Origin of the sequence: Neorhizobium sp. NPDC001467 (assembly GCF_050275975.1) — a bacterium.
GTDB lineage: Bacteria > Pseudomonadota > Alphaproteobacteria > Rhizobiales > Rhizobiaceae > Neorhizobium.
Map to the genome: position 1 here is coordinate 611868 of NZ_JBNNPS010000001.1, position 56370 is coordinate 668237.

Sequence of the window (56370 nt, forward strand, 5' to 3'; positions counted from 1 at the left end):
CCGCGAACTGGTGCGCATCGCCATCGAGGCGGCGCGCCGCAAGGGATCGCAGGGCGTCATCCTCGTCGGCGATCCGCCCTATTACATGCCGCTCGGTTTCGAGAAGGTCGCCTATGGCGCGCTGGCCTTTCCCGGCCCCGTCGATCCCGGCCGTGTGCTGATCGTGCCGATGGCCGCCGACGTCCATCAGCGTCTCCCGGGCAAAATCGGCTGGCGTCCATAGACCAAACCCTCTAAGTCTTGCCACGCATCGGGTCAGTGAACAGCGGCTGGCCGCGCGTGGGGGGTACGGATGACGGGAATTTCCATCGACGCGGCGCTGGATCGTGCGGGTGCCGGCGCCTATCAGCGACGCTTGCTGGCGATCTTCGGCCTGGTCTGGACAGCGGATGCGATGCAGGTTCTGGCGGTCGGCTTTACCGCTGCCTCGATCGCCACAAGTTTTGGCCTGACGGTTCCGCAGGCTCTGCAGTCCGGTACCTTGTTCTTTCTCGGCATGCTGATCGGCGCGGCCGTTTGCGGTCGGCTGGCGGATCGCTACGGTCGCCGGAGGGTGCTGATCTTCACCGTCGCCAGCGACGCCGTGTTCGGCACGCTGGCGATCTTTTCGCCCGATTTCACCAGCCTCATGGTGCTGCGGTTCCTGACCGGCTTTGCCGTGGGTGGGACGCTGCCGGTCGATTATGCGATGATGGCGGAATTTCTGCCGGCCAAAAATCGCGGCCGCTGGCTGGTCATGCTCGAAGGGTTCTGGGCGGTCGGTACCCTTTTGGTTGCGCTGAGCGCCTGGGCAGTCAGCCTTGCCGGGTTGGACGACGGATGGCGCTATATTCTGGCCGTCAACGCCGTGCCGGCCATTCTCGGCGTCGGCCTGCGCTTCCTGGTGCCTGAATCGCCGCTCTATCTGTTGCGCCGCGGGCGGGGTGAGGAAGCGAAAGCGGTGCTCGATCGGGTCTCGGCAGGCAACGGAAAGCCAGTGCTCGACGCCGATGTCATCATCCTCGTGCCCCCGGCAGTCAGGAATATCGGCCTGTTTTCTTCCAAACTACGCCAGCGCAGCATCATGATTCTGGCGATCTGGTTCCTGGTTTCAATTTCCTATTACGGCGTCTTCACCTGGATGCCACCCAAGCTTGCGGCCGACGGTTTCGGTTTCGTGCGCGGCTACGGTTTTCTTGTCGTCGTGGCGCTGGCGCAATTGCCCGGTTACGCGCTTGCCGCCTATGGCGTCGAAGCCTGGGGTCGGCGGCCCACGCTTGTGACCTTCTGCCTTCTGTCGGCGCTTGGCTGCCTGCTGTTCGTGGTGGCCGATGAAGGTCTGCTGGTGGCGGCCGCACTGCTGCTGATGAGCTTTGCGCTGCTCGGCACCTGGGGGGCGCTTTATGCCTATACGCCGGAGCTTTATCCAACCGCCTCGCGCGCCACTGGCATGGGGGCAGCAGGCGCGATGGCAAGGCTTGCTGGTCTGCTGGCGCCGTCGCTGATGGCCTTCGTGGTCTCCGATGGTATCGGCCTTGCGATCGGCGTATTTTCCGGCCTGCTGGTGATGGCAGCCGCCGCCGCGCTGATGATCGATGCCGAAACGAAGGATGCGGCACTGACGTAAGGGTGAGCCCCACCCGTTGGCAGAACGCGCATCGTTGTGCAATGGCTCGCTCTGCTGCCCGAACCGGCAGGATTTCGGCTTGTGTCAGAAACGTTTGAAGAGCCAAGTGAGGCCGTGGCCAGCGCTGAACGGGCCGACATGGCCGGCAATCTGATAGCCGTGCTGTTGATAGGCGGCGACCGCGTCGGGGTTCAGACTGTCGATGTAGGCGCCAATACATCCGCGCCTGCGGGCCTCGTCTTCGGCAGCTTTCAGCAATCGACCGGCAAAGCCCTGTCGGCGCAGATGCTCGGGGACAAAGAGCAGCTTGGTATAAAGCCAGCCCCGGCCCGTTCGCCCGACCAGTCCACCTTCGACATTGCCATCCGGATCCCGCAGGAAAATGCCCAGGTTTCGAAATTCGGGATTGCCAAAACGCTTGAGATTGTAGGCTACCAGCGGCGCTTCTATCGCCTTTTCCTCCTCCGGTAACCAGTCGTCGGTAATGGTCAGTTCAATGGCCATGCGTGCTTCCCTCGCTATGTTTGAGAAGGGCGATAGCAAGCGGTCCTGTGGCCGTAAAGGATTGCACACGAGCATCTCCAGCGCCCAAGCGGGACATTCCTGCAATCTTAACGACCCTCGCGCCACCACATGGCGGAGACCGCGAGCAGCAGGGCGGCCAGACCCGCGAAACCGGCAAACAGCGGCAGCGTGTTGATGCCGCGCAGCACCGTTTCGTCGGTCATGCGGATGGTCATGCGGTTGGCGTCGGCCACGCGTATGGCACCGCGCACCGGCAGGATATCGGGCAGACGGATGCCGTCCTGGCCGGCGACGCGGGTGACAAGACCGCGGGTGCGTTCGGCATAGGGCGCCAGCGTTTCCTCCGTGGAGACCATGGCCTTGAACTCGGGTGCATCGACCGCGCCGACATGCACGAGAGTGGAAAATTCGCCGTTGGAAACCTCGAATAGGCCGGTTTCATCCATGCGCTTTTCCAGCTTGTACAGGCCGGGGCCGGATTGGGTGAAGGGCAGGCTCTCCATCTTGCCGGACGGATATTTGACCGTCGCCGGGCCCGGATCGTCACCGATCGTCTGGCGCGTGGTTTCCAGTGTGCGGCCGGAAGCGCGGGCGGTGAGCGCCTCTTCTTCCAGTTCCGGTTCCTTCATCAGCCAGTGCGCGATGCGGCGATAGAGATCCACATGCGGGCCACCGCCTTCGAAACCGCGCGCCCACAGCCAGCCCTGATCGGACAGGAGCATGGCGACGCGGCCTTCGCCCTGACGGTTGAGGACGAGGAGGGGACGATCGCCATCGCCTTCCATCACCGTCTGGCCGCGCGGTTGGGACACATCGACGGTGCGGAACCAGCGGCCCCAGGCCGGCGGGTTCTGGGCGGCACCTTCAAGGCCACGCGTGACGGGGTGCTTCTGGCCGGCGGCGGAGAGATGCGGGTAGAAGCCGGCATCGTGCATGTCGCCGGTGGGCGATGCGGGCAGGACCTGTTCCAGCGGCGTGGAGGCGATCGAATCCTCTCCGGCATGTTCTGGACCGGCGGCGATCAGCAGCGCACCGCCCTTTTCGACATATTGCGCGATGTAATCGTAATAAAGAATCGGCAGCACGCCGCGGTGCTTGTACCGGTCGAAGATGATGAGGTCGAAATCCTCGATTTTTTCGACGAACAGCTCGCGGGTGGGGAAGGCGATCAGCGACAGTTCGTTGATCGGCGTGCCATCCTGCTTTTCCGGCGGGCGCAGAATGGTGAAGTGTACGAGATCGACGGAGGCGTCGGATTTCAGGAGGTTGCGCCATGCGCGTTCGCCGGCATGCGGTTCGCCGGAAACGAGCAGCACGCGCAGGTTCTGGCGGATACCGTCGATGACGTGGACCGCGCGGTTGTTGGCGGTGGTCACCTCGCCGGGGATGCCGGCGACGGAAAATTCCATGACATTGTTGCCGCCGCGCGGCACCGTGAAGCTGAACGGCGTTTCGGCGCCGGGCGCGGCCTGTAAGGTCGTGACCTGTTCGCCATTGATGCGGACCGTCACCTCGGCCGAGCCACCCTGCTGACGGCCGTCATCGAAGACGCGTAGCGTCATGTCCTGACGTTCGCCAACAATGCCGAAGCGGGGTGCCTTGACCACTTCGATACGGCGGTCGGATTCGTCCGGCTGGCCGGTGATCAGGCCGTGGATCGGGGCATCGAAACCGACGTCCTGATTGATCCCAGGCATATCGTGGATCTGGCCGTCAGACAGAAAGATGGCGCCGCCGACACGGCCGGGCGGCACGTCCGACAATGCCGCAGAGAGTGCTCCGAACAATTGCGTCGAGGGCGAGTCGGAATCGGGGTTGTCGTTGACCTCGACGATACGCGGTTCGATGCGCGGGAAGCGCGACAGGCGTTCCTTCAGGCCTTCCAGCGCTTCGTTGGTCTGTTCCGTACGGTTGGCGGTTTCCTGGCTCTGCGACCGGTCGACGATGACCGGCACGATGGTCGACAGCTGTTCGCGATCTTCCTGTGTCAGCAGCGGATTGGCGATGGCGAGCAGCAGCGCCACGAGCGCAAGAGCGCGCAACAACGCGCCGCGCAGGCCGCGCCACAGGCTCAAGACCACGAGAATGGCGGCGAAGACGCCGAGAGCGGCAAGGATTGGCCAGGCGAAGAAGGGGGCGAATTCGATGGTCATCGGCAGCTCCCTTTATTGTCCAAGACGTTCAAGCAGGGCGGGCACATGTACCTGGTCGGCTTTGTAATTGCCGGTCAGCATGTACATCATGATGTTGACGCCGGAGCGAAAGGCGTGTTCGCGCTGCATGTCATCCGGCGGCACGGTGGGCAGCACGGAATTGCCCTGCGCATCCACTGCCCAGGCGCCGGCAAAATCGTTGCCGGTGATGAGGATTGGCGTCACGCCGTCGCCCGACGACGAGAGGCCAGCGCCCTGATTGCGCGCATCCTGACGAGCCTCAACCCAGAGCGGGCTGCCGGAGTAACGGCCGGGGAAATTGTTGAGGAGATAGAAGGAGCGGGCGAGAACGTGGTCACTCGGGGTCGGCTCCAGTGGCGGTATGTCGATATTGGCGAGGATCTGCTGCAGGCGTTCACCGTTCGGGCTGGTGCCGCCACCGTCAAGTGCGCTGAACTGGTCGCGGGTGTCGAACAGCACCGTGCCGCCACTGCGCATATAGGCGTCGATGCGGGAAATGGCGGCTGCCGAGGGCATGGGGGCGGTTGCGGAGACCGGCCAGTAGATGATCGGGTAGAAGGACAGTTCGTCCTTGGTGATATCGACACCGACGGGGGCGCCGGGCTCAAGGGTGGTGCGGTAGGTCATGAACTGGCTCAGCCCATCAAGCCCCTGTTCGGAAATGCGGTCGACATCGCCTTCGCCGGTAATGACATAGGCGAGATGGGTGGTGTCGAGCCGTTCGAGGATGGTTTCGTCGCCGGGCTTTGCGTGTTCGATCGGGGCGTTCGGATCGGATGTCTGCTGGCTAGCGGCAGGTGGCGCGGATTGGCCGGGCTGTGGCTGCGCCGGGGGCTGTGCTTGTGCCTGGATCTCTGCGCCGGAAGCGGTTTGTTGCTGCAGGTTCTGGGCGTGCAGATCACGCGGCGGGGTAAGGGCAAACGTGCCAAATATCACGGCGAGCATGGCAGCGGCACGACCGGCGTGCGGCAGACGGGCAAAACCACCGTTCATGAACAGCACGATCAGCGTATCGAGAAGCAGCATGAAGAAGGCTGCCGCAAACAGGGCGGGACGCAGCGACCATGCTTCACCACCGGCAAGACCTTGCCGGACGATCGGGAAAGTCGCGGCCGAGGCATCGAAAGGCGCAAGCGTAGCGTTGGGGGCGAACAGGTTTACCGCGCTAAACCCTTCCTCCGAGCCGTAAAGGCCGGGCGGATTGTCGAGGCTGGCAACAGGATTGATACCGACCTTGACGGCGAGCGGACGGGCGCTGCCGACTTCGGTCGACAGGATGCCATCGGCGTTGAGCAGACGGTAAGGCGGCAGGGCGGCGGCGCCAGCGGCGCCTGCCTGCGGCTCTGCGGCACCGCCAGCGCGTGACAGTTGGACGAGACGGCGCAGCATTTCAACGAAATTGCCGGAGATCGGCAGGTTCGACCATGTGGCATCGGCGCTGACATGGAACAGCACGATACGGCCGGCCTCGATTTCGCGTGTGGTGACAAGAGGCGTGCCATCGGCAAGGCTTGCCCAGGTGCGCTCATTGAGGTCGGGCGTCGGCTCGGCCAGAACCTGACGGCGCACGGTGATATCGGCGGGCGAGGCCATGCCGGCAAAAGGACCAAAATTCGGGAATGGCGCGAGCGGCTGCGGCTCTGCCCATGAAAGAGCGCCGCCGAGCGCCCGTTCGCCTTGGCGCAGACGCACCGGCACAAGCGGATCGTCAGCCGGGGCGGCGGCAAGGCGCGGGCCGGCAAACCGGATCAGCGTGCCGCCACGGTTCAGCCATCGCTGCAGCGGCGCGTAACTTTCCTCCGGCAGGCGTCCGACATCGGCCATGACGATGGCGGACGGGTTGCTGGTGAGGATTTCGCGCAGCGATGCGGCGAGATCGCCGCCACGCGGCTGGATCAGGTCGGCATAGGGTTCGAGCGCGCGGCTGATGTAATAGAGCGGGAGAAGCAGCGGTTGAAAGTCGTTGCCACTGTCGCCGGAGAGAAGTGCGATGCGGCGGCGTTTAAAACCATCGTCGAGCAGATGCGTGGCACCAGCGGTGGCGATGCCATCGACCGCGAGGCGGGCGAAATCGTTGCGCAGTTCGAACGGGGCGTCGATCGTGGCCGTCGCGGTGTTGGCGCCGGCTGCGAAATCGAGCGTGCCGGTGGCGAGCGAACGGCCCTGCTGGTCGAGCGCGTTGACGACAAAATTCTGCGCACCCTCGGTTTTCAGACGCGTTGCCGCGACCGACATGGCGGCGGCATTGTTGGTGGCGCCGGTCAGTGCCAGCGATTTCTGGCCGTCGCCTTCGATCAGTTGCATGTCGCGCGGCGACAGGGCAGCGAGCGCCCTCAGCATCTCGCCATCGGCGGGCGTGGCGATGCCGTCGGAGAGAAAGGCGAGCGTGCCAGGCGCGGTGTCGTTCAGCGCTTCCGTTACGGCGCGGGCGGCGCGCAGGCGATCTGGCACAAGCGGTTTCGGGCGAGCCGCGGCAAGGCGCTCGCGGGCGACGGTGGCGCTGGCGGGCACGGCGTCGTGGCTCGCTTCTGCGGTGAAAACCAGTGAGACCGGCATTTCGGCATCGGCGGCATCGCTGATCATCAGATCGGCTGTCTGAACGCGGCGTTCCCAGTCCTCGGCATTTGCCCAGCTGTTATCGACGATCATCACCAGCGGGCCGCCCGATGCGAGCGGATTGTTACGCGGATTGATAACTGGATTGGCGATCGCAAGGATCACGGCGGCGGCAAGCAGGATGCGCAGCAGCGTCAGCCACCATGGGCTTTGTGCCGGCGTTTCCTCGCGTTTCAAGACGGTGGCGAGAATGCGCAGCGGCGGAAACACCTCTGTTCGCGGACGCGGTGGTGTCAGGCGCAACAACCACCAGATGGCGGGCAGTGCGATCAGGGCAAACAGGATGGCGGGACTGGCGAAGGCGAAACCACTCATGCGCCCACTCCGGCCGACATGGTGGGGGCGACCCGCGGCGGATTGCCGGAGAGATAGCCGTGGACGGCGCCCAGCGCTTCCGAGGCGAGGTGGTCGGTGCGGTGAACGATAAAACTCCAGCCCATGCGGCGCAGCGACTGACCGAGATTTTCCCGACGTACCAGATAGGCGTTGCGATAGATATCGCGCACGGATTCGGCGCGGCCGGAAGTCAGCTTTTCGCCGGTTTCGGGATCGGTGAATTCGGTGCGGCCGCTATAGGGAAAGATTTCTTCGGCGGGATCCGCCACTTCGATGACGTGACCGCGCAGGCCACGACGGGCGAGCGGTGCGATCCGCTGCATCACGCGGTCGGCATCATCGAGAAAATCGCCGATCAGGACGATATCGCTGGCGCCTCGGATCATCTCGGTCTGCGGCAGGCCGGTTGATGGCGGGGCGTGGACAAGCGCGGTCGCCAGCCGTTCGGCGGCATTGCGGGCCGAGACCGGCTCCATGATGCCCGGACATCCGATGCGTTCGCCCGAGCGGGCCAGCACTTCGGCCAGCGCCAGCATCAGCACCAGCGCCCGGCTTTCCTTGGAAACGGACGCATAGGTGGATTTGTACATCATCGACGGCGACATGTCGGCCCAGAGCCAGACGGTGTGGGCGGCTTCCCATTCCTTGTCGCGGATATAGGTATGGTCGTCACGGGCGGAGCGACGCCAGTCGATGCGGGCAAGGCTTTCGCCATCCGCATAGGGTCGGAACTGCCAGAAATTTTCGCCGATGCCACGCTTGCGGCGGCCATGCCAGCCGGCAATCACCGTGTTGGCGATGCGGCGGGCTTCGACCATGCAATCGGGCACGAGAATGGCCCGCTGGCGGGCGCGGCTGAGGACTTCTGCGCTCGGCGTCTGGTCGACGATCTCACCGATGGATGCCACGCGTATTCCTTTCGGTCGAGACGGTTTAACCGCGAACCTGTTTTGCCAGGCCGGAAATCACGTCACGCACGGTCATGCCTTCGGCGCGGGCCGAGAAGGTAAGGGCCATGCGGTGCTGCAGAACCGGTTCGGCGAGAGCGGCGACATCGTCCAGCGACGGGGCGAGACGGCCTTCGTAAAGCGCGCGGGCGCGGGCGCAAAGCATCAGCGCCTGACCGGCGCGCGGGCCGGGACCCCAAGCGACATGGCGGTCGGTCATGGTATTGCCATGGCCGGGGCGGGCGGAACGGACAAGCGAAAGGATGGCATCGACGACCTTGTCGCTGACCGGCATCTGACGGATAAGCGACTGGATTTCGAGAAGGCGGGCAGCGTCGATGACGCCGGAGGCCGTGGCTTCGGACATGCCCGTCGTGCCCAGCAGGATCTGGCGTTCGGCATCGAGTTCCGGGTAGAGCACATCGACCTGCAAGAGAAAGCGGTCGAGCTGGGCTTCCGGCAGCGGATAGGTACCTTCCTGTTCCAGCGGGTTCTGGGTGGCAAGAACGTGGAACGGGGCGGGCAGGTCATATCGCTGGCCGGCGACCGTGACGTGATATTCCTGCATCGACTGCAGAAGCGCCGACTGGGTGCGCGGCGAGGCACGGTTGATTTCGTCGGCCATCAGCAGTTGCGCGAAAACCGGTCCCTTGACGAAACGGAAGGAACGGCGGCCGGTGTCGTCCTGATCCATCACTTCCGTGCCGAGAATATCCGACGGCATCAGATCTGGGGTGAACTGGATGCGGTTGCCATCGAGCCCGAGCACGGTGCCGAGCGTGGTAACCAGCTTGGTTTTTGCGAGACCCGGCACGCCGACCAGCAGCGCATGGCCGCCCGACAGAACGGCAAGAAGGGTGTTTTCGACCACCTGCTCCTGACCAAAGATCACCTTGCCGACTTCGGCCCGAATGGCAGCGATATCTGCGAGTGCCTTTTCAGCAGAGGCGACGATGGCCTTCTCATCGAGTGGAGTTTCTGTGGACGTCATCACACCCATTGGGGTCTCCCTCTGTCGTTTCTGGCGCCAGGCACCGAATGGCGGTTCGCTATACATATCGAGAATGCTGCGCGCGCACCATGCCGGTGAACTTATTCCCCTGTGGGCGGCTGACAAGCACGGCGCGAATGACTATCTCGTGACTCCAACGTCCTTAACGGTGGAACCGGGACACAATCATGGCGACCGAACCGATAAATCAGGCAGGGGATGCCGCGGGTCTTGCAGCGATGATCGCCCGCGCCTCCGAGCAGACGGGCGACGGCACACGCGGGCTGCCGCCGGTGGAACGCTGGAACCCGCCCTTTTGCGGCGATCTCGACATGGAAATCCGCGCCGACGGGACATGGTTCTACATGGGCACGCCGATCGGCCGCGCGCCGCTGGTGCGGCTGTTCTCGACGGTTCTGCGCAAGGACGAGGATGGCCGAACCTATCTCGTCACGCCTGTGGAAAAGGTGGGTATCCGTGTCATCGACGCGCCTTTCGTGGCCGTGGAGATGCAGGTGGCTGAGCGGGATGGTGCAGCCGTCCTGAGTTTTCGGACCAATGTCGGTGATGTGGTGGAGGCCGGTGCCGATCATCCGCTGCGCTTCGAAGTGTTCGGTGAGAACCGCGAACTGAAGCCTTATCTTCTGGTGCGGGCTCGACTGGAGGCATTGGTGTCACGCGCCGTGATGTATGATCTGGTAGCACTCGGCGAGACGCAGGAGATCGACGGCGAGGCGATGTTCGTCATCCGCTCCGGCGGCACGGTGTTTCCGGTCATGCCTCAGGCCGAACTGGATGCGCTTGCCACATGACACGATACCCGCTTTTTTCTGCAGAGGATTTTCGAGCGCGGGCGCAGGATCAGAAGGGCATGCCGCTTGAGGAGGCCTGGAATGCGCATGGCGACCATGCGCTCAATCCGTTGTTCGTGGCGCGCGCGCAGGAACTCAAATTGCGCGACGCCGCTGTACTGGTCCCCGTTGTCGATGATGGCGAGCAAGCGAGCGTGATCCTCACGCAGCGCACCGCGACGCTTCGAAAACATTCCGGCCAGATCGCCTTTCCGGGCGGCTCGATCGACCCGGAGGACAATTCGCCGGAAGAGGCGGCTCTGCGCGAGGCGGAGGAAGAGATCGGCCTGTCGCGGATGTTCGTGGAGCCGGTCGGGCGTCTGCCGACATATTTCACGCCGACCGGATTTCGCATCACGCCGATCCTCTCCGTGGTGAAGCGGGGATTCGAGTTGCAGCTCAATCCGGCGGAAGTGGATGACGTGTTCGAAGTGCCGTTGCCATTTCTCATGGATGAGGCCAATCACCACCGCGACAGTCGCATCTTCGATGGCGACGAGCGACATTTTTTTCTCATGCCCTATGGCGAGCGCAATATCTGGGGCATTACCGCCGGCATTCTGCGCACGCTCTACGAAAGGCTTTATGCATGACCGGTCCGACCCCAAAGAACATCGCCCACAAGGACTGGTTCAACAATCCGGCACTGGTGCGGGTGCTTGAGCTTCTGAACGGTGATGGCGGCGAAACGCGCATCGTTGGCGGTGCCGTGCGCAATGCGCTGATGGGCCTGCCGATCCAGGATGTGGATCTGGCAACAACATTGCTGCCGACCGACACGCAGGCGCGGGCCGAAGCCGCTGGCATCAAGGCCGTTCCTACAGGGATCGCGCATGGTACCGTGACGCTTGTGGTCGATGGCCAGCCCTTCGAAGTCACGACGCTGCGGCGCGACGTGTCCACCGACGGCCGCCATGCCGAAGTCGCCTTCGGCACTGACTGGCAGGCCGACGCGGAGCGGCGCGATTTCACCATCAACGCGCTTTATGCCGACAGTCACGGCAATGTCATCGATCTCGTCAACGGCACCCCGGATATCGAGACGCGCACCATCCGTTTCATCGGGGACGCCGCGACGCGGATTGCCGAGGATCATCTGCGCAGCCTGCGGTTTTTCCGCTTCTTCGCCTATTACGGGTCCGGCCGCCCGGATGCCGATGGTCTGCGCGCCGTTGCCCGTGCCAAGGACAAGCTGTCGACCCTTTCTGCCGAACGTATCTGGGGCGAGACCAAGAAGCTCTTGGCCGCGCCTGATCCATCGCGGGCGCTGTTGTGGATGCGGCAGACCGGGGTGCTGACGGCGGTCCTGCCGGAGACCGAGAAATGGGGCATCGATTCCATTCATGGCGTCGTGGCTGCGGAAGCGGCACTCGGCTGGACGCCGGATCCGCTGCTGCGGCTGGCGGCCATCGTGCCGGTCGATGCGCCCCGTCTGGCCGAGATGGCAAAACGCTTGCGCATGGCCAATGTCGAGGCTGCACGTCTGCAAAGCTGGGCGACGGCGCCGGTTCCACCCGATGAAGTGACCGACGTGGGTTTCGACCGCATTCTTTACCGCGCTGGCGGCGACGGTCTGCTCATGCAGTTGAAGCTGGCGCTGGCTTCGTCCCGGGCGAATGCCGAGGGCGATCCTGTCGCCATGAGCAAGGCGGCGCGGCTTTCGGTGCTGTTGAAGCGTGCGGAAAGCTTTGAAAAGCCGGTCTTTCCTTTGACGGGCGGCGACGTGATCGCGGCGGGCATGGCGCCCGGGCCGAAGGTCGGCGCGCTGTTGGCCGAACTGGAAACGCTCTGGATCGAGCGCAATTTTGCTCTCGACCGGGCAGCGCTGACCGCCCGGCTGTCTGATATGCTGGGCAAGGCCGATTAGGCTGCCCGTTCGTCCGCATCGTCGCGGATGCGGGCCTTGATATTGTCGACCATGTTTTCGCGGATGACGGTTTCGCCATGGGCGGAACGCATATGCTCGACGGCGCGGCGCACGATCTCGGCATCCTCATCCGTCCGCGTATGCCACTCGCATCCCGGCACCAGCGTGCCGCATTCGAACAGTTTCATGATGTTTCCTCCTCAAGTGAGACAAGGTCATATTCCTGTGTTCGACCTGCCTCACAGAGATAACGAGAACCAAGGCTATTGGTTTCCGCCAATACGCCGGTTCGATCCGTAGTTGTTTTTGATGTGCCCGATCAACTTGGCTGTCTTCCGCAAAAAAAACTATACATCTAGAGGTACAAATTTTGTTGGAGGTGCATTATGGCAAGCGTTCGTTTCACCGAGTTCAAACAGAACCTTGCGACGCATTTCGATACGGTGCTGGAATCGCGTGCGCCGCTTCTGGTGACGCGGCAGGGCAAGGGATCGGTCATCGTGCTGGCCGAGGGCGAATACGAGAGCCTGCAGGAAACGCTTCATCTTCTTTCCACGCCCGCCAATGCGGATCGTCTGCATGAAGGCCTTGAGCAGTTGGGCCATCGGCGGATCCTCGAAAAAGACCCGACTGCCGAATGAAGTTAGCCTGGACGCGCCACGCCTGAGACGGTTACCGGTTCTGGCGGGTCAGCGACCCCAAGATGGTTCTGAAAATCAATGAGCTGATCAGCAGCGCCAAGCGCACACCATTTGTCGGCCCGGGCAAACCCGAGCCGCTCAAGGGCGATCTTGCCGGTTTCTGGTCCCGACGGATATCAGGTGAACACAGGTTCGTTTACCGCATGGCCGGCAGCGGTGACGACCAGCGGCTGGAAATCCTGCAGTGCCGTTTCCATTATCGGAAATAGCGTCTCTTTCGCACCTATTCCGCCAGCGCCCAGGCATGAAACACCGAGCTGTAGGCTTTGGCGCCGGGCGGTGGAATGTCCGGCCCGTCATCAGTCGGCGGCATTTGCGAAGGCTTGCCCGCCAGCCGATGGCGAACCTGGGCGACATAGTAGGAATGCGGAAAATCAGGATCGCCTTTGGCCCGCATATCGCGCGCCATGCGATCGATCAGTTCCTCGCTGACGAGGCCACGTTCCGGCTTTTCATGCTGATGCGGTATGCCCTGCGATGCGACCATGCGACATCCTCCCTGTACTACCGGCCTTAACAGCCATGGGAGTAACCTAGCACCGCAGAACGTGATTGGATATTGCTTTTGTTAACGGATCGCTAAAATATGATCAGGGCCAGCGCACCATCGGCGGCATCGAGGACAGGATGGCCTCGACATTGCCACCGGTCTTCAGGCCGAACAGCGTGCCGCGATCATAGAGCAGGTTGAATTCGACATAGCGGCCACGGCGGATAAGCTGCTCGTCGCGATCTCCCTGACTGAATTCGGTATTGAAATTGCTGCGCACGATCTGCGGATAAACGGCTTCGAAGCTGCGCCCGACATCCTGCACGAAAGCAAAATTGGCGTCCCAGCCACCCTTGTCGGCCTGCGGCGTCAGCCAGTCGAAGAAGATGCCGCCGATGCCGCGTGCCTCGTTGCGGTGGGCCAAGAAAAAGTAGTCGTCGCACCATGTCTTGTAGTGATCGTAATCGGCAACGCCGGCATGGTTGTTGCAGGCGTCCTGCATGGCGCGGTGAAACAGCCGGCTGTCGGCATCCTCCTGCGTGCGGCGGCGGTCGAGCACCGGTGTCAGGTCGGCACCGCCGCCGAACCACTGGCTCGATGTCACCACCATGCGGGTGTTCATGTGCACGGCCGGAACGTTGGGATTGACCGGGTGGGCGATCAGCGAAATGCCCGATGCCCAGAAACGCGGGTCTTCGTCGGCCCCCGGCATCTGCTTGCGAAAATCCTCGGAAAACTCGCCGTAAACCGTCGACGTATGAACGCCGACCTTTTCGAAAACGCGGCCTTCCATCATCGACATGCGGCCGCCGCCACCGGCACCGCCATCACGCAGCCAGTCCTTGCCGACGAAACGGCCGGGCGTGCGATCGGACAGAGGGCCGGAGACTTCGTCTTCCAGCGCCTCGAAGGTGGAACAGATGGTGTCGCGCAGGCTTTCGAACCAAGCCTTCGCCTTTGCCTTCTTGTCCTCGATACCCTCGGGCAGGCCCTTTTCGAGTTGCGGCCGTTCCATGTCGTTCCTTTCGGTCAAAATCATTTCGGCATCCGTCATGACGCTGCCATGGAAGGCGCGGTACGGAAGCATCGAGGGAGCCTATACGCCTTTCAGAATCGACTCGCAAAGCCCGGACCGACGCATTATCTTGCTTTCGAGAGGTAGCGCGCATGACGAAAACCAGGGTCCCGCCGCTCGACGGCCTGAAACGCAGGATGGATCGCCATCGCCTGGGTCAGGCGACTGCGACAAATGGTCATTTCGTGCGCGAGACCTTTTGCCTGTCGCGGCCGCAAGCCCGCGAGAAAGCCAAGGAATGGTTCGACGCCTTTCCCAAGGCAGCCTACTGGACCGAAGTGGAAAGCTGGCGTCAGTTGGAAGGCGACCAGATCGAGTTCACCATGCGGCGCCTGCCGACCGCCGATTGATGGTCAGAATCCCGTCTGCCGCAACGCTTCGCCAACGATCATCGCCGCCGACATGGCGACGTTGATCGAGCGCTGGCCTTCGCGCATCGGGATCAGCACGCGGGAATCGGCCGTGTCATGCACATTGTCCGGCACGCCGGCGCTTTCGCGGCCGAACAGAAGAATGTCGCCTGGCTGGTAGGTGAAATCGATATAGGGCAGGGCGGCCTTGGTGGAGGCAAGCACGAGGCGGCGGTTTTCCGCGCGGCGCCATTCGTCAAACACCTGCCAGTTGACGTGGCGGGTCAGCGAGACCGAACCGAGATAATCCATGCCGGCGCGTTTCAGGTTGCGGTCGGAAATGTCGAAGCCGGCGGGCTCGATGATATCGACACCGAAACCGAGGCAGGCGGAAAGCCGCAGGATCGTGCCGGTATTGCCGGGAATGTCGGGCTGGTAAAGGGCGATGCGAAGGTCTGTCATGCGCATGTCCTATGCCAGAAAGACCGTCAATCTCAAGATGCCGGGCGAACCGGGATAGGGACGGAAGCAACGGCGGTGGTTTTCGGGCGGCTTGTTCAGCTTTGCCCTTTTCAACTGGCGCTGCCGACGGTAAAAGACGCACCAATCGAAACGCCAGCCAAGGAGGCCTTCATGGATATGACCGTGCACACGCGCCTTGCGGCCCAGATCTGTTCTGCCTGAGCGTTAGCGGTTCATCCGAACTTTTCTCCCCTCTGATCGTTGCGTGGCCATCCAGCGCCATGATTTCTGATTTTCCGGCTGCCAGCCTTTGCCTGCATTTCCATGCATAGGGCAGGACAGCCGTCTGACCGACGGAGTTTCTCATGTTTTCCTGGTTCGAACGGCGCATCAATCCCTATCCGGATGTCGCCCCGACCCTGCCGCCGAAAGGGCTCTTCGCCTTCTGCTGGCATTATACCAGGCCGGTCTGGCCATGGCTTGTGCTGATGTCGATCCTGACGACGCTGATCGCACTCGGCGAGGTGGCACTCTACCGATTCCTCGGCGATATCGTCGACTGGCTGTCGACGGCCAACCGCGAGACCTTTCTTGCTCAGGAAGGCATGAAGCTCGTGATGATGGCGCTTGTCGTACTGGTCGGCCTGCCTCTGGTCGCCACGCTCAACGCGCTGATCATGCACCAGATCATGATGGGCAATTTTCCGATGGTCGCACGCTGGCAGATGCACCGCTATCTGCTGCGCCATTCCATGACCTTTTTCGCCAACGAGTTTGCCGGCCGCGTTTCGACGAAGCTGATGCAGACGGCGCTTGCGATCCGCGAAGTGGTCATGAAGATCCTCGATGTCTTCGTGTATGTCGCCGTCTATTTCGTCTCGATGATTGTCGTGGTAGCGGCGGCCGACATGCGGCTGGCGCTCCCGCTCGTGTTATGGATCATCGTTTATGGCCTGACGGTTGCCTATTACGTGCCGCGCCTGCGTGAGATTTCGGCCCAGCAGGCCGATGCACGCTCTATGATGACCGGGCGCGTCGTTGACAGCTACACCAACATTGCGACCGTCAAACTGTTTTCGCATACCGGTCGCGAGGAGAACTACGCCCGCGACGCCATGCAGATGTTCTTGGGCACCGTTCATGCGCAGATGCGCAAGGTGACGATGTTCCAGGTTCTCGTCTATTTCTACAATTGTGCGGCGCTGTTTGCGGTCGCGGGTCTGTCGATCTGGTTCTGGCTGGACAGCGCCATCTCGATCGGTGCGATTGCCATTGCCATCGGTCTTGCCATGCGCATCAACGGCATGTCGCAGTGGATCATGTGGGAAGTCTCCGCGCTGTTTGAGAATATCGGCACGGTCTATGACGGCATGGAAATGATGACCAAGCCGCATGATGTGACCGACAAGCCGGCGGCGCCAAAGCTTAAAGTGCCGGAAGGCGCAATCGCCTACGACAACATCCGTTTCCACTACGGCAAGAACAAGGGCGTGGTCGAGAACCTGACCCTGAATGTCGCGGCAGGCGAGAAGGTGGGGCTGGTCGGCCGTTCCGGCGCCGGCAAGACGACGCTGATGAACCTGCTTCTGCGCTTTTACGATCTGGAAGGCGGGCGCATCACCATCGACGGCCAGGATATCGCGACGATCTCGCAGGAAAGCCTGCGCGCCAAGATCGGCGTGGTGACGCAGGACACGTCGCTGCTGCACCGCTCGATCCGCGACAATATTGCCTATGGTCACCCGGGCGCGAGCGACGAGGAGATCATCCTGGCGGCGAAACGCGCCTCCGCCTGGGATTTCATCGAGACGCTGGCCGACCTGCAGGGCCGGGTCGGGCTCGATGCGCATGTGGGCGAACGGGGCGTCAAATTGTCCGGCGGCCAGCGACAGCGCATCGCGATCGCCCGTGTATTCCTCAAGGATGCACCGATCCTCGTGCTGGACGAGGCGACGTCTGCGCTGGATTCCGAAGTGGAAGCGGCCATTCAGGAGAACCTGTTCTCGCTGATGGAAGGCAAGACGGTGATCGCGATCGCCCACCGGCTGTCGACGCTCACCGAGATGGACCGGCTGGTCGTCCTCGACAAGGGCCGCATCATCGAGACCGGCACCCATCAGCAACTGTCCGAAAGCGGCGGCATCTATGCCGATCTATGGCAGCGACAGTCGGGCGGTTTCCTCGGCGATCACGCCGAGGACGCGGCTGCGGAATAACATCGACACCTGCCCCGCCCTCGGCGTTCCATCGCCGGGGACGGTCAGACGAGCGAAGGGCGAAGCGGCTGGCCGCAGCAAGAGATGTTTTCGCAAAGACTTATATGTTTCGGCTGAAACCGCAGCGAGTGTAAAAGTAAGTCTTTCTTTATCGTATGGTGGAAGAAACGAGCGTGTGTAGTTTTCACATCTCACCTCATGGTTCTCACATGCTCGGTTTCCTCAAGATCAAACTTCTTCTGCCGCTGCTGTTCGGCGCGGTCGTGCTTGTCGCTATCATACAGGGCGGGCTCGGCCTGCGATCCGTTCATCAGATGGATCTCCAGGCCAGCAATCTCGGCCACCGCATGGATCAGTCCGTGGCGATGGCCAATATGGATCGCCTCCTGGCGGATCTGCGGCGACTCGTGCTGATGGCGCTCTCGGGCAGCAATGCCATGGAGCAGAAGAAATGGCTCGGCCAGTTGCAGGACAAGCGCCAGGAACGCGCTGCCAATTTCGAGGCCTTCGGCCGCACGATCAAGGATCCGGCCGCCAAGGCGAGATTTGACGAATTGCTCAAGGTCGTTGGCGAATACGACGTGATGGCGGGCAAGTTCATCGAACTCGTCAGCACTTCTCGGGTCTATGAAGCCAAGACGCTGGTCGGGCAGATGGTGCCCAAGGGCGGCGAGGCGGGGACGATCCTGTCGCAGATGATCGACGAGAACAATGCGCTGGGCATGGCCGACCGCGAGGCGGCCGACAGCGCCGCGTCATTCGCGACGACCGCGACGATCGTGGGCATCGTGCTTGCCATGGCGGTTGCCATTCTCGCCGCCGCGCTCAGCGTGTTTCGGGTTGCCCGTCCCATCGATGCCATTACCCGCGCCATGAACGGGCTTGCCGCCGGCGATACGGATATCGCCATCCCCTGCGCTGGCCGTCGTGACGAGCTGGGCGAGATGGCGGCGGCCGTCTCCGTGTTCCGCGACAACGCACTGGAACGCGAACAGCTGGAGCGCGAAACCGAAGCCAATCGTTCCATGAGCGAAGGCGAACGCCTGGCCCGGGAGACGCAGAAGGCGCGCGAAACGGCCGACGTGGCCTTTGCGGTAGAGGGTCTCGGCCGTGGCCTGAAAAATCTGGCCGATGGCGACATGACTTTCCGTCTGACCCAGCCCTTTGCCGGGCAGCTCGATCAGCTGCGCCTTGATTTCAACGAGTCCGTGTCCCGGCTGGAGGATGTCCTGCAGGCAGTCGGTGACAACGCGCGGATGATCGATGCCGGCTCCAACGAGATCCGCGCGGCGGCCGAAAACCTGGCGCGGCGCACGGAGCAGCAGGCGGCCTCGGTCGAGGAGACCGCGGCAGCGCTGGACGAAGTGACGACTGCGGTCAAGGATTCTGCGGTACGTGCTGCGGAGGCCGGCGCGCTTGTCGACCACACCCGCGGCGATGCGGAACGGTCCGGCGAGATCGTCAGACAGGCCGTCGGCGCGATGGAGGCGATCGAAACTTCGTCGAACGAGATCGGCAACATTATCGGCGTGATCGACGAAATCGCTTTCCAGACCAACCTTCTGGCGCTCAATGCTGGCGTCGAGGCGGCGCGCGCGGGCGAAGCCGGCAAGGGTTTTGCCGTCGTTGCACAGGAGGTGCGCGAACTGGCGCAGCGCTCCGCCACCGCGGCCCGCGAGATCAAGGCGCTGATCTCTGCATCGGGAACCCGGGTGCGCGACGGCGTGCAGCTGGTCGACCAGACCGGCAAGGCGCTGGAGACGATCGTTGCCAATGTCCAGCGGATCAACGGCAATGTCGCCTCGATCGTGGTATCGAGCCGCGAACAGTCGACCGGACTGACTGAGATCAGCAGTTCCGTCAACGGAATGGATCAGAGCACGCAACAGAATGCCGCCATGGTCGAGCAGACGACGGCGGCGAGCCATCGGCTTGCGGCGCAGGCCGGTGCCCTCACCGCGCTTCTTTCGCAGTTCAGGCTTGGCGAGGGAAGGGGCGAAGCCGGGCTGCAGGAGCCAGCTGTTATCCGTGCCGCCTCGACCCAAGCCCGTCCGGTCGCTTCCCCGGCGCGTGCCATGGGTCACCGGCTTCAAACCGCTTTCGGTAGCGGGGCTGCGGCGGTCAAGCAGGAATGGTCGGAATTCTGACCATTCCCTGATCCTTCAAGTCCACTGAAATCAGACGGCGGCCTCGGCCGCCGTTTTGCGTTTCCGGCTTCAAGCGACATTCGGGAAGATATGAGGGACCGTCAACAATTCACTACCCTGAATTTCACTGAAATCCTCTGCAATTTCTCGTCATCAGCGTTATTCGTTCGTTAATGGTTATATTCGAATGTTGTCATATCAACGCATGGTTCGATTTCGTTGATTTTGCAATCGCATGCCAATGGGCGTCGAGGCGGTTCCCCTAACGGCCCGACGCCCTCGGCGTTTCCAGGGGATGTTCATGCGATACCTGTCACAGATACGCATACGGGTTCTTCTTCCGGCTCTGTTCGGGCTGGTGATCGTCATTGCCTTTGCCCAGGGGGGCATGGCGCTTTACTCGCTGGCCACGCTGAGGCAGCAGGTGCACGAGATCGGCCGCGAGCGGCTGCCGCGCAACACGCTGATCGCCAGGATGGATCATTCCATCAGTGCCATTCGCCGGTCTTACGCTGATCTGCTTCTTGCCAATGATGCGGTTGAAATCAAGGCCAATGAAAAGAGCATTGCCAGCCGTACGAGCGAGCGCGACGCGCTTCTGAAGCAGTATTCCGACTTGATCACGCTTCCCAAGACCCGTGAACTGTTCACCGTACTGCAGACCGGCGTGGTTGCTTACGATGCCGCGGCCAAAACCCTCATCGACCTGGTGGAGACAGGCCGGCATGAGGAGGCGCAGGCGATCTACCGCGGTGCCATGCGGGACGCTGCGCGCTCCATGTCCGACGCGCTCGATGCCACCAGTCTCAACAACCAGACGATTACCGAGCGGGCGCTCGCCGAAGCCGACACGGCCTACGATCAGGCGCTCGCCATCACCTATGGCGCGCTGGCGCTTGCTGCGATCGTCGCCCTTGGCGCGGCCGGTATTTCGTTCTTCCGTATTGCGAGGCCGATCGATGCCATTACCAACGCGATGGGTCTTCTCGCCGGAGGCGACAACGAACGCCCGATCCCGTTCTCCAATCGCCGCGATGAGATCGGCTCGATGGCGGCGGCGGTCGAGATCTTCCGTGCCAATGCGCTCGAACGGGTGCGGCTGGAACAGCAGGCGGACGACAACCGCGAACTGATGGAACATGAGCGCGGTGTGCGCGAGCAACAGAAGATGGTCGAAGCCGGTCACGTGAAGACGGCCGTCGATGGGCTGGCTTCGGGCCTTTCGAACCTTGCTGACGGCAATCTCGCCTACCGTATCTCGACCCCGTTCCACGGCGAACTCGAAGCCCTGCGCACCAATTTCAACGGGTCTATGGGCAAGATGGAGGCGGCCATGCTGTCGGTGGGCGAAAATGCCCATGCGATCAATGCCGGCACCAACGAAATCCGTGCTGCGGCCGATGATCTGTCGCGCCGGACCGAACAGCAGGCAGCCTCGGTGGAAGAAACGGCGGCAGCGCTCGAGGAGGTCACGACGGCCGTCAGCGATTCCAGCCGCCGTGCCCGTGAAGCCGGCCACCTCGTCGAGAAAACCAAGGCGGGGGCCGAGCATTCCGGCGCCGTCGTTCGCGAGGCGGTTGCCGCGATGGAACAGATCGAGCAGTCTTCGGTCGAGATCGGCAATATCATTGGCGTCATCGACGACATCGCCTTCCAGACCAATCTGCTCGCGCTCAATGCTGGTGTCGAGGCTGCGCGCGCCGGCGAGGCGGGCAAAGGCTTTGCTGTCGTGGCGCAGGAAGTGCGCGAACTTGCCCAGCGTTCCGCAAATGCCGCAAAGGAGATCAAGTCTCTGATCAACCGTTCCAGCGAACAGGTGCGCAATGGCGTGGCACTTGTCGGCGAAACCGGAACTGCGCTGGAAGTCATCGTTTCCGAGGTGCAGCACATCAACCGTCTCGTCGCCGAAATCGTCACTACGGCGCAGGAACAGGCGACGGGGCTGAAGGAGATCAACACCGCCGTCAACACCATGGACCAGGGCACGCAGCAGAACGCGGCGATGGTCGAGGAAACCACGGCTGCAACCCACAGTCTGGCCCGCGAGGCGGCTGGCCTGATCGAACTTCTGTCCCAGTTCAATCTGAGCGAAGCAACGCCGCGGGCAGCCGCGCCGACCGTCGCGCCAGTGCCCGTTCGCGCAACCTCGAATGCGCGTCCGGCCCCTTCGCCAGCCCGTGCCCTTGGCCAGAAAGTGGCTGCAAGCTTCGGCGGCGCCGCACAGCGCGTCGAGGACTGGTCGGAATTCTGATCGCGTCCGCTAGAGGATGTCCGAAATCCGATGCCGGTTGCCTGATACAATCTCGATCGCCAACGCAAACGCCATCACGCGAGTGGTGGCGTTTCGCCGTTGCCGATTTCACCAACAGTCGGCGCGCGGCCGACGCCCTTCGTGCGTGACATGCGCGGCGCCGTTGCAAGCCAATGCATTCTCGGCGAAATCTGTGCCGCGCTGCCCTTTGCCACCTGCCATCGTGCCGCTATATCGCTGGCATGGCCATGACCCGTCTCTTTCGTTTCTTCGAAAACTGGATTTCTCCCTTTGCCCGTCGGCAGGATTTGCGTCCGCCGGCAAGCACGCTGGGGTTCATGTGGTTCTATCTCAACCAGGCGAAGACGCCGTTCATCGCCATGCTGGTCCTGGGTGGGCTGACGGCGGCGATCGAAGCGGCGCTATTCTGGTTCGTGGGGCGGTTGATCGATCTTCTGGCAACGACCAGGCCGGAGGATGGCTGGGCGGGGCTTTTGGCGCAGCACGGTTGGGAACTGACCGGCATGCTGATCCTGATCGGCGTCGTGCGCTTCGCAGTGACGCTTCTGACGGCACTGACCGACCAGCAGATCATCACGCCGGGCTTCTACAACCTCGTGCGCTGGCAGTCCTATCTGCACGTCGCGCGGCAATCCCTGTCTTTCTTCCAGAACGATTTTTCCGGTCGTATCGTCAACAAGGTCTGGTCGGGCGGGCAATCGGCCGGCGATCTCGTGACATCGCTGATGGAAAGCGTCTGGTTCGTCGGAATTTACTGCGTATCCATGCTGTTTCTCGTCGGTAGCCTCGACTGGCGGCTGGGGCTCGTCGTTTGCGTATGGGTGCTGATCTTCGGCTTTCTGGCGCGTTATTTCGTGCCGCGGATCCGGACCCATTCCCGCGAGACGGCAGAGGCCGCCTCGATGCTCAACGGCCGTATGGTCGACGCCTATAGCAATATCCAGACGCTGCGCCTGTTCGGCCATGACGACGCCAATGATCGCTACATGCAGCAAGGGTTCGAGATTTTCCAGCGCACGACGATCATGTTCACCCGCTTCATCACCGGGGTGCGGGCGTCGATGGCGCTTTTGTCCGGCATCATGATCACCAGTATGGCGGCGCTCTGCATCGACCTGTGGCTGTCGGGCCGCATAAGCTCGGGCGCCGTCGCCTTCACGCTGGCGCTGGTGTTGCGGCTCAATTTCCTGCTTGGGCGGCTGATGACCCAGTTCAACGGCATCATGCGCAATTTCGGCGTGGTGCAAAATGCCGCCGAACTGATCTCGCAGCCGATCGGCCTCGTCGATGCGGCAGACGCCGGCACGCTATCGGTCAGCCAGCCGGGCATCGTGTTCGACAAGGTCAGCTTTCACTATGGGCGCGGCAAGGGCGTCATCGACAACCTATCCCTGGACATCCGTCCGGGCGAAAAGGTCGGCGTTGTCGGCCGCTCGGGCGCCGGCAAGTCGACGCTGGTCAATCTGCTCCTGCGCTTCTACGATGTGGAAGGCGGCCGCATCCTGATCGATGGACAGGATATTGCGAAAGTCACGCAGGACAGCCTGCGCCGACAGATCGGCATGGTGACGCAGGACACGGCGCTGCTGCACCGCTCTATCCGGGACAATATTCTGTTCGGTCGTGATGGTGCCAGCGAAGAGGAATTGCTGGCCGCGACGAAACGTGCGGAGGCGGATGAATTTATTGCACGGCTTCAGGATCAACATGGCCGAACCGGGTTTGATGCGCATGTCGGCGAACGCGGCGTCAAGCTTTCGGGCGGACAGAGGCAGCGTATCGCCATTGCCCGCGTAATGCTGAAGAACGCACCCATCCTCGTGCTCGACGAGGCGACCTCCGCGCTCGACTCGGAAGTGGAAGCGGCGATCCAGGCGAATCTCGATAGACTAATGGAAGGCAAGACGGTGCTTGCCATCGCGCATCGGCTTTCGACCATCGCTGCTCTTGACCGGCTGATCGTCATGGATGGCGGGCGGATCGTCGAGCAAGGCACGCATGCGGAACTGATCGCACGCGGCGGGCTTTACGCCTCCTTCTGGGAGCGGCAGTCAGGCGGTTTTCTCGGGGCGGAAGCCTAGGGCGAGGTTTGCCGATGCCGCAGGAAAAGCGTCAGCAGCATGACGAAGGCAAAGATCGACAAGGTGAAAGCCAGCCATAATGCGGCATGCGGGCCGGCTGACGTCATGATGGCGGCAAATATTGGCGGCGCGGCCGCAAAGGAAAGATTGAGCGGAACGGCGAGGCCTGCTGCGGCCCGGGCGTAGGCGCCCTGCGGGAAAATCTGCAGCGGCATGGTCGCGCGGCTAACGGCGGTCACTCCGCTTGCCAGACCATAAAGTGAAGCAAATAGCATGGCACCGGCAAGGTTGCTGGCCGTCAGAAGAACAACGAAGCTTGCGGGAAGAGAGCGGCGCCACACAGACCGACCGCAAAACCCGAAAAGCGGTGGGCGCCCAGAAAATCGATCATGCGTCCACCCCATTGAGCGACACCGATCAGGGCGGCAGCACTCAGCGCGCTCGCATGGTCAAGGCCGCCGGCCTCGAACAGAGTAATGATGGTGAGGGCAAATCCCCAGGTGAAGAAGCCGTTGGCGGCGAAACTCGCGGCCAGCATGACGAAAAGGACTCGATCCACGCTGGGCGGTTCGGTTATGGCCGTGGCGCCGGCCTTTTCCTTCGGTTGCCGCGCAAGGGTTGTGAGATGCAGCGCGGTGCAAACGGTCATCATGAGAATGGCGTAAAGCGCGGTCGTCGGCCGCCAGCCCCATTCCGCCTGAAGGATTCCGGTCAGCGGCCAGACGATGGTCAATGTGAGGCCACCCGCCAGTATCAGCACGCTCAATGCCGGTCGCGCCCCGTCGCCGGCAATTTCCGCCACTGCAATCTGTGCCGGCGTCGTCAGCATGCAGGCGCCAGCAATGCCGAGAATGATCCACGCCAGGAAATAAACTGGCAGGCTGTCGGAAGAGGCCAAAGTCAGCAGCCCGATTGCTCCGAGCGGTGAACCGGCAGTCATGATCGGTCTGGCTCCGTAACGCTCGAAATATCCGCCGAGCGGCCACGATATGGCAGCCATGACGATGAGCATTACGGTTGGCCCGGCCATGATCACGGGCAGGGCAACACCGAGATCCCCGGCCATGGATTGGCCCGTGACGGCGGGTAGCCAGAACGTTGCACCCCAGCCGATCAACTGCGTCACCGATAGAGCGGCGACGGCGCGAATTGTGGGAGAGGGAAGGCGCATCGCAACAACAGCCTCTTAAAGAAATGTCCCGTGCGATCTTCTCGGTCTGGTCTAAAATCTAGGGTTTGTCGGGGATGACGTATTCCGCCGTCAGGCCAAAATGGTTCGACCCCATTGCATCGGGAATACGGGCAACCGATTTCATGGTAAGCGGTGCGCGCACCATGACGTGGTCGATGGCGATCCCGAAACGACCGAGCTGCACAGGCCATGTGGGAATTTCCGGGGTCATGGTCCTGAGGCCCGTCCAGCGCATGAAATCCTGCATGTCCGGCGCGGTGCTGGAAGCATTAAAATCGCCCGATAGAAGCAGCGGCCCCTTGCGATTGTTGATGATGCGGGCAGCGTTTGCCAGCTCCGTTTCGTGGTAATCGTCGAAATAGGGCTTGCTGACATGCATGGCGACCACGTGCACGATCGTGCCATCGACATCGACATCGGCCAGCATGAACCGGTCCTGGCGCAGTTCGCTCAGGCCACCGACATTCAGGTTCGTCAATGGCCGTTTCGACAGCATCATCATGTCGCAGACATTCGTCACCCTGCCGCAGCCGATGCGATAGGGATAGACCTTGTCGAGCTCGGCCAGATAGGGCGCCAGCGGCGGCATCTCCATGATGTTGACAATATCGGCGCCGGATTCGACGATCGCCCTGTAGATGCGCTCGCCGTTGCGCTGGTTCTCACCCAGAATGTTGAAATGCATCAGCCTGATCGACCTGCCGGATGGCGGCGGATCGGCATGGAAAGCGTTCGGCATGATCCAGGCATGAACGGCCAAGCCGATCGCCGCGATGAAGAGAACAGCGGCAACGACATTGCGGCTTACGATAAGCGCGACGATCATCAGGACGGCACAGGCGAGAGCGGCGTGAAGTTGCAGGCTGTGCAGAGTGGCGAGCATCCAGCTTGGATGCAGGTAGCGGGTCGCAATCGCACCGAGGACGAGCGACACAATGACGCAGAGGGCGACGGAGATCGTGTGTTTCATGTGCTCTCGCCTTGAAGTCGCCGGTCACTCCCCGAGGTAGCACGAAGCCTTTGTGCGTTGCAACACGCATGGCGCGAAGCCTTAGCCATCGTCGCCTGCAATCCCGTTAGGTCTTGAATCCGTTGGCGAAACACAGCCGTTTCGGCAGCCTGCAAACGCGGTGGGACAGGAGGCCGGCAAGCTTGGCGCGACCGGTCTGTATTTCATGCGGCCGGCCGGCTGCGGCCCTTGCCAAAACAGGAGTTTATCTGCGATCAAAGGTCGTATTGCGCCGACTTGCTGGGGACTCGTTGTTCGCACTATGGTGGACGCGGTTTCGACCCAGCCTGGAGGAGGCTTCGTGCGGTTGATCGGGATGCGTGAGAGGATGGTAATACCGTGAGTGAAAACACATCGAACGGACAGACGTCCGGCGAGCCGACTCGCCGTGACTTTCTCTACCTGACGACGGGCATGGCGGGTGCGGTGGGCGCGATCGCCGTGGCCTGGCCATTCATAGACCAGATGCGGCCGGACGCGTCCACTCTGGCGCTGGCATCTATCGAGGTCAATGTGGCGGCATTGCAGCCGGGCATGTCGCTGACGGTAAAGTGGCGCGGCAAACCCGTCTTCATCCGCAACCGCACGCCGAAGGAAGTGGAAGAGGCCAATGCAGTCGCGCTGGCCGACCTGAAGGACCCGGTCGCCCGCAACGCCAATCTGGGCGCCGAGGCCGAAGCGACCGGCATCGACCGCTCGGCTGGCGAGGGCAAGGAGAACTGGATCGTGATGATCGGTTCCTGCACCCATCTAGGCTGCGTGCCGCTCGGCCAGGCCGGGGAGTTCGGCGGATGGTTCTGTCCCTGTCATGGCTCGCATTACGACACTGCAGGCCGCATCCGAAAAGGTCCGGCGCCGCAGAACCTGGCGATCCCGACCTTCGCTTTCACGAGCGATACCGTCATCACGATCGGATAAGGGGATCATCACATGAGCGGGCATTCGTCCTACCAGCCATCCACCGGCATCGAGAAATGGGTCGACTCGCGGCTTCCTCTGCCGCGCATGATCTATGACAGCTTCGTGGCCTATCCGGTTCCGCGCAACCTCAACTATGCCTATACCTTCGGCGCCATGCTGGCGGTCATGCTGATCGTGCAGATCCTCACCGGCGTCGTGCTTGCCATGCATTACACCGCCTCCACGGTCGGCGCCTTCGACTCCGTCGAAAAGGTCATGCGCGATGTCAATCATGGCTGGCTGCTGCGCTACATGCATGCCAACGGGGCGTCCTTCTTCTTCATCGCCGTCTACCTCCATATCGCCCGCGGCCTCTATTACGGCTCCTACAAGGCGCCGCGCGAAATCCTCTGGATTCTCGGCGTGATCATCTACCTGTTGATGATGGCGACCGGCTTCATGGGCTACGTCCTGCCCTGGGGGCAGATGTCCTTCTGGGGCGCGACCGTCATCACCGGCTTTTTCACCGCCTTCCCGTTGGTGGGTGAATGGATCCAGCAGTTCCTGCTCGGCGGCTTTGCCGTCGATCAGCCGACGCTCAACCGCTTCTTCTCGCTGCATTATCTCCTGCCCTTCATGATCGCCGGCGTCGTCGTCCTGCATATCTGGGCGCTGCATGTGACCGGTCAGACCAACCCGACCGGCGTCGAGATAAAGACCAAGACCGATTCGGTCCCGTTCACGCCCTATGCGACGCTGAAGGATGCCTTCGGCGTTTCCATTTTCCTGATCGTCTATGCCTGGTTCGTGTTCTACATGCCGAACTATCTCGGCCATCCGGATAACTACATTCCGGCAAACGCCCTGAAGACGCCGGCGCATATCGTTCCCGAATGGTATTACCTGCCGTTTTACGCGATGCTGCGTGCCATCACCTTCAATATCGGTCCGATCGACAGCAAGCTCGGCGGCGTTCTGGTGATGTTCGGTTCGATCATCATTCTGTTCTTCGTGCCCTGGCTGGATACGTCGAAGGTTCGATCGGCGGTCTATCGTCCCTGGTACAAGCTGTTCTACTGGCTGTTCGTGGTCAATGCCGTCCTGCTTGGCTGGCTCGGCGCCATGCCGGCCGAGGGCAGCGGCCTCATCGGCCTCATCTTCGGCGGCGATCTGGCGGGCAACTATGTCGGCTATTCGCAGCTCGGGACGCTGTACTATTTCAGTTTCTTCCTCGTCATCATGCCGGTTCTCGGTCTTGTCGAGACGCCGCGGCGCATTCCCAATTCGATCACCGAGGCCGTTCTGGAAAAGAAGAGCGGTGCGCCGAAAGCGCAAACGGTCGCCTGAGCCAGCGAGAGGAAAATCATCATGAAAAAGCTGACCATGTGCTTCCTGTCGCTCGGCCTTCTGGCGGGAATTGCCAGCCTCCCGGCCGCGGCGCAGGAAAACCACGGCACTGCCGCTGGCGGATCTGCCAACGAAGCTTCTGGCGGAACCCCGGCGGAGGAACACGGCGCCACCCCGCATTATCCGATCAAGCACCCGCATGCGATGGAATGGAGTTTTGCCGGCCCGTTCGGCCATTACGACAAGGGCCAGTTGCAGCGTGGCCTGAAAATCTACTCCGAAGTCTGTTCCGCCTGCCATTCGATGAAGCTCGTCTCCTTCCGCACGCTGGAGGAACTCGGCTATTCGGAAGCGCAGGTAAAGGCCTTTGCCGCCACCCGCGAAGTGCAGGACGGGCCGAATGACGAAGGTGAGATGTTCACCCGCAAGGCCGTGCCTTCCGATTACTTTCCGTCGCCCTTCCCGAACGAACAGGCCGCCGCTGCGGCAAATAACGGGGCCGCTCCACCCGACCTGTCCCTGATTGCAAAGGCGCGCGGCATTACGCGCGGCTTCCCGCAGTTCATTTTCGACATGTTCACCCAGTATCAGGAGGGCGGCCCCGACTATATCCATTCACTGCTGACCGGTTACGAGACGCCGCCGCAGGGGACGGAGGTTCCTGAAGGCACACATTACAATCCCTATTTCGCCAATGCCGCGGCACTCGCCATGGCGCCACCGCTATCGGCCGACCAGGTGACCTATGACGATGGCACACCGCAGACGCTCGACCAGTATTCCCAGGACGTTTCCGCATTCCTGATGTGGGCTGCCGAACCGCATCTTGAAGAGCGCAAGCGCACCGGCTTCATGGTCATGGTGTTTCTGGCCATCTTCACCATCCTGATCTACCTGACCAAGAAAGCGGTCTATGCGAGCAGGGAGCATTGACCGTTTGTGGACGGATCAAAAAAAGGCGGCTTCGGCCGCCTTTTTTATGCCTGGACAATCGAGAGCATCACGCTTGCGCGTTCCTGGGTACGGCGCCAGAGGCGCGCGCGGATCCGTCCAAGAGAACGGCGCACCTCGTCGTCACATCCGTTACCGCACCAAAATATGGATGTTGAACGGGGACTTTCCTGCTAAGGGAGGGCGGTTGTCATTGCCGGAGTAAACATGACAGATTCTAGTGCCATCTTGTCCGCCGCCATCCGCTCGATCCCGGATTATCCCAAGCCCGGCATCATCTTCCGCGACATCACGACACTGCTCGGCGATGCCACGGCGTTTCGGCTGGCAGTGGATGAACTGGTGAAGCCGTATGAAGGCCTCGGCGTCGACAAGATCGCGGGCATGGAAGCGCGCGGTTTCATTCTCGGCGGCGCCATGGCGCATCAGCTTTCGGCCGGCTTCGTGCCGATCCGCAAGAAAGGCAAGCTGCCCTATCGGACGGTGAGCATGGCCTATGCGCTGGAATACGGCACCGACGAGATGGAGATCCATGTCGATGCCGTCAGACCGGGTGAAAAGGTCATCCTTTGCGACGATCTCATCGCGACGGGCGGCACGGCCGTGGGCGCCGTGCAATTGCTGCGCCAGATCGGTGCGGAAGTCGTCTCCGCCTGTTTCGTGATTGACCTGCCGGATCTTGGCGGTCGCAAGAAGCTCGAAGCGTTGGGGGTCGAGGTGCGGGTGCTGGCGGAATTTTCCGGGCACTGACGGTTCGCCCGGGCGGATGCTTGCGGCACCGAACGTCAGCCGACATTCCTATTCGAATTCCAGCACGCTGCCCTCGTAGCGCATGACCGGCTGGCCATTCTGGTTGACGCCTTCGTTGATCGTTCGGTTGATGAACGTGCCGGGGCGGCTCGCCAGCGGCCGGCTGTCGATCAGCGTCACCGCATAGGTGATGCTGTCGCCGGCATAGACCGGGCGCAGCCATTGCAGCTTCTGGAAGCCGGGCGAGGGACCGAGTTTCGGCGGCACCTGACCGGCAGCGATCAGACGGGCGCTTTCTGCTGCCCAATAGCTGAGAAACGTCTTCATCCAGCCTGCGCAGGTATGCCAGCCGGAGGCGCAGAGCGCACCGAAGACATAATTTCTGGCGGCGTCCGCATCGACATGGAAAGGCTGCGGATCGAATTGCCGGGCAAAGCGGATAATATCTTCCGCAGTGAACAGCATTGTGCCGGTCACGACCTTTTCGCCAGGCGGGGAAAGCGCGATCAGCCTCATGGGATCACCTCCCCGCAGGCGCATCATGATCGGGTTTTCGCCGCGCATGACGACTTCGCCGCGCTGGTTCTCGACCTCATGGAGGAACCTGACGAGGCCGATGCCGGGTTTCGAGCGTAGCGGGCGGGCTTCGATGACCGTGGAACGGCCGGACAGCGTATCGCCGGCCAGAACCGGCTTCTTCCATTCCATGCTGTCGATGCCGGGCGAGCCTTCGGAGGAAGAGCGCGACAGCCAGCCGTCATACATCATGCGCATGAACAGGCTTGCGGTGTGCCAGCCGGAGGCCGACAGGCCACCGAGAATGCTGGCTCGGCCGGCCTGCTCGTTAAGATGCATTGGTTGCGGGTCGAATTCGGAGGCGAAGGCGATGATCGCCTCCGCCGTCACCGGGGCACTGGCCAGGGCGAAGATGCGCCCCGGTTCGAAATCCTCGAAATGAAACTCGATCCCGCCCATGCCCGGTGCTTCTATCTTACGTGTTGAAGCGGAAGTGGATCACATCGCCGTCGTTGACGACATATTCCTTGCCTTCGTCGCGGCCCTTGCCGGCTTCCTTGGCGCCGACTTCGCCCTTGTAGGCAATGTAGTCGTCGTAGCCGATGGTGAAGGCGCGGATGAAGCCGCGTTCGAAATCGGTATGAATAACGCCGGCGGCGGCCGGCGCCTTGGTGCCTCGCCGGATCGTCCAGGCACGGCATTCCTTCGGGCCAACGGTGAAATAGGTAATGAGGTCAAGCAGGTTGTAGCCGGCACGGATGAGGCGGTCCAGACCGGCCTCTTCAAGTCCAAGCGCGCCCAGGAATTCCCGGGCTTCCTCTTCGGGCAGCTGCGCGACCTCGGATTCGATCGCGGCCGAGATGATGACGCATTCCGCGCCCTGCGCCTTTGCCATTTCGGCAACCGCGCGCGTATGCTCGTTGCCATCGACGGCATCGCCTTCGGCGACATTGCACACGTAGAGCACCGGGTGCGAGGTCAGAAGGTTCAATCCCTTGAGAATGTCGATCTCCTCGGGCGCCAGTGTCTGGAGGAGGAGACGTGCGGGCTTGCCGTCCTGAAGAAGCGCGATGACCTGTTCCATCACCGGCAGCTGGGCGACCGATTCCTTGTCCTTGCCGGTCGCACGCTTGCGGGTCTGTTCGACGCGGCGCTCAAGGCTTTCGAGGTCGGCGAGCATCAGTTCGGTTTCGATCGTATCGGCATCGCCGACCGGGTTGATGCGGCCCTCGACATGGGTGATGTCGTCGTCTTCAAAACAGCGCAGGACATGCACCACGGCATCGACTTCACGGATATTGGCCAGGAACTTGTTGCCGAGACCTTCACCCTTCGAAGCGCCGCGAACGAGACCGGCGATATCGACGAAGGAAATGCGGGTCGGGATGATTTCCTTCGAGCCGGCGATCGCTGCCAGCTTCTGCATGCGCGCGTCGGGGACGGCCACTTCGCCGGTATTCGGCTCGATCGTGCAGAAGGGATAGTTGGCGGCCTGTGCAGCAGCCGTCTTGGTAAGTGCGTTGAAGAGGGTGGACTTGCCGACATTCGGCAGGCCCACGATACCGCATTTGAAGCCCATGGCCGGGAACCCGTATCTTTGAATAAACGTGAGGGCAGGCTATGGGGGAAAGCGCCGTGAGGGTCAAGAGCGCGGCCGGTCGCTTCTCTTGCGGGCAGGGCTCGGATCACCTACTTTCAGGATGAGAGACTGCCGACCGTGACGATGGTGACTGTCCCCGGCCGGCGCGTTGGGGCCCTCGACAGGCATGGTCCCGAAACGCTGGACACCGGGCCGTTCGAAAGCCGGTCGTGCTGCGACGTGCCGATGGCTGGTTGCCGATTTGGCCTGGAGCTGGCGTGATGCGGGAAGCAAAAGGAGTGGCGCGGTGAAGGCTTCCCCGCATGGCATGGACCAAGGCGTAGCGGCAGGTTCCCGGCCGTTTCGATCGTCACGTCGGATCGCTCATTCCAGACGGGATGGCATCGCCTGCTGCTCGGCGCAAGGTAACACCGTCATATTGCTGCACTATTGAAGCTTGCGAATACGCATCGTTTTCATGCCCGAGAGGCACGTCATCATCAGGAGATGCCGATGGCCGGCGACACCACGCTCAAACCGACAACGAAAGCAAAGCCGAAGGTCGAGAGGCCGAAACTCTACAAGGTGATCCTCGTCAATGACGATTATACGCCGCGCGAATTCGTCATCATGGTGCTGAAGGCCGTTTTCCGCATGAGCGAAGAGACCGGCTATAGGGTGATGATGACCGCGCACAAGATGGGTGTGAGCGTGGTCATGGTCGCGGCCAAGGATGTGGCCGAGACCAAGGCGCAGGAGGCCGTCGATCTCGCCAAGGCGGCGGATTTCCCGTTGATGTTCACCACCGAGCCGGAGGAATAGTTTTCACGCGCGCAAGGCTGCGAGGGGGCGGTAGAGATAGTCGTCCGGCAGGCCAAGACGGCGACATGCCTGTGCCGGCGGCAGGGAGCGCAGCAGCAGACGATCGGCACTGCGGGCGGCAAGCGCGACCGTCGCATGCTCGAGCCGGCCGAGCGACCATTCCTTGCCGAGCGCCAAACGGTTTCTGATCCAGTGCGGCAGGATCTCCACCGCCGCCTTGACCAGCAGTCCCTGCAACGGGCGTACCGGGCCGGGCAGAGCCGGCACGTCGCGCATGATGGTCAGAAATTCTTCCACGATCGGCGACGGCTCCAGCCGGTCGCGTTTCGATGCAAACAGTGCCTCGAGTTCGGCTTGCGATTTCGGTGCGCCCACGGCGCCGTAGAGCCTGGCTGCCGGTTCGGCCTCTCGAAACAGAGCGTCCCGCTCCTCCAGGGATAAGGCCCGCACATAGCGATGATAGGCTTCCATGAAGCCGAAACCGGCTGTGGTCTGGACCCAATCGAGAAGCTCCTGGTCGTTGGCGTGATAATCTTCACCGCCCGACGTAATGCCCTCGACTTTGGAATGACGGCGCACCACGCCGGCGATCATGGCTTCCGCCTGGCTACGGGCGCCGTAGACCGTTACCATCGCGGCAAGTCCCGTGCGCTGCAGCCGCGTCAGCGCATCGGAGCGAAACGAACTGTGCTGCCACACGCCGTCGCGCACCTTAGGTTCTGCAAATTCCAGAAGCACGGCCGCTACGCCGCCGATGAACATCGAAATCTGGTTCTTGAAGACGATCCACGATACCGAATCGGCCGGGACAAGCGCCGGCTCGCCGCGCGGCTGTGAAAAGTCGATTTTTGGACCGCGATTGCCAAGAAGGCCGATGGCGGCACGATCGAGCCGATCGTGGAGCGGAGCAGGCAGAGGCAGGGTATGGGAACGGTGAAACATCGCAAACTCCTTCGCCAGCGAGAAGTTGTTTGGCGGATCATTTGTTCCGGATTTCCGATCGGTTATCGGTTATCGGCAGCGGTGCTGCGTCTCATTCATCCTTTATTCCGAACATTTTCTTCAGCATGTCCGCCATCGGTCCGGTTGTCGGCATGTTGGGCTTCATGCCGCCGCGCGCCTGACGGATATGGGATTTTGCAGCAGGCTTTGGCGCAGACGGGTGTTGCGGACGCGGCTTTTCGACCTTTTCCGGTTCCGGCTTGGCGCCGACGGCGAGCGCCAGCTTGTTCATAAGCTGCGAATCCTCTCGCTTGACCAGCATGGCGGCGTTGTCGGCCAGCGTATCGAGCAGCGGCTCCAGCCAGACCCTGTCCGACTTGGCGAAATCGCCGAGCACGTGGTTGTGGACCTGTTCCTTCGATCCGGGATGACCGATGCCAAGCCGCAGGCGCCGATAATCCTTGCCGCAATGAGCATCGAGCGATTTGACGCCATTATGACCGCCATGTCCGCCGCCGGTCTTGATGCGGGCGCGCCCGGGGGGCAGGTCGAGTTCATCATAAATGGCGGTGATGTCCCCGGGGCCGAGCTTGTAGAAACGCATTGCCTCTCCGACGGCATCGCCCGACAGGTTCATGAAGGTCTGGGGTTTCATCAGGAGAACCTTCTCACCGCCCAGTTCACCTTCCGAAATCAGCGCCTTGAACTTCTTCGACCAGGGGCTGAATCCGGGCAGGCGTTGGATGGCGTCAAGGGCCATGAAGCCGATATTGTGGCGGTTGCCCGCATATTGCGCGCCCGGATTGCCAAGTCCTGCGATGATCTGCATGTCTGCACCGTCTTGTGGTGAACTATCGACCCTTCACCACCGCGAAACGGCGCGGAAGTCAACCGCCTTGCGCAAGGCGGTGCCGGATCAGTCGGGCGGTGCGAGCCCGTAGCTGCGATAGATCTCGGCCTGCCGCCCCGTAGCAATCAGCCGGTTCAGTCTGGTCTGCATCGTCTGTATGACCTGCCAGGAAACGGAGCGATTGCAGGCAATGCCGAGATCGTGCTGCGCCAGTTGCGTCACCTTTTCGATCTCAACCCCACGGGCGCGCAACTGCTCGTAGACATCCTGTGACATCGGCATCAGATCGATACGGTTGTCGAACAGTTTGGCAAGCGTCACATCAAAGCTGGCACTGACGTCGATCTTCGGAAATTTCAACTTCTGCAGCACTGTCTCGGTATAGTCCGATCGGTGGGTGCCGACCGTAAAGCGGCGTGCTTCCTCCAGCGTGGTTGCGGCGATATCGGCATTCCTGCGGCGCACGAGGATGCTGATGCTTCTGGCAAGCGGCATGACCCATCGGAAGCGTACGCGGCGATCTGCCGTCTGGGCGGCCGAGAAGGCACATGTGGCGCGCTGCGTTTCGGCAAGCGCAATGGCGCGCGCCCAGGGCATGATCTCGATGCGGTAGTCAAGACCGCTGCCCTCCAGGATTTCCCTGACCTGATCGACGGAAATGCCGCGCAGCGCCTGCTTCGGCTCCTGTATAATAAAGGGCGGGTAGGATTCTGTCGTGAACTGCAGCGTTTCCTGCGCCACGACCTGTCCGGCCGCCAGTATCATCCCGATCGTCAGCGCCGCAGCCTTCATCCGGCTTTTCCGTGCTCGCGGTGTTTCGGCCCCACCATGAGACCGAACGTCAGCCCGCCATCATCCTTGGCATGTCGTGGCTGGGCGAAAGCGACGTCATCAGGTCGGCAATCCCCAGCGGTCTTGCGTAGAAATATCCCTGGGCGCAGTCTACGCCGATCTGGCGCAACAGGGAACGCTGATCTTCGGTTTCGACACCCTCGGCAATGACGGCGCATTTCATCTTGCGCGAGATCGCGCTGATGCCTTCCACCAGCATGCGGCTTTTCTCGGCCACCTCCTCGCGTGCGCCGTCAAGCGAGCGGATAAAGGACTGGTCGATCTTCACGATATCGACAGGGAAGCGGCTCATATAGCTTAGCGAGGAATAGCCGGTGCCGAAATCATCGATGGCGATACGGCAACCCAACTGGTGAAGCGCGTCGAGAATACCGCGGATCTCCGGATTGTCATGCATGAGCACCGCTTCGGTGATCTCGATAACAAGCCGCGACGGGCAGATGGCGTAGCGCTCGAGAATGCTGGCAAGAGAAGGCGCAAGCTCCCGGTCGAACTGGAGCGGTGAGAAGTTGACGGCGACATAGGCATCGCCAAGTCCGGGGATGCGCGAAACGCGGGCAAGGTTGGCGATCGCGTCCTCGAAAATCTGCTTGCCGATGGCGGCAATCGAGCCGTTTTCCTCGGCCACATCGATAACTGCTGCCGGGGGCAGCAGACCCTTGCGCGGGTGGCGCATGCGCATCAGCGCCTCGAAACCGATAATGCGTCCGGTCTCGATCTCCACGATCGGCTGAAAATGCGCTTCGAACCACTGTCCTGCGAGCGCGGCCTCGATATCCTGCTCGATCTCGGCGCGTTCGCGCGTGCGGTTGAGGATGCTCGCATCGAAGACCTGTGCGCCGTTCTTGCCGTCGCGCTTGCGCTCATACATTGCCATGTCCGACTTTTGCAGAAGTTCGGCCGCGCTGTCGGCATGCAGGGGATAAAAGGCGAGGCCCATGCTGGCGCTCAGGCGCACATGCTGACCCTCGACCGGGAATGGCAGATCGAACAGGTCGACCACCTCGTCGCAGAGCGCCAGGGCGCGTTCCTGCACGGCATCTCCCGTGACCAGGATGGCGAATTCGTCTCCGCCGAGCCGCGATACGGCATCGTGCTCGCGAAGCAGAGGTAAGAGGCGCTGGGTGAACTGGCGCAGCACGGTATCGCCGGCCGCATGGCCGAGATTGTCGTTAATTGCCTTGAAGCGATCGAGATCGATGAACAGGCAGGCAACCTCGCCGCCGCTGATATCGGCCTGCGCGATACAGGTGTCGAGCGCCGTTTCGAAACCATGGCGGTTGAGAAGTCCGGTCAGATAGTCGGAAATCGCCTGCTGGTGATTGCGCAATTCAGACTGTTTCAGCTCCGTCACATCGGTCATGACGCTGAGCGAGGCAGGCAGGTCTGCCGCGGCAGAGACGAGCCGGGTTTCGGCGATCAGGGCATCCATGATCCGGCCGTCGGCGCAGGCGAAGCCGACCGTGATGTCGCTTGCCGAGCCGGCGGAAAGACCGCGGCCCTTGCGGCGGGTGTAACGGTCCCGGTCAGCGGGCGCGACGAGATCGCGGAAGGGCCGACCGAGTACGTCCTCGCGCCGATAGCCCGTCACCAGCAGCCAGTAATCGCTGACGGCAGAGATCGTGTCGCCCGCATCCAGCGAAAACAGCATGGCCGGCGTCAGGTTGTAGGTTTCCTTCATCAGCTGGTGGGCGCGTTTGAGCTCGCGTTCCTCGCGATCCAACTGGATCTGCATCTCGTTGAAGCTACCGGCAAGCCGTCCCATCTCATCGCTTGAGCGCCAGTCCACATGATGGCGGGAGCCCAGGCGGCGGGTGGCCTCGATCGCAGCGGTTAGCCGCAGCAACGGCTTGATGATCATGATGCGATTGCCGAGGATCGCGGCGCCGACGACGGTCAGGATGGCGATGATGAAGATGGAGATGAATGCCATTTCCATCTGGTTGAGCGCCGCGAACCAGCCGATCCGGACATATTGGAGCGTCAGCCGGCCGACATTGCGCGGCCCGTCCGCCGACTGAAAGAAGATCTGCCGGGAAATCTGCTCGACCTCGCCATTCTCGTGGGCAGGGTTGCTTTCGGTAACGTCCAGCTTGCCCAGCGTATCGGTGATCTTGACGAGCCGCACGTTGCGCTCCGCCACCAATGTGCCGGAAATCCGGCGAACGCTTTCAAGGTCGAGTTCCCAAAGCGGCTTGCTCAACGCCTGGGCATTGGCGGCGGTCAGGATCTCGATCTGCTCGTTCAGGCTCTTTGCGGCCTGCTGCGAAGACAGGGCCAGGAAAAGCGTGAACAGGGGGACGACCACGGCGAGCAGGGCGCCGGATATGATGGCGACAAAGCGGCTTTCGACAGAATGCGTCATCATTCGGACTTTCGGGGTCGCAGCGTCTGTTGATATCGGGATCGGCAACCTTTCCGTCACCGTCGCCATGCCTTGAGATCGAGTTCCGCCGAAAGAGCGTCGCCGCTGCGTCGGTCCATCCGCGCCACCTTTGCAGTTTTACGGAATGGAATGGAATTCGATATTGATGCCGGTCTATAATGCGATCTGTTATCACTTCCTGAATGGCGAGTTTTTTTCAACTTCTGCCTCAGGTTGCTCTGCGACGTGCTTAAGCGATGCTTAAAACGCAAAAGGCCCGCCTTCGAAAAGGCGGGCCTTTGCATGAATGCGGAACGAGAACCGTGTTATTCCGAAGCAGGCGTTTCTTCGGTCGCGGTTTCTTCCTCGACGCCGGCAGCCGGAGCAACGATGGTTGCAATGGTGAAGTCGCGATCAGCGATGACCGGACGAACACCCTGCGGCAGCTTGACGGCGGAGATGTGGATGCTGTCGCCGATCTTGGCGCCGGACAGATCGACCGTCAGGAATTCCGGGATCTGGTTGGCCGGGCAATGCAGTTCGACAGTGTGGCGAACGATGTTGAGAACGCCGCCCTGCTTGATGGCCGACTTGTCTTCGTTTTCGAAGTGAACCGGAACTTCGACATTGACTTCGGTCTTTGCAGACACGCGCAGGAAGTCGACATGCATGGTGAAGTCGCGGACCGGGTCGAGCTGGTAGTCCTTCGGCAGGACGTTGATCTTCTGGCCATCAAGAACGATGGTTGCGATCGTCGTCATGAAGCCGCCGGCGTGGATACGCTTGGTGACTTCGTTCGTCGACAGGGCGATAGAAATCGGGGCCTGCTTGTCACCGTAGATGACAGCGGGAATGAGACCATTGCGGCGAAGTTCACGGGAGGACCCCTTACCGACCCGTTCGCGCGCCTCGGCCTTGAGCTCGTAATTGTCCTGGCTCATGGCATTTCCTTTCGAGGTTGTTTGGAGTGTTCGCCGCAGCGAATAGCGCTGAAATGGCAAACCGGAGGATATCTCGCGATACTCTCCCATCCGCATTGCCTCCAAGGGTGTCTGTGCGGACGAGGGGTCCATAATACAAAGGCCCGCCAATGGCAAGGGAAGCGCGCGGCAAAGCGACGGGGCCAATCTCTTCACGACCGGTCGTTCCGGGACAGCCAACGGTGAATGCCTGTTGATATTGAAAAAACCTTAACCGTTCCTGCCAACGCTTCGATGAGGATTTGCTCATAAAAGGGTGCGTATACCAAAAGCCGGACGGTAAAATGCTGCATATCTTCAATTGTCTCGCCGTCGACCATGACTGGCGCTTCGTGGCCGTTGCGGTGATGATCTGCGTCGTCGGTGCGTTTCTCACGGTCCGACTCTTCTCCCGCGCCCGCCGGGCAATCGGGATCGAGCGGGCGATCTGGATTTTTCTTGCCGGTTTCATCGGCGGCACCACGACCTGGGCCACGCATTTCCTGGCCATGCTGGGGTATCATGCCGGCGGTACTGCCGCCTTTGGCGGGGAATTGACCCTTCTGTCGCTGTTTATCGCGGTCGCTACGGCCGTCTGCGGCATTGCCGTGGCCAGCTATGCCGGGCGCTCGATAGTGGCGGAGGCCGGCGGCATCATCCTGGGCTTCGGCATTGCCGCCATGCACTATACCGGCATGGCGGCTTACGAAATCGGCGCAACGATCGTCTGGAATCAGGCATATGTCTGGGCGTCCGTGGTCACCTCCGGGGTTTTCGGCGCACTGATGGTCAACCGTGTCGTGCGTCCGGTCAGCCGTTTTTGCCGTCACGGCGGGCCAATGGCCATGGTGCTCGGCATTGCAAGCACCCATTTCACCGGCATGGTGGCAATGACGGTGACGATGGACCCGACGATTGCCCGTGCCGCGGAAACCATCTCGCCGGCCCTTCTTGGTTTCTCCATCCTGTCGGTCATGGTCGTGCTGCTGGTTCTCGTCGCTTGCGCCTATCTTCTCGATGCACGAACGACGGAAGCGGCCGTGGCGCGTTACCGGCATCTGTCACGCCATGACCCGTTGACAGGCCTTCCGAACCGTTCGGCATTCAACGAGGAGATAGAGGGTCTGTCACGCCGCAGCCATGATCGTTCGGCGCGCATCGCGGTCCTGTCTTTCGATCTCAACCGGTTCAAGGAGATCAACGACGTGCATGGGCATGCCGCCGGCGACGCAGTCCTGCGCGAAATCTCCGTGCGCCTTGCGGCGTCCTTGCGCGATGGCGAATTCCTGGCGCGTGTCGGCGGGGACGAATTCATCGCCCTGACCCGCAACTACTACATGCGCACCGATGCGAGCGCGATGGCCAATCGTATGATTGGCGAGATCGCCCGACCGATCGAGTGGAACGGCAATACGTTCCTGGTCGGCTCCAGCGTCGGTATCGCCGTTCATCCCGACGATGCCGCCGATATCGACGACCTTCTGGCGCAGGCCGATGTCGCGATGTATCGTGCCAAGCAGTCCGGCGAAAATGCCGTGTGCTTCTACGATCCGTCGATGGACCAGGCGGCGCGCGAGCGCAACATCCTTGCCATGGACATGCGGGCCGGGCTGCGGCGCGGCGAATTCCAGCTTTATTACCAGCAGCAGAACGATACAGTGAGCGGGCAGGTGATCGGTTTCGAAGTGCTGCTGCGCTGGTGTCACCAGACCCGCGGCATGATTTCGCCGGTGGAATTCATTCCGATTGCCGAGCGCAACGGATTTATCAACGAGCTGGGCGAATGGGTCCTGCGTCAGGCCTGCCTGGAGGCCGCGCGCTGGAAGAACCCGCTGTCCATCGCCGTCAACATCGCCGCCCCACAACTGGCCGACATGTCGTTTCCGGCCAAGGTCCGCGAGATTCTCCAGACGAGCGGTCTGCCCGCTGAGCGGCTGGAGCTGGAGATCACCGAAACGGGCATCGTTGCCGACCAGCAGCGCGCGCTCGTCATCATCCGCCAACTCAAGGATATCGGCGTCAAGATCGCCATGGACGATTACGGCACCGGCTATTCGTCGCTGTCGACGCTGCTCACCTTCCCCTTCGACAAGATCAAGATCGACCGGACCTTCGTCGACGGTGTCGCGACCAGCGCCCAATCCGCCGCCATCGTCCGCTCAACCCTGATCCTAGCGTCCAGCCTCGATATCCCGGTTCTGGCGGAGGGTGTCGAGACCGACGAGCATATCGCCTTTCTGCGGCAGGAAGGCTGCCGACAGGTGCAGGGATACCTGTTCGGAAAGCCGGGTCCCAGAGCCGGTATAGAGGCGATCGTCAACGGTTCGGCCGGCAGCAAGACCGCCGAGCTTGCGATTTGCTCCGACGTTGCTGCTGCGTGAATGGCAGTTGTTTCGGTCGCGGTCGTGTAATCTGCAAGTTATCGCATTGACTTTCTTTCCACCGCTTGCAGATTCGCTGACGAATCCATCCTTCACGACAGGAGTCGACCCATGCGTCTCAACCTCGCCACGGCCAGCGCCGTGGCAATCGCAGCCGCGATGTTCCAGCAGCCCGCGCGTGCCGCCGACGTCAGCCCGGAGGGGGCACAGGCACTGCAGGGCAGCCTCACGAAAATGCTGCCGGAAAAGCTGGTTGAAAAAGGGGTCGTCTCTGTCACCCCGCAGGGCGACACGTACCAGATCCTTTACGATCTGCCGAAACTGATCGGTCTTTATGACAGCCCGGACTTCTCGCTCAAGCAGATTTCTCCGATGACCCTGTTTGCGACGCCGGCCGATGGGGGCCTGTGGCAGATCAAGGGCACGAATGATTTTGCCCTATCCAGCACCGGCAAGGATCTCGAAGGCAGGGCGTCGACGTTCAGCTCCACGATTTCCAAGATGGCCTATAGCGGCCTGTTCGATCCCGCGATCAGCTATTTCCGCTCCGGTGACTTCACTTCGGGCGCCGGCACCATCTCCACCACGGCCGGGCCGGAAAAGATGGATGCAAGCTTTGCCGGTATGAACTATACGCTGTCATCAGTCGCCGGTGCTGCAGCGGACACTCTGGATTTCCGCGGCAGCGGCTCGATGGCCAGTTTCAAGCAGACCATTGCCACACCGCAGTCTCCATTCGAATTCAGCGCTGAAAGCGTCGATATCGATGCCGGTGCTGCAGGGATCAATGCGCGCAAGCTGCACGACCTCTTGACCTTCATCATGGACAGGGCCGACAAGCGCAAACTCGAACCGGCCGAGATCGAACAGTTAAAGGGCCAGATGCGTGCAGCGCTGCCCTTCTTCACCAGTTTCGACGAGACGATCGGCTTGCGAAAGGCCAGAGTTTCGACTGAGCAGGGCGACGTATCGGCGGCCAGCGCCAGCTACATGATGAAGGCGGGCGGGCCGCTGGAAGCGACCGAGATCGCCTTCGGCTTCGGCGCCGCGGAAGTTTCGCTGGCCCCCGGCATGGTGCCGCCGATCTATGCGCCGTTCGTGCCGACCGTGACAGATATGCAGATTTCGGTGCCGAACCTCAACCTGAAGGCGCCGATTGATATCATGCTGAATGCCGATTACACCAAGGAGAAGCCTCTCAGCGACGCCGAGTCGGCAGCACTGGGCCTCTCGGTGTTTCCGGGTGGCGCCTACACGGTCAATATCGGCAAATCCGTCGTCAAGGCACCCTCCTATGATCTGGAAATCAGCGGCAAGGTGACCGGCACGTTGATGGCGCCGGATCGCGTTCAGGTCGACACGGTGATCCTGGCGCGCGACTTCGACAAGACGATGGCCGCCGTGCAGGAGCTCGGCCGTGCCGACCCGAAGGTCATGCAGGTGTTTCTCGGCATGACCATGGTCAAGGGCCTGGCCAAGACCGATGCCGATGGCCGGGCGCGCTGGGAAGTCAGTGTCGATCCCAACCGCAAGGTGACGATCAACGGCAACCGGCTGCCGTTTTAACGGTCCAAGCGGGCGAATGCGGCCTTTGCGTCGCTTCGCCTCAGCGAATTCCAATCAGGATGACAAGCAGAAAAAAAGCCGCCCTTCGGGGCGGCTTTTTTAGGTCTGTCTGCTTTCGTCAGTCGAAAAGGCTTGAGACCGACTCTTCCAGCGCGGTGCGGTTGATCGCCTCGCCAAGCAGGTTGGCGGTCGAGACCACGCGGATGTTCGGTGCCGACTGAACCGCGGTCGTCGGCTGGATCGAGTCGGTGATGACCAGTTCCTTGAGCATGGACGAGGAAATACGCGCGACCGCGCCGCCCGACAGGACGCCGTGGGTGATGTAGGCGGTGACGCTGGTTGCGCCGTTCTTCAGCAGCGCCTCGGCGGCATTGCAAAGCGTGCCGCCGGAATCGACGATATCGTCGATCAGCAGACAGTCCTTGCCGCTGACATCGCCGATGACGTTCATGACTTCCGACTCGCCGGCGCGCTCGCGGCGCTTGTCAACGATGGCGAGCTGGCAGTCGAGACGCTTTGCGAGCGACCGCGCGCGCACCACGCCGCCAACGTCGGGAGAGACGACCATGACGTTCTTCAGGTCATAGTGTTCCTTGACGTCGCGCGCCAGGATCGGCACGGCGTAAAGGTTGTCCGTCGGAATGTCGAAGAAGCCCTGGATCTGGCCCGCATGCAGGTCGAGCGTCAGGACGCGATCGGCGCCGGCCTCGGTGATGAGATTGGCGACGAGTTTGGCCGAGATCGGCGTCCGCGGTCCGGCCTTGCGGTCCTGACGGGCATAACCGAAATACGGAAGAACGGCTGTGATGCGCTTGGCGGACGACCGCTTGAACGCATCGATCATGATCAGCAGTTCCATGAGATGATCGTTGGTCGGAAACGACGTCGACTGAATGACGAACACGTCTTCGCCACGAACGTTTTCCTGAATTTCTACGAAAATTTCCTGGTCCGCGAACCGTCTGACGCTGGCTTTTCCTACAGGAACATTGAGATAGTTGCAGATCGCATCGGCGAGATGCCGGTTCGAATTTCCTGCGAAAACCTTCATTTCGGTCCGCCTATTGTGTGCTGGATGGGGGCCTTTTACCGCCGCCGTTTCTGAATGCAAGTCCGATTGGACAATGCCCCTACTTTTTTATGAAGACCAGATGACGCAGGCGGTGTTTTCGCATCACTCGGTCGGCGATGCCGGCGCGCCGGCGCTCAGCCCGGCTGGGCCTGTCGCCATTCCATATAAGCATCGATGGTTTCGCCCGCGATCGCTTCCATCGTGGCCGCGGGAACCGACGACCATGGGTCGTCGCCGTCGCCGTCTTGCCTGTGCTGGCCCTGAATGCGGTTGAGCCGGTTGCCGGTCGCATCGAGAATATCCCAGACATAGACCACGGTAATGCCGTCGCCATCCGCGAAGGCCGACAGGTAACCCTTGAGGATGTGCTGCGCGGCGGTGTCGCTGGAAGGTTTTATGGTAAGGCCCGCAGCCCGTGCCCGCATGCCGAGCGCCCTCGAAAGTGGCGTCACGGCCTGAACCGGGCCGCCTATAATGGGCAGGAAACGGATGGTTTCCGTATCGCCGGTTTGCTGCGGACTTGCCGGCAGGCGGGCAAGCGATCCGGCTGCCGAGACGGCGGGCGTTTCGCTCTTCGACGATCTCTGCAGCGCCGAGGCGGTGCCGGGCAGAGGAGGGAGCGGTGCGGAGGCGACCGGCGACGCGTTGCCGGCCTCGATGGCGCGTGCCTGCGCCTCCAGCGAATTCTGCGGACCGCGGCGATTTCTCAAGGGGGGATCGGGAAATCGCTCGTCCAAGCCGAGACTGCCCGGCTGGCGCCTAATCTGGGGGTGGGCCGATGCCATGCGTTCCGTTTCGGCCTGGGTTACCGGGTTCGAGGGCTTGAGACCACCGCCGACGTCGACCTGAGGTGTCAGTGCATCCGTAGTGTTGCAGGCGCACAAGACAAACGCCAGCGCGAGGAGAACGGCGAGCTTGACGCGGTGGGTCATGGCGGTGGGCGATATCCGCAACGGCATGCTGCGGGCAAGTCCGCGCATCGCACCGGCTTGCCGCATGTGTCCCGTCTCCTTTACCGCCTGTCCGACGGTAAATTTACGTGCACGGTCGCGGGCCGTCAATGCAGGCGGCGAGTTTGAGGCGGGATGGTGCAGCGACCGCCTTGCCGTTACGCCGGAAAGGCCGGCAGCGCGATCAGGTCGAGCGGATGCCGCGAAAGGGGGCGCGGCGCCTCGTCCGTTGTCAGGTAGGTGTGGCCGAGGCTCATGGCCGCGCCACTGTCTGAATCCATGATGATCATGTGCACGAACAGCGTCATGCCGGGCAGGATTTCCTGCTGATTGCCTTGATAGAACATCTGTTGCTCCATCCAGGACGGCGCGAACCGAGCGCCGAGCGAATAGCCGCAGGCGTTAAGACGATGCCGCGCCAATCCGCGCTCGTCCATGATGCGGGCATGGGTGTCGAAGACATCGCCGAACGTGTGGCCGGGACGAAGGACGTCCTCGATGGCAAGAATGGTTTCGCGGCACGCGGTGTACAATTCGCGGTGCCGCGCGCTCGGTTCGCCGATCAGGACGGTACGCATCATCGCGGCATGATAATGCGCGCTGACGCCGGCCCATTCCAGCGTCAGTTGGTCGGAGGCGGACAGCGTCCGGCGGCCGGCCTTGTAGCGGCACAGGAGCGCATCCTCGCCGGAGCCGATGATGAACTCGTTGGCAGGGTAATCGCCGCCGCCGGCGAAAATGGCACCCTGCATGGCGGCCAGGATATCCGCTTCGCTGCCGCTTGCCCTGATCAGCGGCAGTGCCGCGTCAAGCGCATCGTCGGCAAGCGCTGCAGCTCTCTCCACCTGGGCGATTTCAGCGTCGCTCTTGATCAGTCTCAGATCACTCACCAGCGTCGAGGCATCGATCAGTTGGGCGAAGGAATTGAGCTGGTTGTCGAGGAGGCGAGCGACCCGTCCCGTCATGCCATGGGTGTCGTATTCAACGCCAATGCGGGTGCCCAGCAGATCGAGCTCGCTCAGCAGGTTCTTCAGATCCAGGGTAGGGTCGGCATTGGCGCGATCGACCCATATGACGATCTTTTCGATCGTGGACGTGTGCCGGGCCTGTCGCAGGTCGGCCGATCGGGTGATCAGCGACATTGTGCCGTCCGCCTTCACCACCAGACACTGGAAGAAACAGTAGCCGAACGTGTCGTAGCCGGTCAGCCAATACATGCTCTCCTGCGCGAAAAGCAGCATGGCGTCCAGCTTGTCGGCGCGCATCTTTTCCGTCAGGCGGGCAAGGCGAGCATCATATTCCGATCGTTCGAAATGGAGGGCCATGTCAGTTTTCCCCTTCCAGAATGGCAATAGCCGAGATCTGGCGACCATAATCGGCTTCCTTTGCATGCGTGGTGCGGCGATAGGAGTAGAACCGCTCCGGATCCGGATAGGTGTCCAGATCGAGTTTTTCCGCCCGTATCCCTGCCGCCTTCAACCGCCTGAGGGTAAGGGAAGGCAGGTCGAACAGTGCGTGATCCGGCCTTGCCGACGGCGTGAAGAATTCTTCATAGGCCGGGTCGAAACCGAGAAAACGCTCCACGAATTCGGGGCCGACTTCATAGCTTCGGCCAGCTATCGATGGTCCCAGACAGGCGCAGATATTGCTGCGCTCGGCGCCAAGCGCGATCATTGCCGCAATCGTATTCTCGGCAACGCCGCCAAGCGCGCCTTTCCAGCCGGCATGGGCAGCGCCGATGACGCCGGCCTTTTCATCGGCAAACAGGATCGGGCCGCAATCCGCGGCCAGCACGCCCAGAACGATCCCCGGCACGCGCGTCACCATCGCATCGGCCGGCGGTCTTTCGGCAACCGTATCGGCGCTGACGACGACGACATCCGCCGAGTGGACCTGATGGACGGTAGCCAGGCTTTCCGGCGCAGCGTCGAACCAGGCGGCAACCCGACGGCGATTTTCGAGAACGTCTTCGCGTCGGTCGCTCGAGCCGAGCCCGACATTGAGGCTGGCATAGATGCCATCGGACACGCCACCCTGACGGGTGAAGAAGCCGTGACGGATGCGTCCGCGCGCCTGTTCGCTCAGCAGCGGGCTTTCAATCGGCGTCGGCAAGTTTTCCTGCATCGGCTGGATGGTCTCATGTTGAATGACGGGGAGGGATGGCGGTCACCGCGCATGCGGGTGCGACCCGTGCCGGCTGGTTGCTTCGATCTGGCGGATGTTTGCCCAGCCCGACGTCGTCTGTCAATCTCGTCAGGATTGCGTCCCGGTGCGGCCTCGCCCTTCGAACGACGATCAGACGATCTTGCGAAAGGGTGCCAGCTGGACCGTCGGGCTGGAAATGGCCAGCACCTTGAATAGCTCACCCATCTTGCCGGCGCCTTCGCCTGCAAGACGATCGACCGCTGCGGCGATCAGCTTCTGCTGGTCGAACGGCTTGTCCTTGGCGAGCGATGCAGCGCGTTCGGCAATGCCGAGACCGTAGAGAAAGTCGCCCTGACGCAGGCATCCGTTGATCTGTACGCCAACGGCGCGCGCTACCTTGGCCAGATCCTCGAAATCGACATGGCTGGTCAGATCGGCTTCGCCGGGATGCGCCAAAGGGTCATCGAACTGGTGACGCAGGACAGCCTGGAGCGTGTCGCCATAGCCGGTGACCATGCTGCCATAATCGATGATCGCGGCCGTTCCGCCATGTTGGCGCAGACGCTCCGCCAGGGCCTGCATCACCGCCTGACGGGCCGGCGCCAGCTCGAAGACAGTGCCGTCCGGTTCGCGACCGGGCGGTGCCGGCAACAGCGCCGGGTCGATGCCGGCGACGCCGATTGCGAAGGCAAGCTCGTCATTGGCGTCGAGGGTGACGAGACGTTCGCGAAACCCGGTCGGGGTCTTGACGAACTGGCGCACCGGGATGGCGTCGAACAGTTCGTTGGCGACGAGAAGCGTGAAGCCTTCCGGAACCTCATCGAATTCGCCGAACCAGCTGACCTTGGCGGAATAGGATTCAAGCGTGATGCGCTGCACGCCGCGCAGCCGTTCGCTGGTCTCGACGAGATGGACCTGCGCTGCCTCGAACAGTGCCGGCGCCAGCTTGGAGATCACCCTCAGCATGTCGAGCATCAGAGTGCCGCGGCCGGGGCCGATTTCGACGAGCCGGATATTGTCCATCGGGGTGCCATGGCGCTGCCAGGCGTGAACAACGAAAATGCCGAGCATTTCTCCGTAGAGCTGGCTGATCTCCGGCGCGGTAATGAAATCGCCGGTGCGGCCGAACGGCTCGCGGCTCATGTAATAGCCATGCTCGGGATCGGCGAGGCAGATGGCGAAATAGTCCGTGATGCTGAGCGGACCGTTACGACGGATGATGTTCTTGATCTTGTCGGAAAGCGGCGTGGTCATGTGTGGCCCTGTCGTTCACGTGGCGCGAGCCGCCGCCAGGCGGGCGCGTGCAATGGACCAGATGCCGAGCGCAATCATCGGCAAGGACAAGAGCATGCCCATGGTCAGCCAGCCGAAGGCAAGGTAACCGAGTTGCGCATCCGGCTCGCGAAAAAACTCCACGAAAATACGCGAGAGCCCATAACCGATCACGAACAGCCCGGTGACGGTGCCCGGCGTTTTCAGTGCCTTGAAGACATAGACCGCGATCGCAAGCAGGATCAGCAGGACGATGCCTTCGAGACCCGCTTCATAGAGCTGGCTCGGATGGCGAGAGAAGGGGCCCCCGGTCGGAAAGACGACTGCCCAGGGCGCGTCGCTGATGCGGCCCCACAATTCGCCATTGATGAAGTTGGCAATACGTCCAAAGAGCAGGCCGATCGGAACCACGGTGGCGATCGTATCGAACAGGCTCCAGACCGACAGGGAATGGCGGCGGGCGAAGAAGATCATGGCAATGGTCGTGCCGGTCAGTCCGCCATGGAAGGACATGCCGCCCTTGGTGATGGCAAAGGCACGTAGCGGATCGGCGGAAACGGCCGCGAAATCGTAGAACAGCACATAGCCGATACGGCCACCCAGCACGACGCCGGCCGCCGCCCAGAGCAGAAAGTCGTCGAGTTGCTGCTTGGTCATCGGTGGCGTGTCGTGACGCCACAGGCCCGGCGATGCCATCAGTCTGCGCGCATAAAGCCAGCCGAGAAGGATGCCGGCCACATAGGCAAGCCCATACCAGTGCACCGACAGCGGCCCGATCGAGAAGATGACCGGATCAATGTTCGGAAACGGCATGATGGCGAGGAGGCTGGACGCTGATACCAAAATTCTACGCTCTCCCGGCGGGATAGATACTTAAAAAACGCCTAAAACAGGCTTTTGCGGACCATGGCGCTTGGGAAAAAGCCGGTCAAGACGAATCTCTGGATTGTCGTGCGTCATCCTCAACGATCTTCGGAATCGCCACCTGTGGCGCCAAATCTGCTTGCAAGCGGCGACCGCAGCCCCTACCTGATTTCCACAGATCAATGGCCCTTGTGCGGCCCATCAAGACGGAGACCAGAATGTCCACCGGAACGAACCGCATCTTTGACGAATTCGCGCGGCTGATGACGGATGCCGCCGGCACGGCCCAAAGCTTGCGCAAGGAAGTTGAAACGGCATTCCAGGCGCAGGCCGAACGCTTTCTCAACAGCATGGACGTGGTCAAGCGCGATGAGTTCGAAGTCGTGCGGGAAATGGCCATCAAGGCGCGCGACGAAAACGACCTTTTGAAGGCACGGATCGAGGCGCTCGAGGCCAAGCTCTCCGACAAGCCTTGATTAGCCGGGCGCTGGACCGGTCTTCTTCCAGCCACATTTTTCTTTTGATAATGCGCTGACCGGGGAGCCGGTCGGCAATCTTGGGGTTGGCAGCCCCGATTTGTTGTGCATCGCCCGCCTGTTGGTAAACGGTCAGTTAAAAAATCCGCACCCTGTGGACACTGCCGAAAAAGCCAATCGCCAGAGTCGCTTATCACGCGCGCTCAATGCAGATCCGAGCGCCGTTTGTGAGTCGTCCCCGCAAAATCTGGGAGCGGGGGCTGGAGTTGCGACTCCGGGCCTATACACTGATTTTACAAGATGATTCGAGATGAACACAGCAAGCTTCGCACATGTTGCGGCGCCTAGGCTGAGTGTGTCGGCGATCATTCCAGAGTGTGTATCCGGTTTGTTGTGTTGCGTTTTTGGTGTGTTCGCACGTGCATTGCGCAAGTTCCAACCCCGGTCGAAAAGGTGCCGTATGAACGTCATGGGAATGGAAATCGAACGACAATCGAACCCGGTCGATATGATCGAGTTCGTCGCTGCCTCCAATGACTGGACGTTCGAGCGTTCGGGCGAGGACGAGATCGCCATGACGGTTGCCGGGCATTGGACCGATTACCACGTGTCGTTCTCATGGATGGAAGAATTCGAGGCGCTGCATCTCGCCTGCGCTTTCGATCTCAAAGTGCCCGAACAGCGGGTGAACGAGATTTTCCGGCTGCTTTCGCACGTCAATGGTCAGACCCTGATGGGGCATTTCGATCTCTGGCGGCAGGAAGATGTGATCATCTTCCGTCAGTCCCTGCTTCTGGCAGGCGGAGCCGAGCCGACCAACCAGCAGGTCGAGGTGCTGCTTTCGAGCGCGCTCGAGGCCTGCGAGAATTACTATCAGGCGTTCCAGTTCGTCGTATGGTCCGGCATGGAAGCCAAGGCCGCCATGGAATGCGTCCTGTTCGAAACGGTCGGGGAAGCCTGATGACGGAGGGCGCAGCGTTACCGGTCGTTCTCGTCGGCGCCGGCAATATGGGAGGCGCAATGCTTTCCGGCTGGCTCGACGGTGACAGGGACGGCTCGTCCATCGTCGTGATCGATCCTTCGCCATCGGCCGCGATCACAGCGAAGCTCGCGGAAAAAGGTGCATCTTCCTATCCGTCCGCTCCCGAGGGCATGGTCGCCGGCATCCTGTTCCTGGCCGTCAAGCCACAGATGATGGAGACGGTGCTGCCGGCCATCGCACGTCTTGTCGGGCCGCAGACCGCCGTTGTTTCCGTCGCTGCCGGCACCACGCTTGCCGTCCTTTCCAGACATCTCGGGGACGTCGCCATGGTGCGTGCGATGCCGAACACGCCGGCGATGATCGGTCGCGGCATAACCGGGGCCTATGCCAATGCTGCCGTCACCGAGGCGCAACGCCGACAGGTGAACGACCTGCTGGCGGTCAGCGGCCCCGTCGAATGGCTTGCAAGCGAAGCCGATATCGATGCCGTGACGGCCGTATCCGGCAGTGGTCCGGCCTATGTCTTCCATCTGGTCGAATGCATGGCGGAGGCGGGTCGGAAGCTTGGCCTGCCGGCGGATCTTGCAATGCGGCTGGCCCGCGAAACCGTATCGGGGGCCGGCGAATTGATGCGCCGGTCGAGCGACGACGCCGCGCAGTTGCGCAAGAACGTCACCTCGCCCGGTGGCACGACGGCGGCGGCGCTTGCCGTGCTGATGGCGGATAACGGGCTGCAGCCGCTGTTCGATGCGGCGCTCGAGGCGGCTCGCACGCGGGCGCAGGAATTGGGTCAAAGATCATGAGCAACGAAATCACCTATGCCGATTTCGACAAGGTCGACATTCGCGTCGGTACGATCATTGAGGCGGCCCTGTTTCCGGAAGCCCGCAAGCCGGCCTACAAGCTCAGGATTGATTTCGGCGCGGAGATAGGCATCAAGCGTTCGTCGGCGCAGATTACGGTGCATTACACGCCCGAGATGCTGATCGGCCGACAAGTGATGGCGGTCGTGAATTTTCCGCCGCGCCAGATCGGCCCGGTGCGCTCGGAAGTGCTGACGCTCGGCTTCGAGGATGAAACCGGGGCCATCGTCCTCGCCGCGCCGGAGCGCGCGGTGCCGAATGGCCGCAAGATCATGTAGCCAAGCCGCCGCAACGGTTCAGCAATCAGGCCTGATCAGGCTCAGGCAATTCACCTGCCGAGCAGATGTTGCGCATCACTCGCGATGCCACTTCCAGTTCCTCGTCGGAAACGCCCGAAAGTACCTCCTCGCGCACCTGGCGGGCAACTTCTTCTACATTGGCAAGGACCGATTGCGCAGCGTCGGTCAGGACGATCGTCTTGACGCGGCGATCTTCCGGATGTTCGCGCCGCTCGATGAAGCCGCTGGCCTGCAGCGCGTCAAGAAGCCTGACGACCGACGAACTGTCGAGAAACAGCGCCTCCGCGAGATCCTTCTGGCGCATCGGCCCGTCCGCCCGCGAAAGCTGCAGGAGCGGTAGCCAGGTCGCATCCGTCAGGCCGAAGGGGCGAAGACGAAGGTCCAGCGTGCGACGCCATTGACGTCCCGCCTGGGCAAGCAGATTTCCGAAATTGTCACGAACATTCGACATGCGGGCTCTATCTCGTTTCCTATTAAACTATTGCTATTGCATATAATGCGGGTCCTGTCATCTCTCGGCCCGCCGCGGTTCAAGTTTGAAGAATCGTGATCATGCCGGAACACGGACGATGGCGCGCAGCCCTCCCGTCGGGCTTTCTCCAAGGGTCACGTTGCCGCCATGGGCGCGGGCCACGTCGCGGGCAATGGCAAGGCCGAGACCGGTTCCGGACGCGTTGAGATTGCGGGCCTCGTCCAGCCGGTAGAACGGTTTGAACACTTCTTCTCGCGCGTTTTCCGGAATGCCCGGCCCGTCGTCGTCGAAAACCAGCATCAGCCATTTTGCGCTGTGGCGTGCCTCGACATGCAGCGAATTGGCGTAGCGCCGGGCATTGGAAGCAAGGTTGTCTACCAGGCGCAGGAAGGCGTTCGGCCGCACCGATAATTCGTCCTCGCCATCGATCGAATAGGTCATCGACTTGCCATGCAGGGCAAAGTCGGCGCTGATTTTTTCCATTAGGTCGGAGAGCTTGAGGACGCCGATATCCTCTTCCGCTTCGTTGCGGGCAAAGGCGAGATAGCCTTCCAGCATGGTCTGCATATCGTCGGCATCAGTGCTCATGCCCTGCAGTTCGGGATTGTCGCCGGCCAGCGCCAGTTGCAGCTTGAACCGGGTGAGAATGGTGCGCAGGTCGTGGCTGATACCGCTCAGCATGGTCGTGCGCTGTTCCATCTGGCGCTCGATACGTTCGCGCATCAGGACGAAGGCAAGGCCGGCGCGCCGGATTTCATCGGCTCCCCGGGGGGTGAACGGCGCATCGCTGCGCTGGCCCTTGCCGAACTTCTCGGCGGCATCGGCAAGCGCAAGTATCGGCCGGATCTGGCCGCGCAGGAACAGGACGGAAATGCCCAGCAGAACCAGCGAGGTGCCGAACATCCACACGAGAAAGATATGGGTGTTGGAAGCATAGGTCTGGTTGCGGCGGGCAAAGGCACGCAGGACGCGGTCGTCGATCTTGATGCGAATTTCGACGAGACCGCTATCGCCGACCGTGTCGATCCAGAAGGGCAGGCCGACATTGGTGTTGAGCTGGTTGGCAAGAACGTCGTCGAGCAGCGAAAAGAACGGCTTTGGTCGCGGCGGTGGCAATTGCGCATTCGGCTCGATCAGGATGTTGAGATCGAGCTGCTGTTCAGCAATGCGGGTAATCTCGCTGTAATTGCCATCCTGCGGATAGGTGCGAATGACATCGATGATGGCGGCGATATCGCGGGTCACGGCCTGTGACAAGCGGTCGGTGACCATGCGCCAATGGCGTTCCATGAAGACGGCGGCGACCACGGTCTGCAACAGGAGCACGGGGATGATGACGATCAGCATGGTGCGCGCATAAAGCCCGGTCGGCATGCGCCGCTTCAGCCAACGGCCAAACAGCGAGCCGGGCATGCGCATTCCGCCGGTGGTTCGCCTGAAGCTGTCGAATATCGCCATGCTGCTCTTCCGGTTACGATGGGCCCGCTGTCTCGGTTTGGCGGCGAAGGTCAGTCGATGCTGAGGCGGTAGCCGATGCCGCGGACGGTTTGAAGATAGGTCGGGTTTGCCGGATCCTCCTCGATCTTCCGGCGCAGCCGGTTGATCTGCACGTCAATCGTGCGTTCGCCGACATCGGCATCGTCGCCGATCAGTTCGTGCCTTGGAATGGTGTCGCCGGCGCGAAGCGCGAACAGAAGCATGATTTCCTGTTCGCGGTCGGTCAGCCGAATGTTTTCAGCGGCCCGGCGCAACTCGCGGCGCGCGATCGAGAAGGTGAAGGGTCCGAAGATGATCTGGTCGATCTTGGGCGTGTCGGGCGATGTGCTACGACGAAGAATGTTGTTGACCCTCAGAACCAGTTCGCGCGGGTCGAAGGGTTTTGGCAGGTAGTCGTCGGCGCCGGCCTCCAGACCGGCAATACGCGATTCCGACTCCGCGCGGGCGGTAAGCAGAATGATCGGGATGGACCGCTTTTCCCGCATGGCCTGGGTCAGCGAAATTCCGCTCTCTCCCGGCATCATCACGTCGAGAATGATAAGATCGAAATTCAGACCTTCCAGCTTGCGGCGCGCCTCGGCGGCATCGGCGGCCACGGTGATACGGAACCCCTGTTCCGTCAGGTAGCGGCTCAAGAGGTCGCGGATGCGGGTATCGTCGTCGACGACCAGGAGATGGGCGGCATCGTCCGACAGCGGGATTTTCGTCATGTCACTCGCCTTTGATCTGTGGCCCGTCATCGGGCTGACGCATGCGCTGGAGAAATTGGAGGACGCCGTCGCGTGCTTCGGGCGAGAGCGGCTCCATCGCCCGCGCGATACGCCGCGATTGCGGCTCGGAAAGGGCAAGCGCCAGTTCGCGGCCGGCCAGTGTCGGATAAAGCCGACGTTCGCGTCGATCCTTTGCACCTGCCATCTGACGAATGTAGCCTTCGTCTATCAATTGCTTGAGCACCCGCGCCAGGCTCTGCTTGGTGATCTTCAACGTGTCAAGAAGATCGCCGACCATCATGCCGGGTTGGCGGCAGACGAAATAAACGACACGGTGGTGGGCGCGTCCCATGCCCAGTGTATCGAGAATTGCATCCGGATCGGAGATGAAATCGCGATAGGCGAAGAAAAACAGTTCGATACATTCGAAGTCGATCGCCGCTTCATCGACAGCCGGCATTGGCGGCCGCGTTTTGCTTGCTGTCTTTCCGGTCGTTGCGCGTATCACGCCGCCTCCATTCACCGGGTGTCCCGATGGCAATCCCCGCCTTACGGCATGGTTTCTGGATATCGCCCGTGGCTGTCCTGTCAAGACCGCCACGTAGCTGGGGACCGATGATGCGGCTAATGGCCGTATTCCCAATGCCTGGATAATGGGCCTAGAGCGCGCCGCAATTGTTGCAGGCTGCAACAGTTCGTTTGGGAACTTTCGCTTGCCGGTCACGTTTCCCGCACCAGACAAAGGAGCCCAAAATGCCGACCGCGATGCCTAGCCAGACACTCGATGCAGCACATTATGACGCAACGCCGGTCAACGCTCTGCGACCGGTCTTGCTGACGGTGCTGTCGGTAAAATGTGCCGTCGCCGCGCTGCTGTTGTTTTCAGTTTCCATGGCGCCTCCTCTGTCAGAAGAAAGCCGTTATCTCACCACTGATGCGCAGGTCGCCGCTGTCAACTGACTTTAAGGGCTGACCTGCGCCCAAATTTGCCGCTATACCGTGCCAACGTGATGACAAAGGGCGGCAGAGCATGGGTAAACTTCAGGCCGGCATCTTGCCGGTGACACCTTTCCAGCAAAATTGCACGATCTTCTTCGATGCCGACAGCCGGGACGGCGTGGTGGTAGATCCGGGCGGCGATATCGACACGATCATCGAGACCGTTAAGCAGAACGGCATCACCGTCAAGGAAATCTGGATCACCCATGGTCATCTCGACCATGCCGGCGGTGCTGACGAATTGCGTGAGCGGTTGGGCGTACCGGTTATCGGTCCACATGTCGATGACAAGCCTCTTCTGGAGAGCCTTGAAAGCCAGGGCCAGAAGTTCGGCGTTTCGGCCCCATTGCGCAATCTCGTGCCGGACCGCTATCTCTCGGAGGGCGAGACCGTGTCCTTCGGCGAGCATGTCTTCGAAGTCCTGCATTGCCCGGGCCATGCGCCCGGCCATGTCATCTTCTTCAATCGCCGTGAAAATTTCGCGCATCTGGGCGACGTTCTGTTCAAGGGGTCTATCGGTCGCACCGACTTGCCAGGTGGAGACCATGAACAGCTGCTGGCCTCGATCCGCGACAAGGTCCTGCCGCTGGGCGACGATGTCGGTTTCCTGTGCGGGCACGGCCCCGGCGGCCGGATCGGCGAGGAACGGCGGTCCAACCCCTATCTTGTCGGCCTGTAATCGACAGACCGGTGCCGACGGGGTTAGAGCGGCTACAAAAAAACCCGGCATCGCTGCCGGGCTTCAACTCGAATAGAAAGCCGATTGGGCTCAGCCGGCAATCTGCAGATTGACGGCCTTCGGGCCCTTGCCGCGACGATCCGGTTCCGTGTCGAAGCTTACTTTCTGGTTTTCAGAAAGACCGGACAGGCCAGAAGCCTGGACGGCAGAGATGTGTACAAAGATGTCGGCGCCGCCATTATCTGGCTTGATGAAGCCGAAGCCCTTGTCCGTGTTGAAGAATTTTACAGTGCCAGTTTCGGCCATGCATCAGGTCCTTTTTCCTCTGTCCGTGTTCAGCGGGCGGACAGCATTACGATGTTTACCCCGAAGGGCAGCGGCAGGCAGTTCGAAATTTGAGGA

54 protein-coding genes and 1 pseudogene (1 of these 55 cut by a window edge) are annotated in these 56370 nt (G+C 61.7%); 25 read left to right on the top strand and 30 right to left on the bottom strand.

Features of this window, described 5'->3' with window-relative positions; all coding sequences use genetic code 11:
* Positions 1-223: the 3' end of a GNAT family N-acetyltransferase gene (locus tag ACQKKX_RS03140; protein ID WP_427568701.1), read on the top strand. The gene continues 293 nt to the left of window position 1, outside the view; the window shows 223 of its 516 coding nt (coding positions 294-516); its start codon lies beyond the left edge, outside the window; it ends in the stop codon at positions 221-223.
* A gap of 69 nt (positions 224-292) precedes the next feature.
* Positions 293-1606, top strand: coding sequence for an MFS transporter (locus ACQKKX_RS03145; RefSeq protein ID WP_427568704.1), 1314 nt, complete (start codon positions 293-295; stop codon positions 1604-1606).
* Between the two features lie 84 nt (positions 1607-1690).
* Here ACQKKX_RS03145 and ACQKKX_RS03150 read toward each other — a convergent pair whose 3' ends face one another.
* From ACQKKX_RS03150 to ACQKKX_RS03170, 5 genes are all read right to left on the bottom strand, one after another.
* Positions 1691-2110 carry a GNAT family N-acetyltransferase gene (locus tag ACQKKX_RS03150; RefSeq protein ID WP_427568706.1) on the bottom strand — a complete coding sequence of 140 codons (420 nt, stop codon included), beginning with the start codon at positions 2108-2110 and terminating at the stop codon, positions 1691-1693.
* A gap of 107 nt (positions 2111-2217) precedes the next feature.
* Positions 2218-4284, bottom strand: coding sequence for a hypothetical protein (locus ACQKKX_RS03155; RefSeq protein WP_427568708.1), 2067 nt, complete (start codon positions 4282-4284; stop codon positions 2218-2220).
* A gap of 12 nt (positions 4285-4296) precedes the next feature.
* The gene (locus ACQKKX_RS03160; protein WP_427568711.1) at positions 4297-7236 is read right to left on the bottom strand and encodes a DUF4159 domain-containing protein; all 2940 of its coding nucleotides are present in this window, start codon (positions 7234-7236) and stop codon (positions 4297-4299) included.
* Positions 7233-8165: a DUF58 domain-containing protein gene (locus tag ACQKKX_RS03165; RefSeq protein WP_427568713.1), complete on the bottom strand. Its 933-nt coding sequence runs from the start codon at positions 8163-8165 to the stop codon at positions 7233-7235. Before ACQKKX_RS03165 ends, ACQKKX_RS03160 begins: the two co-directional genes overlap by 4 nt.
* A 25-nt stretch (positions 8166-8190) precedes the next feature.
* Positions 8191-9204 (bottom strand): AAA family ATPase, encoded by a 1014-nt coding sequence (locus ACQKKX_RS03170; protein WP_427568716.1) that lies wholly within the window; start codon positions 9202-9204, stop codon positions 8191-8193.
* Positions 9205-9383: 179 nt separating this feature from the next.
* Between ACQKKX_RS03170 and ACQKKX_RS03175 the strand changes: the two genes are divergently transcribed.
* From ACQKKX_RS03175 to ACQKKX_RS03185, 3 genes are read left to right on the top strand one after another with little or no spacing between them, the layout of a single operon-like run.
* Entirely contained in the window at positions 9384-10007 is a 624-nt protein-coding gene (locus tag ACQKKX_RS03175; RefSeq protein WP_427568719.1) for a DUF1285 domain-containing protein, read from the top strand.
* On the top strand, positions 10004-10639 hold the full coding sequence (locus ACQKKX_RS03180; RefSeq protein WP_427568722.1) for a CoA pyrophosphatase: 636 nt from the start codon (positions 10004-10006) through the stop codon (positions 10637-10639). The genes ACQKKX_RS03175 and ACQKKX_RS03180 overlap by 4 nt, the downstream gene beginning before the upstream one ends.
* Positions 10636-11913 (top strand): CCA tRNA nucleotidyltransferase, encoded by a 1278-nt coding sequence (locus tag ACQKKX_RS03185; RefSeq protein ID WP_427568725.1) that lies wholly within the window; start codon positions 10636-10638, stop codon positions 11911-11913. Before ACQKKX_RS03180 ends, ACQKKX_RS03185 begins: the two co-directional genes overlap by 4 nt.
* On the opposite strand, the gene ACQKKX_RS03190 is transcribed toward ACQKKX_RS03185, so the two are convergent.
* Positions 11910-12101 carry a DUF1059 domain-containing protein gene (locus ACQKKX_RS03190; protein ID WP_427568728.1) on the bottom strand — a complete coding sequence of 64 codons (192 nt, stop codon included), beginning with the start codon at positions 12099-12101 and terminating at the stop codon, positions 11910-11912. The genes ACQKKX_RS03185 and ACQKKX_RS03190 overlap by 4 nt on opposite strands.
* 198 nt (positions 12102-12299) lie before the next feature.
* On the opposite strand from ACQKKX_RS03190, the gene ACQKKX_RS03195 reads away from it, so the two are divergent.
* Positions 12300-12554, top strand: a complete 255-nt coding sequence (locus tag ACQKKX_RS03195; protein ID WP_427568731.1) for a type II toxin-antitoxin system Phd/YefM family antitoxin — start codon at positions 12300-12302, stop codon at positions 12552-12554.
* A 41-nt stretch (positions 12555-12595) separates the two neighbouring features.
* Positions 12596-12823 (top strand): annotated as a pseudogene (locus ACQKKX_RS03200) (Txe/YoeB family addiction module toxin); the annotation flags it as partial.
* Between the two features lie 14 nt (positions 12824-12837).
* Here ACQKKX_RS03200 and ACQKKX_RS03205 read toward each other — a convergent pair.
* The gene (locus ACQKKX_RS03205) at positions 12838-13101 is read right to left on the bottom strand and encodes a hypothetical protein (protein ID WP_427568734.1); all 264 of its coding nucleotides are present in this window, start codon (positions 13099-13101) and stop codon (positions 12838-12840) included.
* 103 nt (positions 13102-13204) lie between these two features.
* Entirely contained in the window at positions 13205-14119 is a 915-nt protein-coding gene (hemF, locus tag ACQKKX_RS03210) for an oxygen-dependent coproporphyrinogen oxidase (protein WP_427569337.1), read from the bottom strand.
* A 152-nt stretch (positions 14120-14271) separates the two neighbouring features.
* Between hemF and ACQKKX_RS03215 the strand changes: the two genes are divergently transcribed.
* Entirely contained in the window at positions 14272-14529 is a 258-nt protein-coding gene (locus ACQKKX_RS03215; RefSeq protein WP_427568737.1) for a hypothetical protein, read from the top strand.
* Positions 14530-14532: 3 nt separating this feature from the next.
* On the opposite strand, the gene ACQKKX_RS03220 is transcribed toward ACQKKX_RS03215, so the two are convergent.
* Positions 14533-14991, bottom strand: a complete 459-nt coding sequence (locus tag ACQKKX_RS03220) for a tRNA (cytidine(34)-2'-O)-methyltransferase (RefSeq protein ID WP_427568739.1) — start codon at positions 14989-14991, stop codon at positions 14533-14535.
* Positions 14992-15356: 365 nt separating this feature from the next.
* Here ACQKKX_RS03220 and ACQKKX_RS03225 point away from each other — a divergent pair, with 365 nt between their 5' ends.
* The 4 genes from ACQKKX_RS03225 to ACQKKX_RS03240 all read left to right on the top strand — a co-directional run bounded on the left by ACQKKX_RS03225 (position 15357) and on the right by ACQKKX_RS03240 (position 23707).
* Complete coding sequence (locus tag ACQKKX_RS03225) at positions 15357-17207, top strand: ABC transporter ATP-binding protein (protein WP_427568742.1); 1851 nt, start codon at positions 15357-15359, stop codon at positions 17205-17207.
* Between the two features lie 209 nt (positions 17208-17416).
* Positions 17417-19354 (top strand): methyl-accepting chemotaxis protein, encoded by a 1938-nt coding sequence (locus ACQKKX_RS03230; protein ID WP_427568745.1) that lies wholly within the window; start codon positions 17417-17419, stop codon positions 19352-19354.
* Positions 19355-19655: 301 nt separating this feature from the next.
* Positions 19656-21605: a HAMP domain-containing methyl-accepting chemotaxis protein gene (locus ACQKKX_RS03235; protein WP_427568748.1), complete on the top strand. Its 1950-nt coding sequence runs from the start codon at positions 19656-19658 to the stop codon at positions 21603-21605.
* 242 nt (positions 21606-21847) lie between these two features.
* On the top strand, positions 21848-23707 hold the full coding sequence (locus ACQKKX_RS03240; RefSeq protein ID WP_427568751.1) for an ABC transporter ATP-binding protein: 1860 nt from the start codon (positions 21848-21850) through the stop codon (positions 23705-23707).
* Here the strand turns inward: ACQKKX_RS03240 and ACQKKX_RS03245 are convergent.
* Genes ACQKKX_RS03245 through ACQKKX_RS03255 form a run of 3 tightly spaced genes read right to left on the bottom strand, consistent with a single transcriptional unit; the run spans position 23704 to position 25869 of the window.
* Positions 23704-23946 (bottom strand): hypothetical protein, encoded by a 243-nt coding sequence (locus ACQKKX_RS03245; protein WP_427568753.1) that lies wholly within the window; start codon positions 23944-23946, stop codon positions 23704-23706. The genes ACQKKX_RS03240 and ACQKKX_RS03245 overlap by 4 nt on opposite strands.
* Before the next feature lie 59 nt (positions 23947-24005).
* Positions 24006-24878: an MFS transporter gene (locus tag ACQKKX_RS03250; protein ID WP_427568755.1), complete on the bottom strand. Its 873-nt coding sequence runs from the start codon at positions 24876-24878 to the stop codon at positions 24006-24008.
* Between the two features lie 58 nt (positions 24879-24936).
* Positions 24937-25869, bottom strand: a complete 933-nt coding sequence (locus ACQKKX_RS03255) for an endonuclease/exonuclease/phosphatase family protein (protein WP_427568757.1) — start codon at positions 25867-25869, stop codon at positions 24937-24939.
* A gap of 378 nt (positions 25870-26247) precedes the next feature.
* On the opposite strand from ACQKKX_RS03255, the gene petA reads away from it, so the two are divergent.
* The 4 genes from petA (at position 26248) to ACQKKX_RS03275 (ending at position 29856) form a co-directional block, all read left to right on the top strand.
* The gene (gene petA, locus ACQKKX_RS03260; protein ID WP_427568759.1) at positions 26248-26826 is read left to right on the top strand and encodes a ubiquinol-cytochrome c reductase iron-sulfur subunit; all 579 of its coding nucleotides are present in this window, start codon (positions 26248-26250) and stop codon (positions 26824-26826) included.
* Between the two features lie 12 nt (positions 26827-26838).
* On the top strand, positions 26839-28155 hold the full coding sequence (locus ACQKKX_RS03265) for a cytochrome b (RefSeq protein ID WP_427568761.1): 1317 nt from the start codon (positions 26839-26841) through the stop codon (positions 28153-28155).
* A gap of 21 nt (positions 28156-28176) precedes the next feature.
* On the top strand, positions 28177-29088 hold the full coding sequence (locus ACQKKX_RS03270) for a cytochrome c1 (protein ID WP_427568764.1): 912 nt from the start codon (positions 28177-28179) through the stop codon (positions 29086-29088).
* 225 nt (positions 29089-29313) lie between these two features.
* A complete protein-coding gene (locus ACQKKX_RS03275) occupies positions 29314-29856 on the top strand; it encodes an adenine phosphoribosyltransferase (protein ID WP_427568766.1) in 543 nt (180 codons plus the stop codon).
* A 48-nt stretch (positions 29857-29904) separates the two neighbouring features.
* Here the strand turns inward: ACQKKX_RS03275 and ACQKKX_RS03280 are convergent, their stop codons facing one another.
* Together ACQKKX_RS03280 and ychF are read right to left on the bottom strand one after the other, a co-directional pair.
* On the bottom strand, positions 29905-30831 hold the full coding sequence (locus ACQKKX_RS03280) for a MaoC family dehydratase (RefSeq protein WP_427568768.1): 927 nt from the start codon (positions 30829-30831) through the stop codon (positions 29905-29907).
* A 16-nt stretch (positions 30832-30847) separates the two neighbouring features.
* Positions 30848-31951 (bottom strand): redox-regulated ATPase YchF, encoded by a 1104-nt coding sequence (ychF, locus tag ACQKKX_RS03285; protein ID WP_427568770.1) that lies wholly within the window; start codon positions 31949-31951, stop codon positions 30848-30850.
* A 513-nt stretch (positions 31952-32464) separates the two neighbouring features.
* On the opposite strand from ychF, the gene clpS reads away from it, so the two are divergent.
* On the top strand, positions 32465-32773 hold the full coding sequence (gene clpS / locus ACQKKX_RS03290; protein ID WP_427568772.1) for an ATP-dependent Clp protease adapter ClpS: 309 nt from the start codon (positions 32465-32467) through the stop codon (positions 32771-32773).
* A 3-nt stretch (positions 32774-32776) separates the two neighbouring features.
* On the opposite strand, the gene ACQKKX_RS03295 is transcribed toward clpS, so the two are convergent.
* From ACQKKX_RS03295 to ACQKKX_RS03315, 5 genes are all read right to left on the bottom strand, one after another.
* Positions 32777-33715, bottom strand: a complete 939-nt coding sequence (locus tag ACQKKX_RS03295; RefSeq protein ID WP_427568775.1) for an oxygenase MpaB family protein — start codon at positions 33713-33715, stop codon at positions 32777-32779.
* Between the two features lie 91 nt (positions 33716-33806).
* Entirely contained in the window at positions 33807-34544 is a 738-nt protein-coding gene (gene pth, locus ACQKKX_RS03300; RefSeq protein ID WP_427568777.1) for an aminoacyl-tRNA hydrolase, read from the bottom strand.
* 87 nt (positions 34545-34631) lie between these two features.
* On the bottom strand, positions 34632-35357 hold the full coding sequence (locus ACQKKX_RS03305) for a substrate-binding periplasmic protein (protein ID WP_427568779.1): 726 nt from the start codon (positions 35355-35357) through the stop codon (positions 34632-34634).
* 49 nt (positions 35358-35406) lie between these two features.
* Positions 35407-37782, bottom strand: coding sequence for a putative bifunctional diguanylate cyclase/phosphodiesterase (locus ACQKKX_RS03310; RefSeq protein WP_427569338.1), 2376 nt, complete (start codon positions 37780-37782; stop codon positions 35407-35409).
* 326 nt (positions 37783-38108) lie between these two features.
* Positions 38109-38723, bottom strand: a complete 615-nt coding sequence (locus ACQKKX_RS03315) for a 50S ribosomal protein L25/general stress protein Ctc (protein WP_427568781.1) — start codon at positions 38721-38723, stop codon at positions 38109-38111.
* A gap of 323 nt (positions 38724-39046) precedes the next feature.
* Here ACQKKX_RS03315 and ACQKKX_RS03320 point away from each other — a divergent pair, with 323 nt between their 5' ends.
* Positions 39047-41122: a putative bifunctional diguanylate cyclase/phosphodiesterase gene (locus ACQKKX_RS03320; RefSeq protein ID WP_427568783.1), complete on the top strand. Its 2076-nt coding sequence runs from the start codon at positions 39047-39049 to the stop codon at positions 41120-41122.
* Positions 41123-41233: 111 nt separating this feature from the next.
* Positions 41234-42688, top strand: a complete 1455-nt coding sequence (locus tag ACQKKX_RS03325) for a hypothetical protein (RefSeq protein WP_427568786.1) — start codon at positions 41234-41236, stop codon at positions 42686-42688.
* A gap of 118 nt (positions 42689-42806) precedes the next feature.
* Here the strand turns inward: ACQKKX_RS03325 and ACQKKX_RS03330 are convergent, their stop codons facing one another.
* The 6 genes from ACQKKX_RS03330 to lgt all read right to left on the bottom strand — a co-directional run bounded on the left by ACQKKX_RS03330 (position 42807) and on the right by lgt (position 48940).
* Positions 42807-43739 carry a ribose-phosphate pyrophosphokinase gene (locus ACQKKX_RS03330; RefSeq protein ID WP_427568788.1) on the bottom strand — a complete coding sequence of 311 codons (933 nt, stop codon included), beginning with the start codon at positions 43737-43739 and terminating at the stop codon, positions 42807-42809.
* 155 nt (positions 43740-43894) lie between these two features.
* On the bottom strand, positions 43895-44758 hold the full coding sequence (locus ACQKKX_RS03335) for a hypothetical protein (RefSeq protein ID WP_427568790.1): 864 nt from the start codon (positions 44756-44758) through the stop codon (positions 43895-43897).
* 110 nt (positions 44759-44868) lie between these two features.
* A complete protein-coding gene (locus tag ACQKKX_RS03340; protein WP_427568792.1) occupies positions 44869-46035 on the bottom strand; it encodes a M24 family metallopeptidase in 1167 nt (388 codons plus the stop codon).
* Between the two features lies 1 nt (position 46036).
* Positions 46037-46822 (bottom strand): peptidoglycan editing factor PgeF, encoded by a 786-nt coding sequence (gene pgeF, locus ACQKKX_RS03345; protein WP_427568793.1) that lies wholly within the window; start codon positions 46820-46822, stop codon positions 46037-46039.
* 183 nt (positions 46823-47005) lie between these two features.
* On the bottom strand, positions 47006-48109 hold the full coding sequence (locus ACQKKX_RS03350; protein ID WP_427568795.1) for a class I SAM-dependent methyltransferase: 1104 nt from the start codon (positions 48107-48109) through the stop codon (positions 47006-47008).
* A 15-nt stretch (positions 48110-48124) separates the two neighbouring features.
* Complete coding sequence (gene lgt / locus ACQKKX_RS03355) at positions 48125-48940, bottom strand: prolipoprotein diacylglyceryl transferase (RefSeq protein WP_427569339.1); 816 nt, start codon at positions 48938-48940, stop codon at positions 48125-48127.
* Between the two features lie 269 nt (positions 48941-49209).
* On the opposite strand from lgt, the gene ACQKKX_RS03360 reads away from it, so the two are divergent.
* From ACQKKX_RS03360 to ACQKKX_RS03375, 4 genes are all read left to right on the top strand, one after another.
* Positions 49210-49467 (top strand): accessory factor UbiK family protein, encoded by a 258-nt coding sequence (locus ACQKKX_RS03360; RefSeq protein WP_427568797.1) that lies wholly within the window; start codon positions 49210-49212, stop codon positions 49465-49467.
* Positions 49468-49927: 460 nt separating this feature from the next.
* Positions 49928-50428 (top strand): YbjN domain-containing protein, encoded by a 501-nt coding sequence (locus ACQKKX_RS03365; protein WP_427568799.1) that lies wholly within the window; start codon positions 49928-49930, stop codon positions 50426-50428.
* Entirely contained in the window at positions 50428-51252 is an 825-nt protein-coding gene (gene proC, locus ACQKKX_RS03370) for a pyrroline-5-carboxylate reductase (RefSeq protein WP_427568801.1), read from the top strand. The genes ACQKKX_RS03365 and proC overlap by 1 nt, the downstream gene beginning before the upstream one ends.
* The gene (locus tag ACQKKX_RS03375) at positions 51249-51590 is read left to right on the top strand and encodes a tRNA-binding protein (RefSeq protein ID WP_427568804.1); all 342 of its coding nucleotides are present in this window, start codon (positions 51249-51251) and stop codon (positions 51588-51590) included. Before proC ends, ACQKKX_RS03375 begins: the two co-directional genes overlap by 4 nt.
* Positions 51591-51615: 25 nt before the next feature.
* Here the strand turns inward: ACQKKX_RS03375 and ACQKKX_RS03380 are convergent, their stop codons facing one another.
* From ACQKKX_RS03380 to ACQKKX_RS03395, 4 genes are all read right to left on the bottom strand, one after another.
* Positions 51616-52062 (bottom strand): MarR family winged helix-turn-helix transcriptional regulator, encoded by a 447-nt coding sequence (locus tag ACQKKX_RS03380; RefSeq protein WP_427568806.1) that lies wholly within the window; start codon positions 52060-52062, stop codon positions 51616-51618.
* A gap of 99 nt (positions 52063-52161) precedes the next feature.
* The gene (locus ACQKKX_RS03385) at positions 52162-53541 is read right to left on the bottom strand and encodes an ATP-binding protein (protein WP_427568808.1); all 1380 of its coding nucleotides are present in this window, start codon (positions 53539-53541) and stop codon (positions 52162-52164) included.
* Positions 53542-53591: 50 nt separating this feature from the next.
* Positions 53592-54290, bottom strand: a complete 699-nt coding sequence (locus ACQKKX_RS03390; protein WP_427568810.1) for a response regulator — start codon at positions 54288-54290, stop codon at positions 53592-53594.
* Between the two features lies 1 nt (position 54291).
* The gene (locus ACQKKX_RS03395; protein ID WP_427568812.1) at positions 54292-54750 is read right to left on the bottom strand and encodes a MarR family winged helix-turn-helix transcriptional regulator; all 459 of its coding nucleotides are present in this window, start codon (positions 54748-54750) and stop codon (positions 54292-54294) included.
* A gap of 293 nt (positions 54751-55043) precedes the next feature.
* On the opposite strand from ACQKKX_RS03395, the gene ACQKKX_RS03400 reads away from it, so the two are divergent.
* Together ACQKKX_RS03400 and ACQKKX_RS03405 are read left to right on the top strand one after the other, a co-directional pair.
* The gene (locus ACQKKX_RS03400) at positions 55044-55250 is read left to right on the top strand and encodes a hypothetical protein (protein WP_427568814.1); all 207 of its coding nucleotides are present in this window, start codon (positions 55044-55046) and stop codon (positions 55248-55250) included.
* Positions 55251-55320: 70 nt separating this feature from the next.
* The gene (locus ACQKKX_RS03405; RefSeq protein WP_427568816.1) at positions 55321-55968 is read left to right on the top strand and encodes an MBL fold metallo-hydrolase; all 648 of its coding nucleotides are present in this window, start codon (positions 55321-55323) and stop codon (positions 55966-55968) included.
* Positions 55969-56058: 90 nt separating this feature from the next.
* Here the strand turns inward: ACQKKX_RS03405 and ACQKKX_RS03410 are convergent, their stop codons facing one another.
* Entirely contained in the window at positions 56059-56274 is a 216-nt protein-coding gene (locus ACQKKX_RS03410; protein ID WP_003494703.1) for a cold-shock protein, read from the bottom strand.
* Between the last annotated feature and the right edge of the window lie 96 nt (positions 56275-56370).

Coding starts and splice junctions, on each gene's coding strand:
- ACQKKX_RS03340 (WP_427568792.1), bottom strand. CDS start 46,035: ATGGCCCTCCATTTCGAACGATCGGAATATGATGCTCGCCTTGCCCGC.
- ACQKKX_RS03365 (WP_427568799.1), top strand. CDS start 49,928: ATGAACGTCATGGGAATGGAAATCGAACGACAATCGAACCCGGTCGAT.
- ACQKKX_RS03265 (WP_427568761.1), top strand. CDS start 26,839: ATGAGCGGGCATTCGTCCTACCAGCCATCCACCGGCATCGAGAAATGG.
- proC (WP_427568801.1), top strand. CDS start 50,428: ATGACGGAGGGCGCAGCGTTACCGGTCGTTCTCGTCGGCGCCGGCAAT.
- ACQKKX_RS03205 (WP_427568734.1), bottom strand. CDS start 13,101: ATGGTCGCATCGCAGGGCATACCGCATCAGCATGAAAAGCCGGAACGT.
- ACQKKX_RS03405 (WP_427568816.1), top strand. CDS start 55,321: ATGGGTAAACTTCAGGCCGGCATCTTGCCGGTGACACCTTTCCAGCAA.
- ACQKKX_RS03170 (WP_427568716.1), bottom strand. CDS start 9,204: ATGGGTGTGATGACGTCCACAGAAACTCCACTCGATGAGAAGGCCATC.
- ACQKKX_RS03360 (WP_427568797.1), top strand. CDS start 49,210: ATGTCCACCGGAACGAACCGCATCTTTGACGAATTCGCGCGGCTGATG.
- ACQKKX_RS03240 (WP_427568751.1), top strand. CDS start 21,848: ATGGCCATGACCCGTCTCTTTCGTTTCTTCGAAAACTGGATTTCTCCC.
- ACQKKX_RS03310 (WP_427569338.1), bottom strand. CDS start 37,782: ATGACGCATTCTGTCGAAAGCCGCTTTGTCGCCATCATATCCGGCGCC.
- ACQKKX_RS03150 (WP_427568706.1), bottom strand. CDS start 2,110: ATGGCCATTGAACTGACCATTACCGACGACTGGTTACCGGAGGAGGAA.
- ACQKKX_RS03295 (WP_427568775.1), bottom strand. CDS start 33,715: ATGTTTCACCGTTCCCATACCCTGCCTCTGCCTGCTCCGCTCCACGAT.
- ACQKKX_RS03400 (WP_427568814.1), top strand. CDS start 55,044: ATGCCGACCGCGATGCCTAGCCAGACACTCGATGCAGCACATTATGAC.
- ACQKKX_RS03230 (WP_427568745.1), top strand. CDS start 17,417: ATGCTCGGTTTCCTCAAGATCAAACTTCTTCTGCCGCTGCTGTTCGGC.
- ACQKKX_RS03220 (WP_427568739.1), bottom strand. CDS start 14,991: ATGACAGACCTTCGCATCGCCCTTTACCAGCCCGACATTCCCGGCAAT.
- ACQKKX_RS03330 (WP_427568788.1), bottom strand. CDS start 43,739: ATGAAGGTTTTCGCAGGAAATTCGAACCGGCATCTCGCCGATGCGATC.
- hemF (WP_427569337.1), bottom strand. CDS start 14,119: ATGGAACGGCCGCAACTCGAAAAGGGCCTGCCCGAGGGTATCGAGGAC.
- ACQKKX_RS03195 (WP_427568731.1), top strand. CDS start 12,300: ATGGCAAGCGTTCGTTTCACCGAGTTCAAACAGAACCTTGCGACGCAT.
- ACQKKX_RS03270 (WP_427568764.1), top strand. CDS start 28,177: ATGAAAAAGCTGACCATGTGCTTCCTGTCGCTCGGCCTTCTGGCGGGA.
- ACQKKX_RS03235 (WP_427568748.1), top strand. CDS start 19,656: ATGCGATACCTGTCACAGATACGCATACGGGTTCTTCTTCCGGCTCTG.
- ACQKKX_RS03385 (WP_427568808.1), bottom strand. CDS start 53,541: ATGGCGATATTCGACAGCTTCAGGCGAACCACCGGCGGAATGCGCATG.
- ACQKKX_RS03190 (WP_427568728.1), bottom strand. CDS start 12,101: ATGAAACTGTTCGAATGCGGCACGCTGGTGCCGGGATGCGAGTGGCAT.
- ACQKKX_RS03255 (WP_427568757.1), bottom strand. CDS start 25,869: ATGAAACACACGATCTCCGTCGCCCTCTGCGTCATTGTGTCGCTCGTC.
- ACQKKX_RS03390 (WP_427568810.1), bottom strand. CDS start 54,290: ATGACGAAAATCCCGCTGTCGGACGATGCCGCCCATCTCCTGGTCGTC.
- ychF (WP_427568770.1), bottom strand. CDS start 31,951: ATGGGCTTCAAATGCGGTATCGTGGGCCTGCCGAATGTCGGCAAGTCC.
- ACQKKX_RS03155 (WP_427568708.1), bottom strand. CDS start 4,284: ATGACCATCGAATTCGCCCCCTTCTTCGCCTGGCCAATCCTTGCCGCT.
- ACQKKX_RS03185 (WP_427568725.1), top strand. CDS start 10,636: ATGACCGGTCCGACCCCAAAGAACATCGCCCACAAGGACTGGTTCAAC.
- ACQKKX_RS03160 (WP_427568711.1), bottom strand. CDS start 7,236: ATGAGTGGTTTCGCCTTCGCCAGTCCCGCCATCCTGTTTGCCCTGATC.
- ACQKKX_RS03320 (WP_427568783.1), top strand. CDS start 39,047: ATGCTGCATATCTTCAATTGTCTCGCCGTCGACCATGACTGGCGCTTC.
- ACQKKX_RS03380 (WP_427568806.1), bottom strand. CDS start 52,062: ATGTCGAATGTTCGTGACAATTTCGGAAATCTGCTTGCCCAGGCGGGA.
- lgt (WP_427569339.1), bottom strand. CDS start 48,940: ATGCCGTTTCCGAACATTGATCCGGTCATCTTCTCGATCGGGCCGCTG.
- ACQKKX_RS03180 (WP_427568722.1), top strand. CDS start 10,004: ATGACACGATACCCGCTTTTTTCTGCAGAGGATTTTCGAGCGCGGGCG.
- ACQKKX_RS03395 (WP_427568812.1), bottom strand. CDS start 54,750: ATGCCGGCTGTCGATGAAGCGGCGATCGACTTCGAATGTATCGAACTG.
- ACQKKX_RS03305 (WP_427568779.1), bottom strand. CDS start 35,357: ATGAAGGCTGCGGCGCTGACGATCGGGATGATACTGGCGGCCGGACAG.
- ACQKKX_RS03350 (WP_427568795.1), bottom strand. CDS start 48,109: ATGACCACGCCGCTTTCCGACAAGATCAAGAACATCATCCGTCGTAAC.
- ACQKKX_RS03280 (WP_427568768.1), bottom strand. CDS start 30,831: ATGGGCGGGATCGAGTTTCATTTCGAGGATTTCGAACCGGGGCGCATC.
- ACQKKX_RS03335 (WP_427568790.1), bottom strand. CDS start 44,758: ATGCGGCAAGCCGGTGCGATGCGCGGACTTGCCCGCAGCATGCCGTTG.
- ACQKKX_RS03250 (WP_427568755.1), bottom strand. CDS start 24,878: ATGCGCCTTCCCTCTCCCACAATTCGCGCCGTCGCCGCTCTATCGGTG.
- ACQKKX_RS03225 (WP_427568742.1), top strand. CDS start 15,357: ATGTTTTCCTGGTTCGAACGGCGCATCAATCCCTATCCGGATGTCGCC.
- clpS (WP_427568772.1), top strand. CDS start 32,465: ATGGCCGGCGACACCACGCTCAAACCGACAACGAAAGCAAAGCCGAAG.
- ACQKKX_RS03175 (WP_427568719.1), top strand. CDS start 9,384: ATGGCGACCGAACCGATAAATCAGGCAGGGGATGCCGCGGGTCTTGCA.
- ACQKKX_RS03215 (WP_427568737.1), top strand. CDS start 14,272: ATGACGAAAACCAGGGTCCCGCCGCTCGACGGCCTGAAACGCAGGATG.
- ACQKKX_RS03325 (WP_427568786.1), top strand. CDS start 41,234: ATGCGTCTCAACCTCGCCACGGCCAGCGCCGTGGCAATCGCAGCCGCG.
- ACQKKX_RS03315 (WP_427568781.1), bottom strand. CDS start 38,723: ATGAGCCAGGACAATTACGAGCTCAAGGCCGAGGCGCGCGAACGGGTC.
- ACQKKX_RS03410 (WP_003494703.1), bottom strand. CDS start 56,274: ATGGCCGAAACTGGCACTGTAAAATTCTTCAACACGGACAAGGGCTTC.
- ACQKKX_RS03275 (WP_427568766.1), top strand. CDS start 29,314: ATGACAGATTCTAGTGCCATCTTGTCCGCCGCCATCCGCTCGATCCCG.
- pth (WP_427568777.1), bottom strand. CDS start 34,544: ATGCAGATCATCGCAGGACTTGGCAATCCGGGCGCGCAATATGCGGGC.
- ACQKKX_RS03375 (WP_427568804.1), top strand. CDS start 51,249: ATGAGCAACGAAATCACCTATGCCGATTTCGACAAGGTCGACATTCGC.
- ACQKKX_RS03145 (WP_427568704.1), top strand. CDS start 293: ATGACGGGAATTTCCATCGACGCGGCGCTGGATCGTGCGGGTGCCGGC.